Consider the following 56,933-nt stretch of genomic DNA (forward strand, 5'->3'; position numbering starts at 1 on the left):
CTCCCGCCGCGCCGCCCTGCGCAGACCCGCGGCCCTCGGCTCCCTCCTCGCCGCCGCGCTCGCGGCCGGGCTGCTCGCCGCCCCGGAGGCGGCGAGCGCCGAGGGCCTGCGGATCCACGACATCCAGGGCACGACCCGCGTGTCCCCGCTCGCCGGGCGGCAGGTGGCGGACGTGCCGGGCGTCGTCACCGCCGTCCGCGCCTTCGGCTCGGCCCGCGGCTTCTGGCTGCAGGACCCGCACCCGGACCGCAACGACGCCACGAGCGAGGGCATCTTCGTCTTCACCGGCTCCACCACCCCGGCCGTGGCCGTGGGCGACGCCGTGACCGTCTCCGGCACCGTCACCGAGTACTACCCGGGCGGCGAGGCGGCCGGCCTGCAGTCGGTCACGCAGCTCACCAAGGCCGCGTGGCACGTGCAGTCCTCGGGCAACGCCCTCCCGGCACCCGTCCGGCTGAACCCGTCGCAGCTTCCCGACCGCTACGCACCCGACGCGCACGGCGGCTCGATCGAGAAGCTGACACTGCGCCCGGGCACGTACGCCCTGGACCGCTTCGAGTCGCTGGAGGGCATGCGCGTCTCCGTGCAGAACGCCCCCGTCGTCGGCGCGACCAGCACGCACAAGGAGCTGTGGGTCACGGCCGAGCCCCGCCACAACCGCACGGGCCGCGGCGGCACGCTCTACGGCGCCTACCGCGACCCGAACGCCGGCCGCGTCAAGGTCGCCTCGCTGATCCCGTTCGCCGAGCGCCCCTTCCCCGTCGCCAACGTCGGCGACGAGCTGTCCGGCACCACCGCGGGCCCGCTGGACTACGACAACTTCGGCGGCTACACCCTGCAGGCCACCGAGCTCGGCAAGCTCACCGACCGGGGTCTGAAGCGCGAGACCACGCGCAAGCAGCGCGCCGACGAGCTGGCGGTCGCCACGTACAACGTCGAGAACCTCTCGCCCAGGACGCCGCAGGCGAAGTTCGACCGGCTGGCGGCCGCGCTGGTCACCAACCTCGCCTCGCCCGACATCGTCGCCCTGGAGGAGGTCCAGGACGACAACGGCACGACCGACAACGGCGTGGTGGAGGCGGGCCAGACGCTGAAGAAGCTCACCGACGCCATCAAGGCGGCGGGCGGCCCGGCCTACGAGTGGCGGCAGATCAACCCCGTCAACGGCCAGGACGGCGGCCAGCCGGGCGGCAACATCCGTACCGCGTTCCTCTTCAACCCCGCCCGGGTGTCCTTCACCGACAAGCCCGGCGGTGACTCCACCACCGCCGTGAAGGCCGTCCGCGAGGGCGGCAAGGCCGCGCTGTCCGTCTCCCCCGGCCGGGTCGCGCCGGGCGACGCCGCGTGGGCGAACAGCCGCAAGCCGCTCGCGGGGCAGTTCACCTTCCGGGGGCAGCGGGTCTTCGTCGTCGCGAACCACTTCAACTCCAAGGGCGGCGACCAGGGCGTCGACAGCCGCTTCCAGCCGCCGGCCCGCTCCTCCGAGGTGCAGCGCACCCAGCAGGCAAAGCTCGTGAACGCGTTCGTCAAGCAGCTGCTGGCGGCGGACCGGAACGCGAACGTCATCGTCGCGGGCGACCTGAACGACTACCAGTTCTCGCCCGCGCTGAAGGCCCTCACCGCGGGCAAGGTCCTCACCGACCAGGTCGACCGGCTGCCGCGCGCCCAGCGCTACGGCTACGTCTACCAGGGCAACTCCCAGGTCCTCGACCACATCCTGACCAGCCCTCATATCCGCCGCGTGGACTACGACATCGTCCACGTCAACGCGGAGTTCGCCGACCAGGCGAGCGACCACGACCCGCAGGTGCTGCGCTGGAAGCCGTAGCACTGCTTAGCGGTGAACGCGAGAACAATTAAATAGACCTGTACGGTCGGCGGGGCTGAGAATCGCAGCCATGACGATCAACCCTCCCGCCAGCCCCTTCGGCCGTACCGTCTGCGCGATGGTCACTCCCTTCACCCCGGACGGAGAGCTCGACCTCGACGGAGCGCAGGCCCTCGCCGACCACCTCGTGGGAGAGGGCGGCTGCGACGGGCTCATCCTCAGCGGCACCACCGGCGAGTCGCCGACCACCAGCGACGCGGAGAAGAGCGCGCTCGTCCGCGCCGTGGCGGAGGCCGTCGGCGACCGGGCGCGGATCACCGCCGGCGTCGGTTCGGCCAGCACCCGGCACACCGTCGAGCTGGCCCGGGCCGCCGAGGCGGCGGGGGCGCACGGGGTGCTGGTGGTGACCCCGTACTACAGCCGGCCGCCGCAGGAGGACATCGCCGAGCACTTCCTGACCGTGGCCGGCGCGACCGGGCTGCCGGTGATGCTCTACGACATCCCCGGCCGCACGGCCACCCGCATCGAGCCCGCCACCATGCTGCGGCTCGCGGAGCACCCGCGCATCGCGGGCGTCAAGGACTGCGCCTACGACCTGCTGGGCAGCTCGAAGGTCATCGCCGAGACGGACCTCGCCTACTACTCGGGCAGCGAGGAGCTGAACCTTCCGCTGCGCTCGGTGGGGGCCGTCGGCTACGTCAGCACCGTCGCGAACGTCGCGGGCGGGGCGCTGGCGGCGGTCCTCGACGCGTACGACCGCGGCGACGGCGCGGAGGCGGCCCGGCTGCACGCGCGGCTGCTGCCCCTGGTGGAGCTGATGATGGCCTCGGGCCTGCCCGGCACGGTGACGGCGAAGGCGCTGCTGGGCGCGCTCGGCCTGCCCGGCGGGCCGGTGCGGGCACCGCTGCGGGCGGCGTCCGCGGAGCGCACGGAAGCGCTGCTGCAGGCGTACAAGGCGCTCTGAGGAAACGCGAGAGCCTGAGGAAACAGCCTGAGGAAACGCGGGAGCGGCCGCACCCCTGCTCCGGGGTGCGGCCGCTCCGCCGCGTCCGCGCCGCCCTGCTCAGTTGTGGCTGTGCAGGATCTCGTTCAGACCGCCCCAGCTGCTCTTGTACGGGCGGGCCTCGACCGCGCCGGTGGTGGAGTTGCGGCGGAAGAGGATGTTGTCGGCGCCGGAGAGCTCCAGCGCCTTGACGACCTGGCCGTCCGGCAGGGTGACGCGGGTGCCCGCGGTCACGTAGAGGCCGGCCTCGACCACGCACTCGTCGCCGAGGGCGATGCCGATGCCCGACTCGGCGCCCAGCAGGCAGCGCTCGCCGATGGAGATGATCTGCTTGCCGCCGCCGGAGAGGGTGCCCATGGTGGAGGCGCCGCCGCCGATGTCGGAGCCGTCGCCCACGACGACGCCCGCGCTGATGCGGCCCTCGACCATGGAGGTGCCCAGCGTGCCGGCGTTGAAGTTGACGAAGCCCTCGTGCATGACGGTGGTGCCGGCGGCCAGGTGGGCGCCCAGGCGGACGCGGTCGGCGTCGGCGATGCGCACGCCGGACGGGGCGACGTAGTCCGTCATCCGGGGGAACTTGTCGATGCTGGTCACCTGCAGGTGCAGGCCCTCGGCGCGGGCGTTCAGGCGCACCGTCTCGACCTGGTCGACGGCGACGGGGCCGAGGGAGGTCCAGGCGACGTTGGCGAGCAGGCCGAAGACGCCGTCCAGGCTCAGGCCGTGCGGCTTCACCAGGCGGTGCGAGAGCAGGTGCAGGCGCAGGTAGGCGTCGTGGGCGTCGAGCGGCTTGTCGTCCAGCGAGGCGATGACCGTACGGACGGCCACGACCTCGACGCCCCGGCGCGGGTCCGGGCCGGCGGCCTTGAGGGCGTTCTCGCCGAGCAGCTCCGCGGCGCGCTCGGCGCTCAGCCGCTCGGTGCCGGCCGGGCCGGCGTCCTCGGTGAGCTCCGGGGCGGGGAACCAGGTGTCGAGGACGGTCCCGTCCGGGGTGATCGTGGCGAGGCCGGCGGCGACGGCGCCGGTGGTACGGGGGGCAACAGCATCGGTCATGCTCGAAAACCTAACCGCCCGGGCCCCCTCAAGGCGAACCGGTGACCCCGACGGCCTTGACCCCGCGCCGGCCGGCCAGGGCGTCTAGGCCACGAGGGACCGCTTCGGGCTCAGCACGCAGAACTCGTTCCCCTCCGGATCGGCGAGAACGCGCCAGGAGACGTCCGGGCCCTGCCCCACGTCCGCCGGGCGGGCGCCGAGTGCGGTGATGCGCGCGACCTCGGCGTCGAGGTCGTCGGGGTTGAGGTCGATGTGCAGCCGGTTCTTGAGGGTCTTGCCCTCCGTCACGGGCACGAAGGTGATGCCCGGGGTCGCGGACTCGTCAACGCCGATGACGATTTCCGCGTCATCCTCGTAGAGCACCTTCCAGTCGAGGACCCCGCACCAGAACCGCGCCTGCGCGCGGAGGTCGTGTGCGTCGATGACGAGGGTGTAGAGCGAAGAAGCCATGGCCACACTCTGTCCGAGCAGCTCCGAGGAGTCCCGGCAATGCATCAGATGCCCGCGGAAACGCAGCCCCACGTGCGGACCTTCATGGGCTGGCCGCCGGCCGGTCCCGTCTGGGGCCCGTACACCGCCGCGGTCCGCGAGGACGTCGCCGCCGTCGCCCGGGTGATCGCGGAGTACGAGCCGCTGGTGCTGCTCGCCGGCCCGGAGGACGCCGGAGCGGCGCGGAAGGCCTGCGGCGGGGGCGTGGAGATCGCGGAGGTGCCCGTCGACGACCTGTGGCTGCGGGACTCCGGCCCCGTCTTCGTCACCGGGCCGGACGGCACCGCGGCCGGGATCGACTTCGGCTTCAACGGGTGGGGCGGCAAGCAGCAGCACTCCCGGGACGGCTTGGTCGCGCGCCGGGTGCTGGAGGCCCTTGGGGTGCCCCGTATCGAGGCCCCGGTCGTCGCCGAGGGCGGCTCGCTGGAGTCCGACGGCGAGGGCACGCTGCTGGTCACCGAGAGCTCGCTGGTGAACGACAACCGCAACCCGGGCCGGACCCGCGACGAGATCGAACGCGCGCTCATGGACCTGCTCGGCGCTCGCAAGGTCATCTGGCTGGAGGGCGTCCGCGGCGAGGACGTCACCGACTGCCACGTCGACGCCCTGGCCCGCTTCGCCGCCCCCGGCACGGTCGTCCTCAGCAGCCCGCCCGAGGGCGCCCGCCCCGACGTCTGGACCCGGGTGTACGAACAGGCCCGCGCGGTCCTCTCCGCGTCCACCGACGCCCGCGGCCGCGCCCTGGAGACGGTCGAGCTCCCCGAGCCGGACCCCGCCGCACTCGGCCCCCGCGGCGAGGACTTCCTCGGTTCGTACGCCAACTACTACGTCGCGAACGGCGCCGTGCTCCTCCCCCGCTTCGGCGACCGCCGCGCCGACGACCGCGCGGTGTCGACCCTGCGTGACCTGTACCCCGGCCGCGAGATCCGCCCCGTGGACATCCCCACCCTCGCCGAGGGCGGCGGCGGCATCCACTGCGCAACGCAACAGCAGCCCGCCGCGCGGACGCGGTGACGAACCGACGCCGGTGACGCGTAGAGGCCCCCGGCGTCATGCCGGGGGCCTCTACGGTGCAGCAGTGTCAGACGTGTCAGACGTTGAAGCCGAGCGCGCGGAGCTGCTCGCGGCCCTCGTCGGTGATCTTGTCGGGACCCCACGGCGGCATCCAGACCCAGTTGATCCGGAGCTCGTTGACGATGCCTTCGGTGGCGGACTTCGCCTGGTCCTCGATGACGTCGGTCAGCGGGCAGGCCGCGGACGTCAGGGTCATGTCGAGGGTGGCGATGTTGGCGTCGTCGATGTGGATGCCGTAGATCAGGCCGAGGTTGACGACGTCGATGCCCAGCTCGGGGTCGACCACGTCGTAGAGGGCCTCGCGGACCTCTTCCTCGGTGGCCGGCTTGGTGGTCACCTCTGCGTTGTCGCTCATGCGGTCTTCCTTTCAGCGGCTTCACCCATGGCCTGGGCAGTCGCGTCCTTCCACGCCATCCAGCTCAGCAGAGCACACTTCACGCGCGCCGGGTACTTGGAGACGCCGGCGAACGCGACCGCGTCCTCCAGCACCTCCTCCATCGCGTCGTCCGGCTCGATGCGGCCCTTGGACTGCATCAGCTCCAGGAAGGTCTCCTGGATCTTCTGCGCCTGCTCCAGCTCCTTGCCGACGAGCAGCTCGTTGAGGACGGAGGCGCTGGCCTGGCTGATGGAGCAGCCCTGGCCCTCGTACGAGACGTCCTCGATGGTGTCGCCGGACATGCGCACCCGCAGCGTGATCTCGTCGCCGCAGGTCGGGTTGACGTGGTGCACCTCGGCGTCGCCGGCCCGCAAGCCCCGCCCGTGCGGGTGCTTGTAGTGGTCCAGGATGACGTCCTGGTACATCGAATCAAGCTTCACGAGGTCCTCAGCTCTACCCGAAGAAGTTCCGGACGTGCTCCAGGCCCGCGACCAGGGCGTCGACCTCGCCGGGGGTGGAGTACAGATAGAACGACGCTCGCGTGGTCGCGGGAATTCCGTACCGCAGGCAGACCGGCCGCGCGCAGTGGTGGCCGACGCGGACGGCGATGCCCTGCTCGTCGAGGACCTGGCCCACGTCGTGCGGGTGGATGTCGCCGAGCGTGAAGGAGATCGTGGCCCCGCGGTCCTCGGCCGTGGCCGGGCCGATGATCCGCAGGTCCGGGACCTCCTGCAGGCGGGTCACGGCGTACTGCGTGATCGCGTGCTCGTGCCGGGCGATGTTCTCCATGCCGATCGAGGAGAGGTAGTCCACCGCGGCGCCCAGGCCCACGGCCTGCGCGATCGGGGGCGTGCCGGCCTCGAACTTGTGCGGCGCGGGGGCGTAGGTGGAGGAGTGCATCGAGACGGTCTCGATCATCTCGCCGCCGCCGAGGAACGGCGGGAGGTCCTCCAGCAGCTCCTGGCGGCCCCACAGGACGCCGATGCCCGTCGGGCCGCACATCTTGTGGCCGGTGAAGGCCACGAAGTCGGCTTGGAGGGCCTGGACGTCCAGCACCATGTGCGGAGCGGCCTGGGAGGCGTCGATCACCACGAGCGCGCCGACCTCCTGGGCGCGGCGGACGATGGTCTCGACGGGGTTCTGCGTGCCCAGGATGTTGGAGACCAGCACGAAGGAGACGACCTTGGTCTTCTCGGTGATGATCTCGTCGATGTTCGACAGGTCGAGCCGGCCGTCGTCGGTGAGGCCGAACCACTTCAGCTTCGCGCCGGTGCGCTGCGAGAGCAGCTGCCACGGAACGATGTTGGAGTGGTGCTCCATCTCCGTGATGACGATCTCGGTGTCGTGGTCGACCCGGTAGGGCTCGTCGGCCCAGCCGAGCATGTTGGCCACGAGGTTGAGCGACTCGGAGGCGTTCTTGGTGAAGATGACCTCGTCGCGGCTGGGCGCGTTGATGAAGGCGGCGACCTTGTCGCGCGCGCCCTCGTACAGCGCCGTGGCCTCCTCGGCGATGGTGTAGACGCCGCGGTGGACGTTGGCGTTGTGCCGCTCGTAGTACGCGTTGAGCGCGTCGAGCACCTGGCGCGGCTTCTGGGAGGTGGCCGCGGAGTCCAGGTAAACGATCTTCTTGCCGTCGTGGACCGTGCGGTCCAGGATCGGGAAGTCCTTGCGAATCGCCTCGGTGTCGAGGAGGCCCGGCAGTATCGTCACGCGGTTACGCCACCCTTCGTCTGGTAGGACTCGTAGCCCTCCGCCTCCAGCTTGTCGGCGAGCTCGGCGCCGCCGGACTCGACGATGCGACCGCCGGAGAAGACGTGCACGAAGTCGGGCTTGATGTAGCGCAGGATGCGCGTGTAGTGCGTGATCAGCAGGGTGCCGACCTCGCCGGTCTCGCGGACGCGGTTGACGCCCTCGGAGACCTGGCGCAGGGCGTCGACGTCCAGACCGGAGTCGGTCTCGTCGAGGATCGCGATCTTCGGCTTGAGGAGCTCCAGCTGGAGGATCTCGTGGCGCTTCTTCTCACCGCCGGAGAAGCCCTCGTTGACGTTGCGCTCGGCGAAGGCGGGGTCCATGTTGAGGCGCTCCATGGCCTCCTTGACCTCCTTCACCCAGGTGCGCAGCTTGGGGGCCTCGCCGCGGATGGCGGTGGCCGAGGTGCGCAGGAAGTTGGAGACCGAGACGCCGGGCACCTCGACGGGGTACTGCATGGCGAGGAAGACGCCGGCGCGGGCGCGCTCGTCGACGGACATCGCGAGGACGTCCTCGCCGTCGAGGGTGACGGTGCCGCCGGTGACCGTGTACTTGGGGTGACCCGCGAGCGAGTACGCCAGGGTCGACTTGCCGGAGCCGTTGGGGCCCATGATGGCGTGGGTCTCGCCCTGCTTCACGGTCAGGTCGACGCCCTTGAGGATCTCGCGCGGGCCGTTCTCGGCTTCGACGGAGACGTGCAGGTCGTGGATCTCAAGCGTTGCCATGGGGAACTCAGGACTCCTGGGTGACGGAGACGAGCACGTCGTCCCCTTCGATCTTGACGGGGTATACGGGGACGGGGCGCGTGGCGGGCAGGCCCGAGGGCTTTCCGGTGCGCAGGTCGAAGCTGGAGCCGTGCAGCCAGCACTCGATGGCGCAGTCCTCCACCTCGCCCTCGGAGAGCGAGACGTTCGCGTGGGAGCAGATGTCGTTGATGGCGAAGACCTCTCCCTCGGTGCGGACGAGGGAGACGGGGACGCCGTCGACCTCGACCCGCTTGGGGGTGTCCTCCTCCAGGTCGCTCAGGGCGGCCACTCGGACGAAAAGGGTCTCGCTCATGCCACCGACGCCTCCAGCTCGGCCTCGATCTTGGCGATGAGGCGCTCCTCGAGTTCCGGGATGCCGATCTGCTGGACGAGCTCGGCGAAGAAGCCGCGGACGACCAGGCGGCGGGCCTCGTCGGCCGGGATGCCGCGGGCCATCAGGTAGAACAGCTGCTCGTCGTCGAAGCGGCCGGTCGCGGAGGCGTGGCCGGCGCCGACGATCTCGCCGGTCTCGATCTCCAGGTTGGGCACGGAGTCGACGCGGGCGCCGTCGGTGAGGACGAGGTTGCGGTTGAGCTCGTAGGTGTCGGTGCCCTCGGCCGCCGCGCGGATGAGGACGTCGCCGATCCAGACGGCGTGGGCGTCCTGGCCCTGCAGGGCGCCCTTGTAGGCGACGTTGCTGCGGCAGTGCGGGGTGTCGTGGTCGACGAGGAGGCGGTGCTCCTGGTGCTGGCCCTCGTCGGTGAAGTACAGGCCGTAGAGCTCGGCCTCGCCGCCGGGGCCGGCGTAGACGACCCGCGGGTGGAGGCGGACCAGGTCGCCGCCGAAGGTGACGATGACGGACTTGAAGGAGGCGTCGCGGCCGACCAGCGCGGTGTGCTGGGCGGCGTGCACGGCGGTTGCGTCCCAGTCCTGGACGGAGACGACGGTGAGCTTGGCGCCGTCGCCGACGAGGAATTCGACGTTGGCGGCGAGCGTGGTGTCGCCGGTGTGGTCGAGGACGACGACGGCCTCGGCGAAGGCGCCGATCTCGATCACCTGGTGGCCGAAGGCCACGCCGCCCTCGCCGTGCACCGAGACGGTGACGGGCTCGGTGAGGACCGTGTCCTTGGGGATCGAGACGACCGAGGCCTTCTCGAAGGAGGTGTAGGCCTGGGCGGCGACGCGGTCGACGGGCTTGCCGGCCCGGCCGAGGCGGGCGTCGTCGCGGCCGACGGTCTCGACGGTGACGCCCGCGGGGGCGCTCACCTCGACCTTGACGCCGCCGCCGTTCGCCACGGCGGTGCCGTCGTGAAGGCCGCGCAGGCGCTCCAGCGGCGTGAACCGCCACTCCTCCTCGCGGCCGTGCGGCACGGGGAAGTCCGCGACGTCGTACGAGGCGGGTGCGCTCACGCGCGCGTCGATGGGCTGCTGGGGCCCGCCCACCTGGATGGCGCCGTCGGTCGTGCTGCCGGCGGGGGTGTTGTCAGCCATGGCTGTCGTCGTGCTCTCTTCCTGTCACAAAGGGTTCGCTGCTGCGGTCGGGGGCGTCCGTGCCCCTCCCCTGCCTCGGGGGCCGGGGAAGGGTCAGCCGACGGCGCCTTCCATCTGCAGCTCGATCAGCCGGTTGAGCTCCAGCGCGTACTCCATGGGGAGCTCGCGGGCGATCGGCTCGACGAAGCCGCGCACGATCATGGCCATCGCCTCGTCCTCGGACAGACCGCGGCTCATCAGGTAGAAGAGCTGGTCGTCGCTGACCTTGGAGACGGTCGCCTCGTGGCCCATGGAGACGTCGTCCTCGCGGACGTCGACGTAGGGGTAGGTGTCCGACCGGGAGATCGTGTCCACCAGCAGGGCGTCGCAGAGCACGTTCGACTTGGAGCCGTGGGCGCCCTCGCCGATCTCGATCAGGCCGCGGTAGGAGGTGCGGCCGCCGCCGCGCGCCACCGACTTGGAGACGATGTTGGAGGAGGTGTTCGGCGCCATGTGGACCATCTTCGCGCCGGCGTCCTGGTGCTGGCCCTGGCCGGAGAACGCGATCGACAGCGTCTCGCCCTTGGCGTGCTCGCCCATCAGGTAGACGGCGGGGTACTTCATCGTCACCTTGGAGCCGATGTTGCCGTCGACCCACTCCATGGTCGCGCCCTCGTAGGCCACGGCGCGCTTGGTGACCAGGTTGTAGACGTTGTTCGACCAGTTCTGGATGGTCGTGTAGCGGCAGCGGCCGCCCTTCTTGACGATGATCTCCACGACGGCGCTGTGCAGCGAGTCCGAGGAGTAGATCGGGGCGGTGCAGCCCTCGACGTAGTGGACGTAGGCGTCCTCGTCGACGATGATCAGCGTCCGCTCGAACTGGCCCATGTTCTCCGTGTTGATACGGAAGTAGGCCTGCAGCGGGATGTCGACGTGGACACCCTTCGGCACGTAGATGAAGGAGCCGCCGGACCACACGGCGGTGTTCAGCGACGCGAACTTGTTGTCACCGACGGGGATGACCGTGCCGAAGTACTCCTGGAAGAGCTCCGGGTGCTCCTTCAGGGCCGTGTCGGTGTCCAGGAAGATGACGCCCTGGGCCTCCAGGTCCTCGCGGATCTGGTGGTAGACGACCTCCGACTCGTACTGCGCGGCGACACCGGCGACCAGGCGCTGCTTCTCGGCCTCGGGGATGCCCAGCTTGTCGTAGGTGTTCTTGATGTCCTGGGGGAGGTCCTCCCAGGTGGCCGCCTGCTTCTCGGTGGAGCGGACGAAGTACTTGATGTTGTCGAAGTCGATGCCGGTGAGGTCGGAGCCCCAGGTCGGCATGGGCTTCTTGTCGAAGAGCTTCAGGCCCTTCAGGCGCAGCTTGAGCATCCACTCCGGCTCGGACTTCTTCGCCGAGATGTCGCGGACGACCTCCTCGGAGAGACCGCGCTTCGCCGCGGCACCGGCCTCGTCGGAGTCGGCCCAGCCGTATTCGTACGTGCCCAGGCCTTCGAGCTCAGGGTGGGCAGTCTCCGTGGGGAGAGTCATGCGGGGTTCCTCCCGGCCGTGCTGGCGGATGCTGTGGTGGTCTTGGTCTTGCTCTTCGGGATGAACGTCGTGCACACCCCGTCGCCGTGGGCGATGGTGGCAAGACGCTGCACATGTGTCCCGAGCAGGCGGGAGAAGACCTCGGTCTCCGCCTCGCACAGCTGCGGGAACTGCTCGGCGACATGGGCGACCGGGCAGTGGTGCTGGCAAAGCTGTTCGCCGACCGGCGCGCTACGCGCCGTAGCAGCGTACCCGTCCGCGGTCAATGCCCTGGCAAGGGCCTCGGTGCGGGACTCGGGCGGGGCCGCCTCCAGCGCGCGGCGGTACCCCTCGGCCTGGGCCGCCATGCGGGCCCGGGCGAAGGCCGCCACGGCGGCCTCGCCCATCTCGCCGCCGCCGGCCGCCTGCGCGATCCAGCGCAGGGCGTCGCCGGCCAGCTTGTCGTACGCCTGGTCGAAGGCGTCGCGGCCGCAGTCGGTCAGCGCGAAGGCCTTGGCGGGGCGGCCGCGGCCCCGGGCGCCGTAGACCCGCTTCTCGCGGGGCTCGACGACGCCCTCGGCGACGAGGGTGTCGAGGTGGCGGCGCACGGCCGCCTGGGTGAGCTGCAGGCGCAGGGCCAGCTCGGCCGCGGTCGACGGGCCGTGATCGAGGATGGAGCGGGCGACGCGATTGCGGGTGCCGCGCTGCTCGTCATGGCCCGGCGCAGCCTGCTGCGGCCCTGCGGCCCCCGGGTCTCCCGGACCGGCCGCGGGCCCCTGCGAAGCCTCGCGCACGTATTTCACAACACCATTGTTGCGTAATTGCGGGGAGCCGGACAAGCCTCGCCGGGCCGCCCGGCGGTGTCCTCCATCACTAAGGGTTACCTAACCGCCACCCGTCGATCTTGGCCCGGAGGACCGCGGAAGCCCGGCGCCAAGCCCTCGCGGCCCCTCCCGCCACAGCCGTCCCCGCCCGCATCCGGTTCCACCCCGGGGCCTCCCGGGACACGCCCGGCTTCGTAGACTTCCCGCCATGCGCAGCGTCTTTCCGGGGGACACCCCCGAGGCCCCGGACGGGCCCGCGGTCGAGGTCCGCGGGCTGGTGAAGCGGTACGGGCCCAGGACCGCGGTGGACGGGCTCGACCTGTCCGTCGCCCGCGGCGGCCTCACCGCGGTCCTCGGCCCCAACGGAGCCGGCAAGACCACCACGATCGAGACCTGCGAGGGCTACCGCCGCCCCGACGCGGGCACCGTCCGCGTCCTCGGGCTCGACCCCGTCGCCGACGCCGCGGCCCTGCGCCCCCGCGTGGGCGTCATGCTGCAGAGCGGAGGGGTGTACGCGGGGGCGCGCGCGGAGGAGATGCTGCGCCACGTCGCCGCCCTGCACGCCCACCCCCTGGACGTGCCCTCCCTTATAGAGCGGCTCGGCCTGGGCGGCTGCGGCCGCACGCCCTACCGCCGGCTCTCCGGCGGCCAGCAGCAGCGCCTCGCGCTCGCCATGGCCGTCGTCGGCCGCCCCGAGCTGGTCTTCCTGGACGAGCCGACGGCCGGCCTCGACCCGCAGGCCCGGCACGCCACCTGGGACCTGGTGCGCGAGCTGCGCTCCGACGGCGTCACCGTCGTCCTCACCACGCACTACATGGACGAGGCCGAGGCCCTGGCCGACGACGTCGCCATCATCGACAGCGGCCGGGTCATCGCCCAGGGCAGCCCCGAGGAACTGTGCCGGGGCGGCGCGGAGAACACGCTGCGCTTCAGCGGCCGGCCCGGCCTGGACCTCGGCTCGCTGCTGAAGGCCCTGCCCGCCGAGACGACGGCGGCGGAGCCGACACCGGGCACGTACCGCGTGGGCGGCCGCATCGACCCGCAGCTGCTCGCCACGGTGACCACGTGGTGCGCGCAGAACGGCGTCATGCCGGACCGCATCGCGGTCGAGCGGCACACGCTGGAGGACGTCTTTCTTGAGCTGACCGGTAAGGAGCTGCGGGCGTGAGTGACCTGACCTCGACGGGCGCCGAGACCTTCGCCCCGCGGCCCGGTGCCGCCCCCCTGTCCCGGATGATCCGCGCGCAGGCCGCGCTGGAGACCCGCATGCTGCTGCGCAACGGCGAGCAGCTGCTGCTGACCGTCGTCATCCCCACGCTGCTGCTCGTTCTCTTCAGCGCCGTCGACATCGTCGCTGTGCCTACGGAAACAGCCGGCGGCGAGGGCAAGGCCGTCGACTTCCTCGCCCCGGGAGTGCTGGCGCTGGCGGTGATGTCCACGGCGTTCACCGGCCAGGCCATCGCGACCGGCTTCGAGCGCCGCTACGGCGTCCTGAAGCGGCTGGGCGCCTCGCCCCTGCCGCGCTGGGCGCTGATGACGGCGAAGACCTGCTCGGTGCTGGTCACCGAGGTGCTGCAGGTCGTCCTGCTGACGGTGATCGCGTTCGCGCTGGGCTGGTCCCCGCAGGGCAACCCGCTCGCGGCCCTGCTGCTGCTCGTGCTGGGCACGGCGGCGTTCTCCGGGCTGGGGCTGCTGATGGCCGGCACGCTGAAGGCCGAGGTGACGCTCGCCGCGGCGAACCTCGTCTTCCTCCTGCTGCTGGTCGGCGGCGGCGTGATCGTGCCGATGGAGAAGTTCCCCGGCGCGGTGCGGACGGTGCTGGAGCTGCTGCCGGTCTCGGCGCTCTCGGACGGCCTGCGGGACGTCCTGCAGCACGGCGCCGGCATGCCCTGGGGCGACCTCGGCATCCTCGCCGTGTGGGCGGTCCTCGGCCTCGGTGCCGCGGCCAGGCTCTTCCGCTGGGAGTGATGGGAGTGATGGGAGTGAGCGGGCCGTGGGAATGACCGGGCTGTGCTGCCGGGTGATCAGGCTCTTCCGCCGGGAGCGGGCCGCGCGGGCGCGCCGGGCGCAGCCCTCGTAGGCACCCCGGGTGCAGCCCCCGCAGGCGCGCCGCGCCCACCCCTCGTGAATCCGTGCACAAGCTCCCCTTTACGATGAGCCCGTGCCGAAAACGCTGAACCCCCTCCAGATCGTCGCCGACCGCTGGCAGCCCTCCGCGCGCTTCGTCCGGCGGGCGGCCTTCGCCTGCGTGGCGATGGCCGTGGTCATCGTGGTGACGGGCGGCGCGGTCCGGCTCACCCAGTCGGGGCTCGGCTGCCCGACGTGGCCCACCTGCACCGAGGACAGCCTGACGCCCACCCCCGAGATGGGCATCAACGGCATCATCGAGTTCACCAACCGCATGCTCACGTACGTGCTCTGCGCGGTCGTGGGCGTGGCGATCGTGGCGGCCCGCGCGCGGGCGCCGCGCCGCCGCCCCCTGACGCGCCTGGGCTGGGCCCAGTTCTGGCTGATCGCGAGCAACGGCATCATCGGCGGCATCACGGTACTGACGGGCCTCAACCCGTACATCGTCGCCCTGCACTTCCTCGCGGCGACCGCGCTGCTGACGGTGGCCGTGGTGATGTGGCACCGGTCGGCCGAGGGCGACGACGCGCCGCGCGACCTGGTGGCCCGCCCGGTGCGGCAGCTCAGCGGGGTCCTGGTCGGGGCGACCGTCCTGCTGATCCTGGCCGGCACGGTGGTGACCGGCTCCGGCCGGCACGCGGGCGACGCCAAGAAGGACGTCCACCGCATCCCGCTGGACTGGCGCGAGGTCTCCCAGCTGCACGTCGACTTCGTCTACATCGTGCTGGGCCTGACCGTCGCGCTGTGGTTCGTGCTGCGGGCCGTGAACGCGCCGGCCCTGCCGCGCCGCCGGGTGACCGAGATGTTCGCCGTGCTGATGGCCCAGGGCGTCGTCGGCTATGTGCAGTACTTCAACGACGAGCCCGAGATCGTGGTCGGCGTGCACATGCTCGGCTCCTGCCTGGTGTGGATCGCCGTGCTGCGGGTCTTCATGTCGCTGCGCGACCGCGGCGAGCAGGCCGTCGTGCCCGCCCCCGCGGAGGGGCACGAGGCGGTCCCGGCTCAGCCGGCGGGCGCATCCGGCCGGTAGGCGCTCAGTCGGCCGAGGCGTCCAGCCGGTAGGCGCTCAGCCGGCCGAGGCGTCCAGCCGGTAGGCGCTCAGCCGGCCGGGGCCTCCAGCCGGTAGACCCTGCGGGCGGTGCCGGCGGCGACGAGCGAGGCGATCCTGCGGGCGTCCGCCCACCGGCACCAGCCGTCGGCCACCCAGTCGTTCATCAGCCGCCCCATGGCCTGCGAGAAGGACCGGGCGGCGATCACGTAGAGCTCCGCGGGGCCGCGCGCGCCGGAGGAGAACAGCAGCTTGCCGAAGGGCGCCTCGCGCAGCGTCTCCTCGGGGTGCCGCCCGGCGTCCGCGTAGACGTGCGGGAAGGCCCCGGCGAGCTGTGCGGCCTGCCGGTGGTGCCACGGATCGGGCAGCAGCACCAGATCGCATCCCAGACCCGCCGTGGCCCGCAGGAAGCGGGTCAGCCGCAGCGGGTCGGAGCAGTGCAGCTGTACAGGGAGGCCCGCGGCGAGTGCGCTCCACAGCAGGTGGCGGGCGAGGACGGGATCGTCCAGCCGGCCGCCCGGGCGGCGCGACCGCAGCCACTCCCCCGCGGCCTTGCGCACCTCGGCCAGTCCCGGCGGGCTCCCGTCGCAGAAGGGCAGGCTGCAGGCGAACGCGATGGCATGGCGGGCGGCCGCGTAGAGCGCTTCGGCCGTGTGCGCGGTGAAGGACTCCGCGCTCCCCGAGGTGTCGGCGACCTGCTCCGCGAGCGGTTCGAGCCGGACGACCTCGTGCGCGCTGCCGTCGGCGGCGCCCGCCAGGTCGGCGGCCGACGTGAGGGCGCTGTGCTCCCCCGTCTCCAGCAGGAAGGTGCCGATGCCGGCGCCGCGCAGCAGCAGCTGCCCGGCCCGGTAGGCGCCCAGCTCGCGGCGGCGGGCCAGATAGCGGACGGGCGAGCAGTGCGGGTCCAGGCCGAGGAGCGGCGGGCACCAGCGGCGCAGCGCGAGCCCCGTGCGGCTGTCGAAGAAGGACGTGCCGGGCGGGGCCGGGCCCGTGGCGCCGGCGGCCGCGGCCAGGTGCGCCTCGAACCCGCCGAGCCCGAGCTCGCTCTGGATCGCGCCGTGGCTGTGCTGGTCGACGAGCGGCGGCATGCCGTCCATCCGCCCCCCTCGTGCCGTTCCCGCCCCGGGCGGCGCGCGTGCGGCCGCTCCCCCGGGGTCTAACGGCCGAGGGGCTCGTCAGTTATCGGCGCGGTGGCCGGCTCGGCCCGCGGCGCAGTGGCCGGGCTCAGCCCGCGGCGGGGTTGGCCGGGCCGCCGATCTGGATGCCGGCCATGCGCGACCATTCGTACGGGCCGGTGCGCACCTTCGCGGCGAGCTCGCCGTCGAAGTCGTCGTGGAGGGTCAGCCCGGCCTTCCCGGCCGCCTTCTGCGCGACGTCCAGGGAGGGGGCGACGAGGTTGCCCCATTCGCCGTCGGCGCCCACGAGGGCGATCCGTACGGTGCCGCGGGCGATGTGGGCCAGCTGGCCCTCGGCGGAGCCGCCGTGGCTCTTGGCGAACGCCTCGATCTGATGGGCGAGCCGGGCGGCCTTGCGGTCCGCCCGGCTGTCGGCCGGCGCCTTCTCGGCGGTGCCGTCCTGCGGGGTGGTGTCATCTGCCATGCCGCAGATGCTACCCACCGGTAATTAACGAAGGAAGGGATCCACGGCCACCGCCACGAACAGCAGCGACACGTACGTGATGGACCAGTGGAAGAGCCGCATCTCCTTGAGCTTCGCGCCCGTGATGCCGGCGTTGGCACGGCCCTGCAGGGCGTGCGCCTCCTTCAGCCAGAAGCCGCCCAGCGCGGCCGCGACGACCGTGTAGAACCAGCCGGTGTAGCCCAGCGGCTGCAGGGAGAGGGAGACGAGGACCATCACCCAGCTGTAGAGGACGATCTGCTTGGCGACCGCCTTGTTGCCGGCGATGACGGGCAGCATGGGCACGCCCACGCGCTCGTAGTCGTCCTTGACCTTCATCGACAGCGGCCAGTAGTGCGGCGGCGTCCAGAAGAAGATCACCAGGAAGAGGACGACGGCGGCCCAGGAGACGGAGTTCGCGACGGCCGACCAGCCGATGATGACCGGCATGCAGCCCGCGATGCCGCCCCACACGATGTTCTGCGCGGTGCGGCGCTTGAGGATCATGGTGTAGACGACGACGTAGAAGGCGTTGGCGCCCAGCGAGAGCATCGCCGACAGCGGATTGACCAGGAACCAGAACCACAGGGTGGAGCCCACCGTCAGCGCGGAGGCGAAGACCAGGCACTCCTTCGGAGTGACCATGCCGGTCACCAGCGGGCGCTGCGACGTGCGGTCCATCAGGGCGTCGATGTCGCGGTCGTACCACATGTTGAACGCGCCGGCGCCGCCCGCGGACAGGTAGCCGCCGATGCAGGTGGCCAGGACCAGCCACAGGTCGGGCACGCCCTGGGCCGCGAGGAACATCACCGGCACGGTGGTCATCAGCAGCAGCTCGATGACCCGCGGCTTGGTCAGCGCCACGAACGCCTTGGCACGGGCCCCGAACGGCCGGTGACCGGGGCTTTCGCTTTCCGGAAGCACCCCCGCAGGACGGGATTCGACGGCCGTCACGCACACCCCTGACAGAGATAAGGCCAGCAAGCACATCCGGGTCGGAAAGCCCGTAAAGACTTGCGCGTACCACGCCACTTTAGACGCAGGCGATAGCAGGGCCTCCGCCGGGGTGGGTCGTGTTGGGGGCGCGCACGGCGGATCACGGACGCGTCGCCGCACGCCCCGGACACCGCCGCGGAGCTCCCCGGACATGACGGGAACGGTCGTCTTCGGGAGGCGGGCGGCCGCGCCGCCCGGCAGGCTGGACACAGGGCGCCGCACCCGCGGCGGGAATCCCGGCCGCCGCGATTCGGTTGCCCGCGAACGGGCAGCCGACTGTACGTCGAAAAGATGCGCGTCCCCGCAGGGGTAGGCTCGACCACGCCGCGTCGTGGCGGAACATACCGCCCCCGGCAGACAAGACCATGTGGAGAGGAGCCCTGATCCAAGGGTGAGCACCAAGCCGACCACCACAGACCTCGAATGGACCGAACTGGACCAGCGGGCCGTCGATACCGCCCGCGTCCTGGCCATGGACTCCGTGCAGAAGGTCGGCAACGGCCATCCGGGCACGGCCATGAGCCTGGCGCCCGCCGCCTACCTGCTGTTCCAGAAGATGATGCGGCACGACCCCAGTGACGCCGACTGGACCGGTCGCGACCGCTTCGTCCTCTCCCCGGGCCACACCAGCCTGACGCTGTACATCCAGCTCTTCATGGCGGGCTACGGCCTGGAGCTGTCGGACCTGAAGTCCTTCCGCACCTGGGACAGCAAGACCCCCGGCCACCCCGAGCACGGCCACACCCGGGGCGTGGAGACCACCACCGGCCCCCTCGGCCAGGGCATCGCCAACGCCGTGGGCATGGCCATGGCCGCCCGCTACGAGCGCGGCCTGTTCGACCCGGAGGCGCCGGCCGGCACCTCGCCGTTCGACCACACCATCTGGGCGATCGTCTCCGACGGCGACCTGGAGGAGGGCATCTCCGCCGAGGCGTCCTCGCTCGCCGGCCACCAGAAGCTCGGCAACATCGTCGCGCTGTACGACGACAACCACATCTCGATCGAGGGCGACACGGAGACGGCATTCTCCGAGGACGTGCTCAAGCGCTACGAGGCCTACGGCTGGCACGTGCAGCGCATCGAGCAGGGTGCCAACGGCGACTTCGACATCCACGCGCTGCACGCCGCGCTGAAGGCCGCGCAGGAGGAGACCGAGCGTCCCTCGATCATCGCCGCGCGCACGATCATCGCCTGGCCGGCCCCGAACGCCCAGAACACCGAGGCCTCGCACGGCTCCGCCCTGGGCGAGGCCGAGGTCGCCGCGACCAAGAAGGTGCTGGGCTTCGACCCCGAGCAGCACTTCCAGGTCGAGGACGAGGTCTTCGCGCACGTCCGCAAGGTCGTCGACCGCGGCCGCGAGGCCCACGCCACGTGGGACAAGCGCATCCAGGAGTGGCGCGAGGCCAACCCGGAGCGGGCCGCCGAGTTCGACCGCATCTCCGCGGGCGAGCTGCCCGACGGCTGGGAGAAGGCCCTTCCGGTCTTCCCCGCCGGCAAGGACGTGGCCACCCGCAAGGCGTCGGGCGAGGTCCTCAAGGCGCTGGGCGGCGTGATCCCCGAGCTGTGGGGCGGCTCCGCCGACCTCGCCGGTTCGAACAACACGACGATCGACCCGTCGTCGTCCTTCCTCCCGGAGGGCAACCCGCTGCCGGAGGCGAACCCCTACGGCCGCACGATCCACTTCGGCATCCGCGAGCACGCCATGGGTTCGACCATGAACGGCATCGCGCTGCACGGCAACACCCGCGTCTACGGCGGCACCTTCCTGGTGTTCTCCGACTACATGCGCCCGGCGGTCCGCCTGGCCGCGCTGATGAAGCTGCCGGTCACCTACGTGTGGACGCACGACTCCATCGGCCTCGGCGAGGACGGCCCGACCCACCAGCCGGTCGAGCACATGGCCGCCCTGCGCGCCATCCCGGGCCTGAACATGGTCCGCCCGGCCGACGCCAACGAGACGGCGATCGCCTGGCGCGAGATCACCAAGCGCCACACCGTCAAGCCCGCGCCGCACGGCCTGGCCCTCACCCGCCAGAACGTCCCGACGTACGAGGCGAACGAAGGCGTGGCCAAGGGTGGCTACGTCCTGTTCGAGGCCGAGGGCGGCCGTCCGCAGGTGATCCTGATCGGCACCGGCTCCGAGGTGCAGCTGGCCGTCGAGGCCCGCGAGCAGCTCCAGGCCGAGGGCATCCCGACCCGCGTGGTCTCGATGCCGTCCGTCGAGTGGTTCGAGGAGCAGGACCAGGCGTACCGCGACGGCGTGCTGCTGCCGGACGTCAAGGCCCGGGTCGCCGTCGAGGCGGGCATCGGCCTGACCTGGCACCGCTACGTCGGCGAGGCCGGCCGCATCGTGTCGCTGGAGCACTTCGGCGCCTCCGCCGACTACAAGGTGCTCTACCGCGAGTTCGGTCTGACCACCGAGGCCGTCGTCGCGGCCGCGCGCGAGTCGATCGAGCACGCCGACGCCGCCCGCAGCTGACGCCCCTTTACGAGCAAGTAGGAGATGCAGAACCCATGACAGACGCACTCAAGCGCCTCTCCGACGAAGGCGTCGCGATCTGGCTGGACGACCTGTCCCGCAAGCGCATCACGTCCGGCAACCTGGCCGAGCTGATCGACCAGAGCCACGTCGTGGGCGTCACGACGAACCCCTCGATCTTCCAGAAGGCGATCTCCAGCGGCGAGGGCTACGAGCAGCAGCTCGCCGACCTCGCGGCCCGCAAGGTCACCGTGGACGAGGCCATCCGCATGATCACCACGGCGGACGTGCGCGACGCCGCCGACATCCTGCGCCCGGTCTTCGACGCGACGGGCGGCCAGGACGGCCGGGTCTCCATCGAGGTCGACCCCCGTCTGGCGCACGACACCAAGGCCACCGTCGCCGAGGCCAAGCAGCTGGCCTGGCTGGTGGACCGCCCCAACACGCTGATCAAGATCCCGGCCACCAAGGCGGGCCTGCCGGCCATCGCCGACGTGATCGGCAAGGGCATCAGCGTCAACGTCACGCTGATCTTCTCCCTGGAGCGCTACCGCGCGGTCATGGACGCCTACCTGACCGGTCTGGAGCAGGCCAAGGCCGCCGGCCTGGACCTGTCCCTGATCCACTCGGTCGCGTCCTTCTTCGTGTCCCGCGTGGACACCGAGATCGACAAGCGCCTGGACGCCCTGGGCACCGACGAGGCCGAGGCGCTGCGCGGCAAGGCCGCCCTCGCCAACGCCCGCCTGGCCTACCAGGCCTACGAGGAGGTCTTCTCCTCGGACCGCTGGGCCGCCCTGGAGAAGGCCGGTGCCAACAAGCAGCGTGCGCTGTGGGCCTCGACCGGCGTCAAGGACCCGGCCTACAAGGACACGCTGTACGTGGACGACCTGGTCGCCCCGAACACGGTCAACACCATGCCGGAGGCCACCCTTCAGGCCACGGCCGACCACGGGCAGATCACCGGTGACACCGTGCGCGGCACGTACGAGCAGGCCAAGGCCGAGCTCGACGCGATCGCGAAGGTGGGCATCTCGTACGACGAGGTCGTGCAGCTGCTGGAGGACGAGGGCGTCGACAAGTTCGAGCAGTCCTGGAACGACCTGCTGAAGTCCACCGAGGCGGAGCTCAAGCGCCTCGCCCCGGAGGCGTGAATTGAGCACAAGCAGCAATCCGCTGCGTGACGCTCTGGACCGGCGGCTCCCGCGCATCGCGGGGCCGTCGGGCCTGGTCATCTTTGGCGTCACGGGCGATTTGTCCAGGAAAAAGCTGATGCCGGCGGTCTATGACCTCGCCAACCGCGGGCTGCTGCCGCCGGGCTTCTCGCTCATCGGCTTCGCGCGCCGTGACTGGGAGGACGAGGACTTCGCCCAGATCGTCCACGACGCCGTCAAGGAGCACGCGCGCACGCCCTTCCGCGAGGAGGTCTGGCAGCAGCTGGTGCAGGGCTGCCGCTTCGTGCAGGGCGACTTCGACGACGACGAGGCCTTCGAGAAGCTCAAGAGCACCGTCCAGGAGCTCGACGAGGCCCAGGGCACGGGCGGCAACTTCGCCTTCTACCTCTCGGTGCCGCCGAAGTTCTTCCCCACGGTCGTCCAGCAGCTCAAGAAGCACGGCCTGGCCGAGCAGAAGGAGGGCTCCTGGCGGCGCGCCGTCATCGAGAAGCCCTTCGGTCACGACCTGAAGAGCGCCCAGGAGCTCAACCGGATCGTCCACGAGGTCTTCCCGGCCGAGGCGGTCTTCCGCATCGACCACTACCTCGGCAAGGAGACGGTCCAGAACATCCTGGCCCTCCGGTTCGCCAACACCCTCTTCGAGCCGATCTGGAACCGGTCCTACGTCGACCACGTGCAGATCACCATGGCCGAGGACATCGGCATCGGCGGCCGCGCCGGCTACTACGACGGCATCGGCGCCGCCCGCGACGTCATCCAGAACCACCTGCTGCAGCTGCTCGCGCTGACCGCCATGGAGGAGCCCGCCTCCTTCGACGCGGACGCGCTGGTCGCCGAGAAGACCAAGGTGCTGGGCGCCGTCCGGCTGCCCAAGGACCTCGGCAAGGAGACCGTCCGCGGCCAGTACGCGCACGGCTGGCAGGGCGGCGAGGAGGTCATCGGCTACCTGGAGGAAGAGGGCATCGACCCGAACTCCAAGACCGACACCTACGCCGCGATCAAGCTGGAGATCGACAACCGCCGCTGGGCGGGCGTCCCCTTCTACCTGCGCACCGGCAAGCGCCTGGGCCGCCGCGTCACCGAGATCGCGGTCGTCTTCCAGCGCGCCCCGCACTCGCCCTTCGACCACACCGCCACCGAGGAGCTCGGGCAGAACGCCCTGGTCATCCGGGTGCAGCCGGACGAGGGCGTCACCATGCGGTTCGGCTCCAAGGTGCCCGGCACCCAGATGGAGGTCCGGGACGTCTCGATGGACTTCGCCTACGGCGAGTCCTTCACCGAGTCCAGCCCCGAGGCCTACGAGCGGCTCATCCTCGACGTGCTGCTGGGCGACGCCAACCTCTTCCCGCGCCTGAAGGAGGTCGAGCTGTCCTGGCAGATCCTCGACCCCATCGAGGAGTACTGGGACAAGAACGGCAAGCCCGCGTCCTACCCCGCCGGCACCTGGGGCCCCATCGAAGCGGACGAGATGCTCGCACGAGACGGACGGAGCTGGCGCCGGCCATGAAGATGGACCTCACGGACACCACGTCCAGCAAGATCAACAACGCCCTGGTCCAGGGCCGCCGCGCGATCGGCACCCCGGCCGTCGGCATGGTGCTCACCCTCGTCATCGTCACCGACGAGGAGCACGCCTACGACGCGCTCAAGGCCGCCAACGAGGCGTCCCGCGAGCACCCCTCGCGCAAGCTCGTCGTCATCAAGCGCGTCAGCCGGTCCCCGCGCGACCGCGCCAAGGCCCGCCTCGACGCCGAGGTCCGCGTCGGCACCTCCGCCGGCACCGGCGAGACGGTCGTCCTGCGGCTCTACGGCGACGTGATCGACCACGCCCAGTCGGTCGTCCTGCCGCTGCTGCTGCCCGACGCCCCCGTCGTCGTCTGGTGGCCGGTCGGCGCCCCGGTCAACCCCCACGAGGACCCGCTGGGCGCCCTCGGCCAGCGCCGCGTCACCGACGCGTACGCCGCCGAGGACCCGGTCAAGGAGCTCTCGGCCCGCTCGGCGCACTACACGCCCGGCGACACCGACCTCGCCTGGGCCCGCATCACGCCGTGGCGCTCGATGCTCGCGGCCGCCCTGGACCAGCAGCACACCGAGGTCGTCTCCGCGGAGGTCGAGGGCGAGGGCTACAACCCCAGCGCCGAGCTCCTCGCCCTGTGGCTCGCCGACCGCCTCGGCGTCCCGGTGCGCCGCACCGTCTCCGAGGGCCCCGGCCTCACGGCCGTCCGCCTGGAGACCGAGACCGGCCCCGTCGTCCTGGACCGCCCGGACGGCTCCCTGGCCACGCTCTCCATGCCCGGCCAGCCCGACCGTGCCGTCGCGCTCCAGCGGCGCGAGACGGCGGAACTCCTCGCGGAGGAGCTGCGGCGGCTCGACCCGGACGACATCTACGAGTCGGCGCTCAAGTACGGCGTGGACCGGCTGAACGAGGGGCCGGCCGCGAAGACGCCGGCCGCTCCGGCTGCTCCCGCTGCGCCGGTCGCCGAGGCCGCCGAGGCACCGGCTGCTGAGGCACCGGCTGCCGAGGAGAAGCCCGCTCCGGCCCCCGCCAAGAAGTCCGGCGGGAAGAAGGCGGCGGGCAAGTGAGCACTCCGGAGATCGTCGTCCACCGGGACAAGGAACTGATGGCCCGGGCCGCCGCGGCCCGGCTCATCACGAAGATCGTGGACGCCCAGGCCGCCCGCGGCTCGGCCTCCGTCGTCCTCACCGGCGGGCGCAACGGCAACGGGCTCCTCGCGGCCCTCGCCGCCGCGCCCGCCCGGGACGCGGTCGACTGGTCCCGGCTCGACCTGTGGTGGGGCGACGAGCGCTTCCTGCCCGAGGGCGACCCGGAGCGCAACGCCACGCAGGCCCGCGAGGCCCTGCTCGACGCCGTCGGCCTCGACCCGGCGCGGGTGCACTACATGCCCGCGGCGGACGGCAGCCACGACGACGCGGACGCGGCGGCCGAGGCGTACGCGGCCGAACTCGCCGCGGCGGCGCGCCCGGAGGACCACGGGCCCGTCCCGTCCTTCGACGTGCTCCTGCTCGGCGTCGGCCCGGACACGCACGTCGCGTCGCTCTTCCCCGAGATGCCGGGCGTACGGGAGACCGAGCGCACGGTCGTGGGCGTCCACGGCGCGCCCAAGCCGCCGCCGACCCGGGTCTCCCTGACCCTGCCGGCGATCCGCGCGGCGCGGGAGGTCTGGCTCCTCGCGGCGGGCGAGGACAAGGCGAACGCGGTTGCGCTCGCGCTGAGCGGTGCGGGGGAGGTTCAGGCGCCGGCGGCGGGCGCGTACGGGCGCAGCCGTACGCTGTGGCTGCTGGACGCGGCCGCGGCGGCGCGGCTGCCGCGGGGTCTGTACCCGCCGGCTTCACCCTGACGGGGCCTGCTCCGTATGCGGATGGCCCGCTCCCTCGTGGGGGCGGGCCATTTGCCATGGGTGGCGACCGGTCCGGCACCGCCGGGCCGGTAGCCGGTGGCTGCGCGCCGTCGCGGCGGAAGGGGATGCCCCGGTCCCACCCTTTCACCGTTTCCCCCTGCGGGGGGCTGGGGGCTTGCCCCGAAACCCCTGCAGGGGCCGGGGGCTTGCCCCGTAATCCCTGCGGGGGCTGGGGGCTTGTCCCCAGGAAACGGTGAATCCCGAAACTCCAGAGTAGTGATTCTGGAGTGATCAACCGATGGTGGCATCGTCGCTGGTCAGGCGGCCCCGGACACCCTCGCCCTCCACAGAGGGCATGGAGATCACCAGTTCCCCCCCCCCCCGCGGGGACCCTGTCCACCGAGACCCTGCGCGGGGTCCGGTGCGTCCGCCTGTCGGTACTGACCGACGAAACCACATCCCCCGAGCGGCAGCGCGAAGCCGACGACATAGCGGCAGCAGCTCTCGGCATCGGCTTCGGTGAGGGTGACGCACTCCGCGAAGCCGTCGACCTGGACGTCAGCGCGTCGAAGATCGGGCCGCTCGACCGCCCGGAACTCGGGAAGTGGCTCGATCGCCCGAACGACTACGACGCCCTGGTCTTCTGGAGGTTTGACCGGGCCATCCGGTCCATGAGCGACATGCACGAGCTCGCGAAGTGGGCGCGCGAGCACCGCAAGATGATCGTCTTTGCGGAAGGCATCGGCGGAGGCCGTCTCGTCTTTGACTTCCGCAACCCGATGGACCCCATGGCCGAGCTGCAAATGCTCATGCTGGCCTTTGCGGCGCAGGTAGAAGCCCAAAGCATCAAGGAGCGGGTCACCGGAGCGCAGGCCGCCATGCGCCGGATGCCACTGCGCTGGAGGGGCGGCGGGCAGCCCCCGTACGGCTACATGCCCGCCCGCATGCCTCAGGAGCATGGCGGGGCCGGCTGGACGCTCGTGCCCGACCCGGAGGCCGTCAAGGTCATCGAGCGAATCGTTGCCCTGCTCGTGGACGGCAAGGCCCCCCACACCATTGCGCAGATCCTCAACGATGACCACGTGCTAACTCCCAATACGCACTGGACAGTACTTAAGTACCGCCTCAAGCACGGCGACGACGCTAAGCCTGCCGAGATGCCCGTGAGTAAGCGCGGAAAGAAGCACAACGGACCGGCACAGTGGCGGTCAAACACCATCGTCAAGATGCTCAAGCGTGAATCCCTGCTGGGCTGGAAGATGCACGCCGGCATGCCCGTCCGCGACGACCAGGGCAACCCCATCCTCGCCGCAGAAACCCCCATCCTCACGCGCGCCGAGTTCGACCAGATCGGCGCACTCCTCGCCCCCAAGCCCGGCAAGCCCCGGCGCACCACACAGCGCAAAGATTCTTCAGCGCTGCTCCTCCGGATCATCCACTGCAGTGGATGCGGCGGCCGCATGTACTACAAAAAGAGCCGCGACTACTACGAGTGCGGGTCCTACAAGGAAGGCACGTCCTGTCCCACTCCCGTCACTATTCGTGCAAAGTGGGTGGACGATTTCGTCAACGATGAGTTCCTCCGCCTCGCCGGACAGATCCAGATGACGCGTGTTACAGAGATACCGGGGTATGACCCGCAGCCCGAGATCGACGCTACCGCCGAGGAGTACAGGGAGCACCAGGAGCAGAAGGGGCGGCAGCGCTCCAAAGCGGCAAAGGCCGAGTGGCAGCGCCGTGCCGATGCTCTGGATGAGCGACTTGCCGAGCTCGAATCGCGACAGAAGACCGAGCCCCGCCGAGTAGTCACACCTACGGGACGCACCTACGCCCACGACTGGAGCGAGGCTGACACCGCCGGCAAGCGCGCCATGCTCATAGATGCCGGCGCCCGCCTGGACGTCAAGCGCGGTACACGAGGCGGGTGGCGGACGCTCGACGTCCGACGGGTTTCCTTCGAGATAACGGGGGATCTGGACCCGGCAATCGAGGAGAACGTCAGAGCTGCGGATGACGTTGCCGCGGAGAACCGACCCAAGACCGCACCTGCGCCGACGTCCCGGGTTCGTCTCGCACCGCCCGCCGTTGCTTCGGCCGCGTAGGCTGCGCGGCCCGCGTTGGCTTCCCGGCGGTCTACAGGGCCGCCGGCGGGCTTCCACAGCGGATCGAACGGTGTTGGAGTGACGGTTTACACCACTTTTTTAGAAACACATAAAAAACCTAAGAAGAAGAGAGATTGGTGCCTTAAGCGGCACTACACCACGGAGCAAACCCCGTAGGAAACCTTCGCCCTCCACTAGTAGGGAGGAGAGAGGGAGCGCCTGCCCGGTTACACCGCAGGGAACCTCTGCCCTCCCGTACATCCCGGGGAGATGCCATCGACGCTGCCACGGGAAGGACGAGGCCCCGGATGGACTCGTCACGCGCGATAGCTTCGCCCACCACGTGTCAGTAAGAGCACAGCCAAACCGGTAGCAGCGCAACATGCAACAGGCGATCGCCCTGCCTAGCCACAGGGGGATTTCCCATACACAACCCCGGTAACCAAAGGAGTAAGTAGCCGTGAACGACCGCCTGAACCGAGCAACCTTCCTGGATGGCAGGCGCGACAAGAACCGACTCCGCGCTGAAGCGTGGGAGCGGGATGAATCCATGGAGCGACTTGCAGCTTTGCGGGACTCCGACCCGGCGATGTACGACCGCATGGGACCCGCAGTCCACATGAGTCTCGGATTCTACGAGAACGATAAGAAGGTCGCCGCAAAGTTCGGCCGTGATGTAAACAAGGGTGGCAAGTGATTATGGGTACCGATATAGAGAAGGCTGCCGAAAAGGTTGCGAAGCTGCGGGCGCAGGCAGAAAGGTTGTCAGGGCCTCTAGCCGAGGCAGAGGCCCAGTTGCAGGCAGCCGAAGACGCAGAGGCGGCACGGCGCGCGGCGCGTACAGCGGAGTACAACCGCGAAGTTGTCGAAACGTGGCGGGACCGCGCCGATGCTGTCGGCAACTCAGGTGACGCTGCCCGGGAACGCTTCTACGAGGCTCTTTCTGCTGAGCCCTGGTTTGCTGCTTACGTTGAATTCCGTGCTGCTCGGCACAAGCGTGGACACGTGGTTACCGAGGCGCAGCGGGCACAGGCCGCCTTGGGTGAGGTTGTCACTGTTCCGGAACAGCGATGGCATGACCCCTTTATGTTGGATGATCTCGTTTCGCATATGGACAGGAAGGCTGCCGAGCTCGCTGCCGATTTCGCTCAGGAGCTGGACGACAAGCGGGAATCCTACGTTTCGGGGAGTGATTGACCATGGCTGTGGATGCCCTAGACCCCGGCCCGAACGGGGACTACCCGCACTTCCCCCGTGATGCCATGGGGCGGCCCGTATGGGCTGACTCCCCGACTGGGCTTCCCGTGGTGAACGGCGGGGCGCCCATGCCACGGGGGCTACAACAGATGGGGGACCCCGCCAATCCTGGTCGGGTGGTGGGTGTAGACGTCACCCCACGGCTTCCAGACGGCAGCCTCGTCGCCCCTCCAGTGATACCGCCAGCCCGTCCAACCACCTAGCAGTACGCGGGCGTGGGACTTACCGGCTCAGGCCGATCCCACGCCTGACGCGCTGTGTGCTCAAGTTCGAGTGATGGGACGGCGAAACTGCAACCTCATCGGCATGACGCGCTTGATGAAGGCCCGCCATCTTCGGAGGCTTTCAACTCGTTGGTGAGGTCCAGGGCGACGAGCACCAAGCGGTGAGCTGCGACGGTTTCGAGATCACCCGCCGCTGTTTACGGTTGGACGATGCCAGCAACGACAAGGAGATTGTAAATTACCGGGGTCTCGGTGGCGATTTTATCGAGGTCCGAGCCCAGTTCCCCTACCGGCTCTGCTACTTTTCCGACGGGGGCGGTTACATTGTCGAATAGCGCGTTTGCTGGGGAGGCCATAGGGCCAATGAGTGCGGCGGTTCCGAGGATGGCGGAGACGGCACATGCGAGAGCGCGGCGCAGCACGGATACCTCTCTCATTTCAGAGCTTTTCGAGGTCTGCTTACCGCAGAGCTTGTCCGCGGCTATGCGGACGCATGCACCGTGCCATGCGTGTGGGTGTTGTCGAATCGATTCTTCGCCCTGCTGTCCGGAGGTACCCCCTATGCCGCGTAGACCCCGCTCCCCTTGCAGTACCTCCGGGTGCCCTGAGCTGACCCGGGCTGGTGGGCGCTGTGAGCGGCACCAGCGGGAGGCGGAGCGGGATCGTGTGTCGCGTGGTGGTGCTGTGTATGACACGCGTTGGCAGCGTCGCCGGCGGGCCTTCCTGTACGCCCATCCGTGGTGCGTGCTGTGCGGCCGAGCGGCGAACGTTGCGGATCACTTCCCTCTGAGCCGACGGGAGTTGATCGCGCATGGCGAAGCGGATCCTGATGCAGCGACGCACCTTCGTCCGCTGTGCGTCGGCTGCCACAACCAGGAGACGGCTCGCCGGCAACCGGGTGGCTGGGCTGCTGAGGCTCGTTCGCGCCGGGAGTCGGTCGAGCGTCCTCCGTTCTGACCAGGGGGGTACCCCCCGCCCCCTCCGGCGCTGAGCGGCAGGGAGGCAAAAAACTCGCATGGCTCATCAGAGCGTTTCGGTGGCCGTATGAGATAGCCAATACCCACGAAGCCCCGCGCTTGCTTCCTTCCAGAACGGAAGCGAGTGCGGGGCTTTTTGCGTGTGAACGGTGAAGCGTCCGCGACGCTATGCGCTCGGCGATCGGTTGTACTCAGCCATCGTGGCCTTTGACGTAGATGCGTCCTTGAAAGTGAGCTCCCACGGGCCGGTGTTCACGTCGAAGTCCTTCCCGAATCCGACCCACTTGCCGGACATCTTCCGCCCCGTCGGTTCGACCAGGAGTTGTACGGCTCCATGGTAGACGGCGCCCGCATAGTAGCCGTCCTGTGCCGTTTCCTCGCGCCACGTTCCCGTGACCACGTTCCCATCGATGGTCAGGTCGAGAGACAGCGGCGAATGAGGGTTAGACGAGCCCTCGGGTAGCGAGCGGGCTGTCAGCTTGTTCCCGTGCTGGAGTACCACCACGTAGTGCTCGCCGGTGAAGTCAGCCCCCCTTCCCGACGAGTGGTACTCGTATCGGGACAACCAGATGCCCGACAGGGTGCCGTGATCGTTGTGCTTGGCCATGGGTGCAGCACCTCCTGGGGCTGTGGTGACTCGCCGCTCCGCCGCCTTCAGCGGGCCTCCTGCGGAGTCATCAGACGTCGGCGCGTCGGTCTTGTGCGCGTTAGGAACCGGTATTGCGAACCCCAATGCCTCGATCGGCATACCTGTGACGCGCTCCAGCGCGCGGACGTAGACAGGCCTCGGGCTGAGGACCTTCCCCGACTCCCAGCGCTGCACGTTGCGTTTAGCGCAGTCGTTCGGTTCTCCGGCTTCCTTTCCTGCTTGACGTATGGCGAGAGCCAGATCGTCCTGCGACATGCGCAGGCTGGTCCTGACGGCACGAAGGATCGTGTTGGGTTCGGCCACGTCTTCGACAGTAGGGCGTCGGGCGACAGTCAGGCACGGGTTTTGACCGATGAATGACGCCGCAATGACGCCTTGACGGTCGCCGCGCGGCTCGTGGGGGCCCCGGTACACCGGTCCTACGAACAGGCAGCCGCCGAAGGGACAAGCCCGAATGAGCACACGCGCCGTGATCCGCCGGGTGGACTGGACCGTCCAGCGTGACGACGAACCGGACGCTAAGCCCCACACCTACGCCCGAGAGTGCGACGTGTGCGGTGAGGGCTCCGCGCGGAGCACCGACCCGGAAGACGGCACCACGTGGGTCTTGGAGCACGTGAGGACCAACCCGGCCCACAACTCCTACACGGAGATCGTCAAGCGCCCTTGGCGGGCGTGGATGGGCTGAGCGGTCCGCTCTGCCCCCGGTTCTTGCAACGCTCATATCGCGCGGCGGGGAAGCGGCAACTTCCCCGCCCCGTCGTTCACCCACCGATCCACCCATACAGAAGGAGGAGTAACTATGGGCGAATCCAGGTTACTCAAGTTCGCGTATCTGGAAGTCACCGGACGTTGCAACGAGATGTGCGATCACTGCTACGCCGACTCGTCGCCCAAGGGAACTCACGGGTCGATGACCGTCGGCGATTGGGTCAACGTCATCGACCAGCTTGCTGGCATGGGTGTGGTGGACGTGCAGTTCATCGGCGGCGAGCCGACCCTCTACCCGCCGCTGCCGGACCTCGTGCGCCACGCCCACGCGGCGGGTCTCTCCATCGAGGTGTTCTCGAACCTCACCTACATGCGCGATGGCATGTGGGCAACGTTCAAGGACTGCAACGTCAAGCTGGCCACATCGTACTACTCCGACGATCCGACGGAACACGACAACATCACGCATCTGCGCGGCTCCCACAAGAGGACACGGGCGAACATCCAGAGGGCCGAAGCCCTCGGCATCCCGGTGCGCGGAGGAGTCGTTTCCGTGCAAGCGCAGCAACGCGTTCAGGAAGCGGCCAAGGATCTCTCGGCTCTCGGCGCCTGGCACGTCGGCGGTGATCGTGTACGGGCTTTCGGTCGTGGCAGCGACGGAGCAGCACCCACCGTCGCCGACCTCTGCGGGCATTGCGCGCTGGGGCAATGCGCTGTCGGCCCCGAGGGCGACGTCTGGCCGTGCGTACTCGGACGCTTTCTGACACTCGGCAACGTACGCGAGGCCCCGATCGCCGAGATCTGGAACAGCCCCCGCACGCTGAAAGCGCGCGCCGAGATCTCCGCGGCCCACGGCCTGAAGCCCGCCGAAAGCTGCAATCCGCCGCAGTTCCTTCCGATGTGCGGCCCGTGTCAGCCCTGCGTCCCCTCCGTGGGGCATTGCGACCCGAGGGAGGCCGGCAGCGAACCGGCCGCCGCTACGATCGCCTCGTCCGCGTAGACCGCTGATGCACAGGAGCGCTGCCCATGGATACCCACGGAGACGACTTCGGCGGATGGCCGGTGGACACCCACCACCCCGCGGCCGTCCAGCGGACCGACGAAGAATGGGCGCACATTGCCCGGTACCTGCGACACGCCGCGAACAAGATCGGTCCGTCTCTTCCCGTGTGCCTTCCCGGCGAACCGCAGGAATGCGGGCGCAGCGCTCAACAGCACGTGCTGGCCTGGGCGGCAGTCGTAAAGGCGGCGGCCCACCACATCATCGAGCAGTCCGCCCCGACGCCGGCCCATGCCGCACACGCCGCGGGGCCGATGTACCAGAGCCATCTGGCGGAGTTGCGCACTGCCACAAGCTCAGCCGCAACCGCATGAGATTGCCGGGGTACAGATGACCGGGTAGAGCCCCTGCTTCACGGCGGGGGCTCTACTGGTCTCAGGCCACCACGCCGGGGGCTGCTACTCGCTCCCGGCGTCACCTGGCGTGGCCTCATGCTGCCCGGCGTCCTTGATGCGGCTGCCCTTGCCCCATTCGGTCTCGACGATCCCGCGCTCCCGGAGCACTCGTACTGCCCGGCGGGCGGTCTCCCGAGCCACGCCGTGGGTCTTGCACAGTTCCGCTTCGGACGGGATGGGGTCACCAGGGCCGTACTTGCCCGACTCGATATCCGCCAAGAGCGCGGCGAGCACCCGCATATACGGGGCGCGCGGAGCGCCGGGGTCGGTCGGACTCTCAGGCATGGGGAGAGCGTAGACAACTGGCCCACCGCGAGCGACTTAGACGTGTAGACGAGTTAGACAGGTAGACATGTTGGGCGTCCTGGTTCTACCGTCGATTCCCGCACACAGAAACGCCCCGACAGACCGATTAGGCCCGGTCCATCGGGGCTTAGCCGAACAGCTTTCGAGGAGCTGAACGACTCATGCGCGATGCTATCGCCCGCTTAGTCCTCTGGGCCCTCCGGCAGGTGCTGCCGGCCCGAGGGCGCCACAGCGCAACCGCGCTGGCCCTCGCCCCCGTCAATCCGTGGTCCCGTCCCTGGACGACCCCCACCCCGGACCACGTTAGCGAGCGACACACCCCGCTCCGCGGCGAAGACGTCGCCTTAGCCCGCCCGTACGTCCTAGCAGAAGAGACGCTGCGACTGCGGGCGGTGCAAGACCGGCGCACGGCGCTGAGCCTCGCGCTCGACGGCATTGACCACCCGTACACGTATCCGGGCGCGCCGTTCCCCGCGTCGGCGTGGATGGCCGGGGGTGCCGCGTGAGCATCACTGACGCCTTCCCGCCCATCTCTGCCGCCCTGAACGCCGAGTGCTGCAAGTGCGGCACCCGCACCAGCGCACCCGTGGTCGTCCGCCATCTCGTGACGGGAAGCGGTCCCGGCGTGACCCTCTACGTCTGTCCCTCGTGCGCGCCGACGCTCACGCCCGGCCCGCACCCGGACGAGGTGATCCGTAAGCGCAGCGCTGCTGTCATCGCGGCGGCCGACGAGCGTGTGTGGTGCAACACGGACACGAGCCGCTATAGCTGGCACGCGTTCATCGACGGGCGCGCTCTCTGCATCTCCCGCATCCGTCCCCGCAGTGATGTTCGAACCACCGGCGGATATCTCACCCTCCGCGAGGTGCAAGCGCAGCCCCACCCAGCCATCCACGACAGGTGTCTCCGTCTCGTGGAAGACCTAGTACACCGCCGCAGCGCTACCTGAGACGCTGCGCCCCGTGCCCCGCCTGGACTACTCCGGGCGGGGCATCTTCACCTCTCCCGCAGAACCCCCCGTTACGAGTTTCGGGAAAAGGGTGGGACCGGGGCTTTTCTCCCGCCGCGACGGCGCTCAGCCACGAGCCGACGTGCCCGGCGGTGCCGGACCCGCCTCAGCCGCGAGGCTCAGCGGCGGCCCCGCAGCTCCCGGTAGCGTGCCACCAGCGCCGCCGTGGACGCGTCCAACCCCGCGACCTCCGCGGAAGCGGTAAGCGCCGGCTCCACCCGCTTGGCGAGCACCTTCCCCAGCTCGACACCCCACTGGTCGAAGGAGTCGATGTTCCAGATCGCCCCCTGGACGAACACCTTGTGCTCGTACAGGGCGATGAGCTGCCCCAGCACCGACGGCGTCAGCTCGCTCGCGAGGATCGTCGTCGTCGGGTGGTTCCCGCGGAACGTCTTGTGGGGGACGAGCTCGGCGGGGACGCCCTCCGCCGCGACCTCCTCCGGCGTCTTGCCGAAGGCCAGCGCCTGGCCCTGGGCGAACAGGTTCGCCATGAGCAGGTCGTGCTGGGCCACCAGCCCGGGCAGGAGGTCGTCCACGGGCCGCGCGAAGCCCAGCAGGTCGGCCGGGATCAGCTTCGTGCCCTGGTGGATCAGCTGGTAGTACGCGTGCTGGCCGTTCGTGCCGGGGGTGCCCCAGACGACGGGCCCGGTCTCCCAGTTGACGGGCTGTCCGTCGCGGTCGACGGACTTGCCGTTGGACTCCATGTCCAGCTGCTGCAGGTACGCCGCGAACTTCGACAGGTAGTGGCTGTACGGGAGGACCGCGTGCGACTGCGCGCCGTGGAAGTTGCCGTACCAGACGCCCAGCAGGCCGAGCAGCAGCGGTGCGTTCTCCTCGAAGGGCGCCGTGCGGAAGTGCTCGTCGACGAGGTGGAAGCCGGCGAGCATCTCGCGGAAGCGGTCCGGGCCGATGGCGAGCATCAGGGAGAGCCCGATGGCCGAGTCGTAGGAGTAGCGGCCGCCGACCCAGTCCCAGAACTCGAACATGTTGGCGGTGTCGATGCCGAACTCGGAGACCTTCTCCTCGTTCGTCGACAGGGCCACGAAGTGCTTGGCGACGGCCTCCTCGCCGGCCCGCAGCTCGGTCAGCAGCCAGTTGCGCGCGGAGGTGGCGTTGGTGATGGTCTCGATCGTCGTGAAGGTCTTGGAGGCGACGATGAAGAGCGTCTCGGCGGCGTCGAGGTCGCGCAGGGCCTCGTGCAGGTCGGCGCCGTCCACGTTGGAGACGAAACGGAACGTCAGGTCGCGGGCGGTGTAGGCGCGCAGCGCCTCGTAGGCCATGGCCGGACCGAGGTCGGATCCGCCGATGCCGATGTTGACGACGTTCTTGATGCGCCGGCCCGTGTGGCCCTTCCAGTCGCCGGAGAGGACCCGGTCGCAGAAGACCTGCATCTTGCGCAGCACGGCGTGGACGGCCGGGACGACGTTCTCGCCGTCGACCTTGACGACCGCGGACTCCGGGGCGCGCAGCGCGGTGTGCAGCACGGCGCGGCCCTCGGTGGTGTTGATCTTCTCGCCGCGGAACATGGCGTCGCGCAGCTCCGCGACGCCGGTGGCCGCGGCGAGCTCGCGCAGCAGGCGCAGGGTCTCGTCGGTGACGAGGTGCTTCGAATAGTCCAGGTGGAGGTCGCCGACGGTGAGGGCGTACTTCTCCGCTCGCCGCGGGTCGTCCGCGAAGAGCTCGCGCAGGTGCACCTCCCCCAGTTCGTCCCGGTGCTTGGCCAGAGCGTTCCACTCCGGGGTCCGGTCCAGCCTGCTGCGGTCCACTGCGTTCATCTCGGACATCAGCCCATTCGTTGTCGTAACTGCCCCGCCGCCCTCCAACCTAATTGATCTGCGGTCGGTTCGAGCGCAACACGAAACGGCACCCACGAGGGGTGCCGTCCGGTCGTTCAGATCTCTCCGCGGAGCTTCGCCAGCGCCTCGGCGAGGATGGCCTCGCCGTCGGCGTCGCTGCGCCGCTCGCGGACGTAGGCGAGATGGGTTTTGTACGGCTCGGTGCGCGGCGGGTCCGGCGGATTGTCCCGGTCCTGGCCGGCCGGGAAGCCGCAGCGCGGGCAGTCCCAGGTGTCCGGCACCTGTGCGTCGCTGGCGAAGCTCGGCTGCGTCTCGTGCCCGTTAGAGCACCAGAAGGAGATGCGGAGGCGCGGCGCGGACTCGCCCCGCTCGGCCTCACCCATCGGCCCCGCTCCGACCCGGCTTCCCCGGATCGCGTTGCCACTTGCCACGGTCGTAACTCCCTGCGTAATGGTGCATGCGGACCGCCTGAACCGACGGCTCCGCTGCGGGCGCCCCAGTCTACGTAAGGCCCAACGCGCGTCCAGTGGCAGGAGTTACAGCCCGGCCGCGAGGACGCGACCTCAATGATAGGCCGCGTTCACGACGGTACGTCAGCTATCGAGCTTCATCAGCAGGCCGAGTGCGACGATGCACGCGAACCAGAGCAGACCGACGACCACGGTGATGCGGTCGAGGTTGCGCTCGGCGACGGAGGAGCCGCCGACGGAGGACTGCATGCCACCGCCGAACATGTCGGACAGGCCGCCGCCCTTCCCCTTGTGCATGAGCACCAGCATCATCATCAGCACGCTGAAGATGATGAGGGCGATCGAGAACCCCATGACCACGGCTGGACCAACTCTCTCGGACGGTGAACGGTGAGGGGCCGGGCGGCACGGAAAGTGCCGGTCCCGGCCCCGACAGGGTACGACGAGGAGGAGTCCTCCTCATAGCTCCGCTACTGGTCGCGGAAGCGCACGATCTTGACGAAGTCGTCCACGTCCAGCGCGGCGCCGCCGATCAGCGCACCGTCGACGTCGGGCTGCGCCATGATCGCGGCGATGTTGCCGGACTTGACGGAGCCGCCGTACTGGATGCGGATCTTGTCGGCGACCTCGCGGCCGTACAGCTCGGCGAGGCGGCCGCGGATGGCGCCGCAGACCTCCTGGGCGTCCTCGGGCGTGGCGACCTCGCCGGTGCCGATGGCCCACACGGGCTCGTAGGCGATGACGATGCTCTCGGCCTGCTCGGCCGGAATGTCCTTGAGGGCGCCGTCGACCTGCGCGAGGGTGTGCGCGACCTGGCCGCCGGCCTTGCGGATCTCCAGGCCCTCGCCGACGCACAGGATCGGGGTCAGCCCGTGCCGGTAGGCGGCCTTGACCTTGGCGTTGCAGACCTCGTCGGTCTCGCCGTGGTACTGGCGGCGCTCGGAGTGGCCGATCGCCACGTAGGTGCACTTCAGCTTGGCGAGCATGGCGCCGGAGATCTCGCCGGTGTACGCGCCGGAGTCGAACGCCGAGACGTCCTGGGCACCGTACTTGATCTTCAGCTTGTCGCCGTCGACCAGCGTCTGTACCGAGCGGAGGTCGGTGAAGGGCGGCAGGACGGCGACCTCGGTGCCCTCGTAGTCCTTGTCGGCGAGCGCGAAGGCGAGCTTCTGGACGTGGGCGATGGCCTCAAGGTGGTTGAGGTTCATCTTCCAGTTGCCCGCCATCAGCGGGGTACGTGCACTCACAGTGGTTCAGTCCTCCAGTGCGGCGAGGCCGGGGAGCGTCTTGCCCTCGAGGTATTCGAGGCTGGCGCCGCCGCCGGTCGAGATGTGGCCGAAAGCGTTCTCGTCGAAGCCGAGGGTGCGCACGGCCGCGGCCGAGTCGCCCCCGCCGACGACGGTGAAGCCCGGCGAGTCCAGCAGGGCCTGCGCGACGGCCTTGGTGCCGTTCGCGTAGTCCGGGTGCTCGAAGACACCCATGGGGCCGTTCCAGAAGACCGTGCCCGCGTCGGCGAGCTTCGCGGCGTAGAGCTCACGGGTCTTCGGGCCGATGTCGAGGCCCTCCTTGTCCGCCGGGATGGCGTCCGAGGAGACGGTCTCGGGGTTGGCCGGGGCCTTGGTCTTGAGGTCCGGGAAGTCGGCCGAGACCAGGACGTCGACGGGCAGGACGAATTCGACGCCCCGCTTCTCCGCCTCGGCCAGGTACTCCAGGCACTTCCCCTTCTGGTCCTCCTGCAGCAGCGAGATGCCGACCTCGTGGCCCTTGGCGGCCAGGAAGGTGTACGACATGCCGCCGCCGATGAGGATGCGGTCGGCCTTCTTGAGCAGGTTGTCGATGACGCCCAGCTTGTCGGAGACCTTGGCGCCGCCGAGCACCACCACGTAGGGGCGCGCGACGTCCTCGGTGAGCTTCTTCAGGACGCCGACCTCGGTGGCGATCAGGTCGCCGGCGGCGTGCGGCAGGCGCGCCGGGAGGTCGAAGACCGAGGCGTGCTTGCGGTGCACGGCGCCGAAGCCGTCACCGACGTAGAGGTCGGCCAGGGCGGCGAGGGCGTCGGCGAAAGCGCCGCGCTCCGCGTCGTCCTTGCTGGTCTCGCCCGCGTTGAAACGGAGGTTCTCCAGCAGCGTGACCTCGCCGTTCGCCAGTGCGGCGACGGTGGCCTTCGCGCTGTCCCCGACCGTGTCGGTGGCGAAAGAGACCTTCTTGCCCAGGATCTCGCCGAGCCGCACGGCGGCCGGGGCGAGGGAGAACTGGGGGTCCGGGGCGCCCTTCGGGCGGCCCAGGTGGGAGGCGACGATCACCTTGGCGCCCGCGGCGGCGAGCTTGGCGATGGTCGGGGCGACGGCGCGGATGCGGCCGTCGTCCGTGATGGTGGTGCCGTCGAGCGGCACGTTGAGGTCGGCGCGGACGAAGATCCGCTTGCCCTCGACGCCGTCCTGGACGAGTTCGTCGATCGTCTTCATGCGGTGACTCCGGTGACTTCCGTAGGGGGTCAGTCATGAGACGGGGCTCGTCCGACGCTTCATCGCGTCGCACGAGCCCCGTCCCCTACATCCCGATGCCTGTGATCGTACGACCAGCGGGCAGAGAGATCAGAGCTGGCCGCCGACGAAGACGGTCAGGTCCACCAGGCGGTTGGAGTAGCCCCACTCGTTGTCGTACCAGCCGACGACCTTGACCTGCTTGCCCTGGACCATCGTCAGCTGCGAGTCGAAGGTGCAGGAGGCCGGCCAGTTGACGATGTCGGAGGAGACGATCGGGTCCTCGGTGTATTCGAGGATGCCCTTGAGCTGGCCCTCGGCGGCCTTCTGGAAGGCGGCGTTGATCTCTTCCTTGGTGGTCTCGCGGTCGAGCTCCAGGACGAGGTCGGTGACCGAGCCGGTCGGGACCGGGACGCGCATGGCGATGCCGTCCAGCTTGCCCTTCAGCTGCGGGAGGACCAGGGCGGTGGCCTTGGCGGCACCCGTCGAGGTCGGGATGATGTTCTCCGCGGCGGCGCGGGCGCGGCGCAGGTCGGAGTGCGGGAAGTCCAGGATGCGCTGGTCGTTGGTGTACGCGTGGACCGTCGTCATCATGCCCTTGACGATGCCGAAGGTCTCGTCGAGGACCTTGGCCATCGGCGCCACGCAGTTGGTGGTGCAGGAGGCGTTGGAGATGACGTGGTGGTTGGCCGCGTCGTACTTGTCCTGGTTGACGCCCATCACGATGGTGATGTCCTCGTTCTTGGCCGGAGCCGAGATGAGGACCTTCTTCGCGCCGGCGGCGATGTGCTTCGCCGCGTCCTCGCGCTTGGTGAAGATGCCCGTGGACTCGATGACGATGTCGGCGCCCAGCTCGCCCCAGGGGAGGTTCGCGGGGTCGCGCTCGGCCATCGTGCGGAAGGTCTGGTTGCCGACAGTGATCGAGTCGTCGGTGTGGCTGACCTCCTGCTGCAGACGACCGAGGATGCTGTCGTACTTCAGCAGGTGCACCAGGGTCGCGTTGTCGGTCAGGTCGTTGACACCGACGATCTCGATGTCCGCACCCTGCTCCAGGAGCGCGCGGAAGTAGTTACGACCGATACGGCCAAAGCCGTTGATGCCTACGCGGATCGTCACGAACCGATCTCCTCGTTGGTGTGCCGGACTGTCCGCCGGCGGGCTGTTTTGGGATGTCCCCGACCACCACCGACCCTACCTCTAAGAAGGTGAGGACGTGACATTGGCGTCACTGGGGCTCCAAGGCGGCTTCACCCCTTGACAGAGCGCAGGGCTGCACTAATGAGCGCGGACCTTCCGGCGGGGTCCGGGACGTGCTGCAGGCCGAAGCCGAGGAGCACCGTGGCGGGGGTGGAGACGGCGGCAGCGCGGGGCGTGCCCGCCGTCGCCACGCAAGTCCCGTCACGGAGCGTGACGGCGGCCGGGGCGCAGCGGCCGGCCGTTGCGCCGTTCGTGTACTCCCCCGCGGCGGCGCTGCGGAACTGCGGGAAGGCCGCCGGCGGCAGCTCGTCGGAGATGGGCGTGTACGAGCCCGCGCCGTCCGCCCGGTCGCCGGCGGCGTCGCCGAGGCGGACGCCGGTGCCGGCGAGGACCCCGGCTCCGGTGAAGCCGGCGGGTGCGGGCTGGGCCGCCCGGCTGCCGGCGCCCAGGTAGTACTGGCTGAAGTCGTTCGTCTCGGCGGCGCCGACGAGGGCGTAGCCGCCCGCCTGCTTGCCCGCGGCGACGAGCTTGCCGCCCTCGTTGACGAAGTCCCGCACGGCGAGCAGGGTGGCGCCGCCGGGGCGGTTGTCGCCCGAGTACCAGACGACGCTCTTGAAGTGGCCGAGCACGCCGAGGGGATGCGGCGCGCCTTGAGTGGCGGTGTCCCAGACGGCGGCGTCGCGGCCGGCCGCGGCCAGTGCCGAGGTGTAGGCGGCGGTGTGCCGGGCGGGGGCGGTGCCGCCCTCGTCGGCGATCACGAGGGTGTCGGCCTCGGGGCGGTGGGCCACGGTGTAGGTGAACGGTTCGCTGGCGGTGGGCCGGCCGTCCCGCGTCCGGCCGGTGTACCAGACCTGCACGCGGGAGCCGGGGTCGGCGCCCTCGACGTAGGCGCGGTACTCGGCGAAGCGGATGCTGTCCTTGCCGCCGTAGCGGTCGCCGCCCTTCCACTCCTCCAGCGGCGCGGAGTGCGTACTCCCGCCGTCGATGCGGTAGTTGAGCCGCGGCTCGCGCAGGCTCCTGCGGGCGGTGACGGAGACCTCCTGCTCGTCGCCGAGGGCGTAGGAGGTGGTGAAGGCGTCGGGGGTGAAGTCGGGGGCGGCGAGGCCCGCGGCGGAGCGGGGCCGGTCGGCGCCCTCGCGGTTGACGGCGGTCTCGGCCACGGACAGCGCGAAGGGGATGTTCTTCGTGAACTCCTGCTGGATCAGCTTCTCGTCGTCGGGGAAGCTGAAGGAGGACGGGCAGTCGGCCGGGTCCCAGCGGTCGCCGGGGTCGGCCTGCGAGGCGGTGCGGCAGGTCGACATCTCCGGGGTGAACATCATCGTTCCGTTGACGTTCGCGGCGTGGCCGTCGGCCTCGCCGTTGGTCGTGTAGAGCTCGGAGGAGACCTGGGGGCGGTAGCCGGGGATCGCCGGCTTCTCCGGCGTGCCGGCGAGCGCCTTGTACAGGACGTCGTCCGGGGTGGGCGTGGCGACCTGCCAGCCGACGCCGTAGAGCAGGAGTTCGGCCGCCGAGTGGTAGTTGACGGCGTAACTGAAGCGGTGCGCCTTCTCGAAGGCGTCGATCGCCCGCGTCTCCGGCTCGGAGGCCGACGCCGGACCGCGGTAGGTCTCGGAGCCCGGGCGGGGGGACGAACCCTCGTTGTCGTAGCCCCACTTGTAGGAGAAGTTGCGGTTGAGGTCGACGCCGTCGCCCGGGGTGATCTTCCCGTCGCCGTTGTTGTCGCGCAGGTTCTTGCGCCACAGGCGGGTGCCGGGGCTCTGGAAGGTGTAGTCGTAGCCGTCGGGGTTGGCGGAGAGGACGAACCAGAGTTCGGCGCGGTTCACGACGTCGGTGAGGCGGGCGTCCTTGCCGTAGCCGTCGAGGTAGTGGTGGAGCAGCCGCCTCGTCATCTCGGGCGTGATCCACTCCCGGGCGTGCTGGTTGGACATGTACAGCACGGCGGGCTTGCGGCCGTCGGGCTCGGTGCGGGCGCCCCTGCTGAGCTTCAGGGCGAGGATGTCCTGGCCGCGGACGGTCTTGCCGATGCTCACGACCTTGGTGAGGCCGGGGTGGGCCTGCGCGGTGTCCAGGAGCTCCTGGCGGAGGCCGTGACTGCCGCTGTACGGGCGGAAGACGCCGTCGCCCGCGGCCTTGAGGCGCTCCTGCGTGCGCCGGGGGATCCGCTTCTCGGTGAGGCCGACGCCGCGGTCGCGCAGGTCGCGGGCCTGGCCGGGGGTGAGGTAGAGCTCGACGGAGGCCGCCTTGGTCCCTTGCGGGCGCTCGGCGAGCTCGTGGCCGTCGACGCCGGCCGCGAGCAGCAGCGGCATCTGGTCCGCGGTGACCTCGGCGGTCCAGACGGCCGGTGCGCCGTCACCGTCGTGCGCCGCGGGCGCGGCGGGTTGTGCCTGGGCGAAGGGTGCCGCGGCCAGTCCGCCTAAGAGCAGCGAAGCCGCCGCGAGGACCGATCTCGTCCTGCGTCTCATGAGCCCCCCTTGCTGTTGTCTGCCACGTCAGTGCACGGACGCCAGCCTGGAGAGACTGCATGATCATGTCAACGATGCGAAAGAGCCACCTCCGGCGCCCTGCACGGCGCGGGGTGGCTCGAACGGGAACCGACCGGGCTCGGGCCGGAACCGATCGGGCTCGGACCGGGGGGCGGCCGGACTCGACCGGAACCAACCGGGGCTCGGAGCGGGGGCGGCCGGCGCCGCCCGGCCGGTCAGCCGGCCATGCCCTCGGCCATCTCCTCGGAGAGGTCCGACAGGTCGGAAAGGTTGGACTCCGTGCCGGGGATGCCGAGGTCCTGGGCGCGCTTGTCGGCCATGGCGAGCAGGCGCCGGATCCGGCCCGCGACCGCGTCCTTGGTCAGCGGCGGGTCGGCCAGGGCGCCCAGCTCCTCCAGCGACGCCTGCTTGTGCTCCATGCGCAGCCGGCCCGCGGCGGCCAGGTGCTCGGGCACCTCCTCGCCGAGGATCTCCAGCGCGCGCTGCACCCGGGCGCCGGCCGCGACGGCGGCACGGGCCGAGCGGCGCAGGTTGGCGTCGTCGAAGTTGGCGAGGCGGTTGGCCGTGGCGCGGACCTCGCGGCGCATCCGCCGCTCCTCCCACGCCAGCACCGACTCGTGCGCCCCCAGCCGGGTCAGCAGGGCGCCGATCGCGTCGCCGTCGCGGACGACCACGCGGTCCACGCCGCGGACCTCGCGGGCCTTGGCCGCGATCTGCAGCCGGCGGGCCGCGCCGACCAGCGCGAGCGCCGCCTCGGGCCCCGGGCAGGTCACCTCCAGGGAGGACGAGCGGCCGGGCTCGGTGAGGGAGCCGTGCGCGAGGAACGCGCCGCGCCAGGCCGCCTCCGCGTCGCAGGTGGCGCCGGAGACGACCTGCGGGGGCAGCCCGCGGATCGGCCGGCCGCGGCCGTCGACCAGGCCGGTCTGGCGCGCCAGCTGGTCACCGCCCGCCACCACCCGGACCACGTAGCGGCTGCCCCTGCGGAGCCCGCCGGGGGCCATCACCACCAGGTCGGAGGCGTGCCCGAAGATCTCCAGGATGTCCTTGCGCAGCCGCCGGGCGGCGATCCCGGTGTCCAGCTCCGCCTCGATCACGATGCGCCCGCTGACCAGGTGCAGACCGCCCGCGAACCGCAGGATCGCCGAGACCTCCGCTTTCCGGCAGCAGGTGCGGGTGACGGGGAGCCGGGAGATTTCGTCCTTCACCGCTGCCGTCATCGCCATGGGCCGATCCTTCCATGCATCCGAAAAATACGGTCGTACGCGGCGGCCAACAGCTCCGGGTCATGGGTCGGGGAGCCGTCGGGCGCGGCGACCGGCGCCAGCTCGACCGCGGCCCCGAGCCGCTTCGCGGCTTCGGTGAGGCTCTCCCGGTCGGGCACGGCGGCCTCGTCGGCCAGCACCACGTCCAGGGCGAGTTTAGGGGCGTGTCGGGCCAAAACCTCCAAATGACGCTGCGGGGAGAAGCCATCGGTTTCACCCGGTTGTGGTGCGAGATTCAACGACAGCACCCGGCGGGCCTTGGTCTCCTGCAGGGCTTCCAGCAGCTCGGGGACGAGCAGGTGCGGGATGACGGAGGAGAACCAGGAGCCGGGGCCGAGCACGACCCAGTCGGCGTCGAGGACGGCGGCGACGGCCTCGGGCACGGCGGGCGGATCCTCCGGGACGACGTGCACGGACTGCACCTCGCCGGGGGTCAGGGCCACCGTGGCCTGGCCGCGGACGGTCGTGACGGCGTCGGGCGCGGCCGGGTCGTGGCCGCGGACGAGCGCCTGCAGCTCCAGCGGCACGGCGGACATGGGCAGCACCCGGCCGTGCGCGCCCAGCAGCTTGCCGACCAGGTCGAGGGCCTGGACGGGGTCGCCGAGCTGCTCCCACAGGGCGACGATCAGCAGATTGCCGACGGCGTGGTCGTGCAGATCGCCCTCGCTGGTGAAGCGGTGCTTGATCACCCGGGCCCAGGTCTGGCCCCAGTCGTCGTCGCCGCAGAGGGCGGCGAGGGCCTTGCGCAGGTCGCCCGGGGGCAGCACGCCCAGCTCGTCGCGGAGCCGGCCGCTGGAGCCGCCGTCGTCGGCGACGGTGACGACGGCGGTGAGGTCGCCGGTGATCCGGCGCAGGGCGGCCAGCGAGGCGGACAGGCCGTGCCCGCCGCCGAGGGCGACCACCTTGGGCTGGGCACCGCGCTTGGTCCGCCCCTCGGGGCCGCGGACGGCCCGGCCGGGGACGAGGCGGCGCACCCGGCGGAGCCTGGACGTGCGGCCGGTCACTCGCGCCCCATGTCCCGGTGCACGACGACGGTCTCCACGCCCTCGGAGACGAGGCGGTGGGCCAGCTTCTCGGACATGGCCACGGAGCGGTGCTTGCCGCCGGTGCAGCCGACCGCGATGGTCACGTAGCGCTTGCCCTCGCGGCGGTAGCCCGCGGCGATGAGCTGCAGGAGCTCGGTGTAGCGGTCGAGGAACTCCTTGGCGCCGGGCTGGTTGAAGACGTAGCCCGAGACCTCCTCGTTCAGACCGGTGAACGGGCGCAGCTCCGGCACCCAGTGCGGGTTGGGCAGGAAGCGGCAGTCGACCACGAGGTCGGCGTCGACGGGCAGGCCGTACTTGTAGCCGAAGGACATGACGGTGGCCCGCAGCTCCGGCTCCTCCTCGCCGGCGAACTGGGCGTCCATCTTGGCGCGCAGCTCGTGGACGTTGAGGCTGGAGGTGTCGATCACCAGGTCGGCGTCGCCGCGCAGCTCGCGCAGCAGGTCCCGCTCGGCGGCGATGCCGTCGACGATGCGCCCGGAGCCCTGCAGGGGGTGCGGGCGGCGCACGGACTCGAAGCGGCGCACCAGGGCGTCGTCCGAGGCCTCCAGGAAGATCACGCGCCGCTTGACCTGCTTGGCGGCCAGGTCGGCGAGGGACTCGCGCAGGTTGTCGAAGAAGCGGCGGCCGCGGACGTCCACGACCACGGCGATGCGGGCCACGTTGCCCTGGGAGCGGGCGCCGAGGTCCACCATGGTGGGGATCAGGGCGGGCGGCAGGTTGTCGACGACGAACCAGCCGAGGTCCTCCAGGCACTTGGCGGCGGTGCTGCGGCCCGCCCCCGACATGCCCGAGATGATCACCAGTTCGGGGATGCCCGCCGCCTCGGCCGCCGCATCCGCCGTCGTGCCCGTACTCACCTGTGCTCCGTCTCGGTCGTTCCCGGTCATGCTGCTACCCCCGTCTCGCCGACGGCGCCGCGGGCGCGGCCCCGTCCTTCCATACTGCGTGTCCCGTCATTCCCCCGCCTCTTCCATGATCTCGCCTGTCGTCATGTTCACCGCAGGGGCGGGCGGGGCGGCCGCCGCGAGCGCGGCGGCGATCGTCTCGGCGGTCTTGCGGCCGATGCCCGGCGTCTCGCAGATCTGCTCGACGGTGGCGGCGCGCAGCCGCTTGACCGAGCCGAAGTGCTTGAGCAGGGCCTTCTTGCGGGTCTCCCCGAGGCCCGGGACCGCATCCAGCGGCCCGGACCTGATCGTCTTCGTGCGCTTGCTGCGCTGGTAGGCGATGGCGAAGCGGTGGGCCTCGTCGCGCACGCGCTGCAGGAGGTAGAGGCCCTCGCTGGTGCGGGGCAGGACGACGGGGTCGTCGTCGCCGGGCAGCCAGACCTCCTCCAGCCGCTTGGCGAGGCCGCAGACCGCCACGTCGTCGATGCCGAGCTCGTCCAGCGCGCGGCGGGCGGCGGCCACCTGCGGCTGCCCGCCGTCGACCACGACGAGCTGCGGGGGGTAGGCGAAGCGCTTGGGGCGGCCGTCCTCGGTGCGGGCGGTGTCCATCTCTACCGCCTCTACCGCCTCATGGGCCTCAGAAGCCTCAGAGGCCTCTACGGCGTTCTCCTCCGACCACTCCCCCGCCTTCTGCTTCTCCTGCAGATAACGCCGGAAGCGCCGCCCGATCACCTCGTGCATCGACCGGACGTCATCCTGGCCCTCGAAGCCCTTGATCTGGAAACGGCGGTACTCGCTCTTGCGGGCCAGGCCGTCCTCGAAGACGACCATGGACGCGACCACGTCCTGCCCCTGCAGGTGCGAGATGTCGAAGCACTCGATGCGCAGCGGCGCGGAGTCCAGCTCCAGGGCCTCGGCGATCTCCTCCAGCGCCCGCGAGCGGGTGGTCAGGTCGGAGGCGCGCTTGGTCTTGTGCAGGACGAGGGCCTGCTGGGCGTTGCGCTGGACCGTCGCCATCAGGTCCTTCTTGTCGCCGCGCTGGGGGATGCGCAGGTCGACGCGGGAGCCGCGGCGCTCGCCCAGCCACTGGGCGACGGGCTCCACCGGCTCCGGCAGGGCCGGGACGAGGACCTCCTTGGGCACGGCGTCGCCGCTCTCCTCGCCGTAGAGCTGCTGCAGGGCGTGCTCGACGAGGCCGGCCGTGTCGACGGCCTCCACCTTGTCGGTCACCCAGCCGCGCTGGCCGCGCACCCGGCCGCCGCGCACGTGGAAGATCTGCACCGCCGCCTCCAGCTCGTCCTCCGCGACGGCGATGAGGTCGGCGTCGGTGGCGTCGGCCAGGACGACGGCGTTCTTCTCCATGGCGCGCCGGAGGGCCTCTATGTCGTCCCGCAGGCGGGCGGCCCGCTCGTACTCCATCTCCTCGGCCGCCTCGTGCATCTGCTGCTCCAGGCGGCGCAGGTAGGTGCCGGTGCGGCCGGCCATGAAGTCGCAGAACTCCTCGGCCAGTTCGCGGTGCTCCTCCGCGCTGACCCGGCCGACGCAGGGGGCGGAGCACTTGCCGATGTACCCCAGCAGGCAGGGGCGGCCGATCTGGGCGGAGCGCTTGAAGACGCCGGCCGAGCAGGTGCGCACGGGGAAGACGCGCAGCATCAGGTCGACGGTCTCGCGGATGGCCCAGGCGTGGGCGTACGGGCCGAAGTAGCGCACGCCCTTCTTCTTGGGGCCGCGCATGACCTGCACGCGCGGGAACTCCTCGTTGAGGGTGACGGCGAGGGAGGGATAGCTCTTGTCGTCGCGGTACTTGACGTTGAACCGCGGGTCGTACTCCTTGATCCAGGTGTACTCCAGCTGGAGCGCCTCGACCTCGGTGGAGACCACGGTCCACTCGACGGAGGCGGCCGTGGTCACCATCGTGCGGGTGCGGGTGTGCAGGCCGGCGAGGTCCTGGAAGTACGACGAGAGGCGCTGGCGCAGGCTCTTCGCCTTCCCGACGTAGATCACCCGGCCGTGCTCGTCACGGAATCTGTAGACCCCCGGCGAGTCGGGGATCTGTCCCGGCTTGGGTCGGTAGCTGCTGGGGTCGGCCATGTCACACACCCTACTTGCGGGCAGTGACAATCGGCGTCCGCCTCGGAGGGACCGGCTCCGGCCCCGGCGGGGGGTGGCCGCCGGGGACGGAACCGGAATCCGGGCCGGGCCGGACCGGATCAGCGCGGACCGGTGCGGGCCCGGCCCGGCCGGGCGGGGGTCAGCGGCGCCGGAGCCTGCGGCGCGCCACCACCGCCCCCGCACCGAGGACCAGGGCCACGCCTCCGGCCGCCGCGGCGGACGCCGTGGTCAGCGGGCCGGAGCCGGCCTGCGGCGCGGGGGCCGCCTGCTGCTCCCCGGCAGCCGGCTGCTCCTGGCCGTAGCCGCCCGCGAGCCCCTTCTTCGCGTACGCGGAGCCGGGCAGCTTGTCGCCGTACGCCTTGCGGACGCGGGCGCGGTAGCCGTCGAGCGTAGTGCCCTGCGCGCCGACGGCCCGGACGGCGTCCTCGTCCAGCGGCAGGACCCTCTCGCCGCGCTGGACGTACCACGCGTCGATCTGGGGCTCACGGAAGACCGTGCCCCCGCTGAGCTTCTGCTGCCCCTCCGCGGCGTAGCGCGTCTCGTCGTCCCCGGTGGCGATGTTGACGACCTTCCAGTCGCCTCCGGTGCGCGCGGTCCACACCGACGCCTTCTGCCCGTCGGCCGAGACCGCCTTGCTGGCGAGGAAGTCGAGCGCGGCGACGGGGGCGCCGTCCTTGCCCGCCACGAACTCCGGGGAGAGCGTGTAGACGGGCACGGTCGCGCCCTCGATCCTCGGCTGCGCCTTCGCCGCGGCGACCGCACCGTCGCGGGCGAAGAAGCGGGACAGCGTCCCGAGGGTCGCCGGGGAGGCGGCCGCCTCGTGCGCGGCGGAGACTCCGGCGGCGGTGGGGGCCGCGGGAGGCGCCGGGGCGGCGGCGTGGGCGAGCGGGGCGAGGCCGAGGGCGGCGGCGGTGACGGCTCCCGCGGCCACCGCACGGGCCGCGTTGCGCCGGGAGTGCTGCTGCCGGGCCGCCTGACGGGTCATCCGGTCCGTCATGACGTCACGCCCCGATCCGGTAGAGCGAGTGGGTCCAGGAGAAGTTGCTGTTGTTCACGTACCAGTCGTGGGAGGCCCAGTTGTAGCGGTTGCTGGAGGGCCAGGGGTCGCCCCAGTACACGAACCCGCTCGCGTCGTCGTAGCCGTAGAGGACGTGCATGTGGCCGCCGCCGGAGGACCACTGGATGCGGGTCTCGATCGGCCGGTTGCCGTTGACCTCGCTCTGGACCGTCGGGTAGCGCAGCCAACCGCTCACGTACGAGCCGGGGTTGATGCCGGCCCACTGGAAGGCGGTCTGCACGTTGCCCAGCGTCGCCTGGTTGTTGGGGCACTCGGTGCCCTGCTGGCGGCGGAAGGCTGCGTTGCAGAACTGGTTCTGGGTGTAGTTGCGCCCGAACCAGGTGGCGATGGTGTTGCCGGAGGCGGCCCAGCACCAGTTGCTCTTCTGCTGGGCCTGCATGGTGATGTTCAGCTTCTTCGAGGCGCGCAGGGACGCGTGCTCCCCGCCGGCTGCCGATGCCGTGGTGGGGACGGCGAGCAGCGCGGCCGCGACGACGGCTGCGGTGGACAGCCGTCTGCCGCGTATGCGGGCCTTTCCGGGCTTGTTCAGTTGTGCCGATGCACGGGACATGGACGTTCCTCCCGAGGCGGGGGGGTGGTGATGGAGGCGCGTCCGGACGCTGGTGAGGAGCATCAGGGAGTTGTCAGTGAATGGTCAACCGGCTTCAATGCTCGGTGAGCCGACGGTGTGAACGAGGCGTACCGGATGTGAACGTCCGTTGCCCGGCCATGCGGATCACAGCGGTCCGGCGGGCCCCGCCGCATTCACCGCTTGTGAATATTCACAGAGCACAGGGGTGGGAACGGATGGCGCGCACACGGCCGGGCGGAGCCGCAGGGAGAGGGAATGAAGCCGGGGCGGCCGGGTCGGGGGCTGCCGAGGCCGAGCTGGCCCGCGCCCTGCGCACCGGTCCGTTCCACGTGGCGCTGCGGACGGCGCTGAGCGTACGGGGGCTGGCCCTGCACCGGGTGCAGCACCGGCTCGCGCAGCGCGGCGTGCACGTCGGCGTGACGAGCCTCAGCTACTGGCAGCAGGGGGCGCGCAGGCCGCAGCGGCCGGAGTCGCTCAGGGCGGTGCGGGTGTTGGAGGACGTCCTGGAGCTGCCCGCCCACTCCCTCACCCGGCTGCTGGACCCGGCCGCCCCGGCCGCCGGCGCCGCGCGGCCGGCCGCGCGCTCCTACCGCTCCCTGGTCGAGGAGTCGCGCGCGCTGGAGCGGCTCCTCGCCGAGCTGGAGTCGCCCCCCGACGGGGGCCTGCACACCGTCTGCCACCTGGAGCGGGTCCGCATCGGGGCGGGCCGAGAGCTGCGGGGGCGCGACTCCCACCACGTCGTGCGCGCGCACCGGGACGGCGTGGACCGCTACCTGGCCATCCACCACGGGGACGAGGGCTGCGACCCCGGCCGGGTGGCGGTGCGGGCGAACGAGAACTGCCGCGTGGGGCGCGTCCGGTGGCACACGGCAGCCGGGGTCCTGGTGGCCGAGCTGCTCTTCGACACCCGGCTGCGGGCCGGGGACACCCACGTCTTCGGCTACGGCTTCGACGACGGCACGGCCGGGCCCAGCGGCGAGTACGTGCGGGGCTTCAGTTTCGCCGGCGGGCAGTACGTGCTGCAGGTGCGCTTCGACGCGGCGGCGCTGCCCGCGCGCTGCCTGCGCTTCACCCGCAGCTCGGCGGCGGCGCCCCGCGGCGGGCTGCAGGAGCTGACGCTGGCCGGCCGCCACCGCATGGTGCACCTGGTGGAGCCGTGCGTACGACCGGGGATCGTGGGGATCGCCTGGGAGTGGGCGTGAGGCGCCGGCCCAAGACCCTTACGCCTCGGGGCCCGCGATCAGCTTGCCGCCGGTGGCCCTGACCGGCACGGACGGCAGCGGGTCACCGGCCGGGCCCTGGAGGACCTTGCCGGTGTTCGCGTCGAACTCGCTGCCGTGGCAGGGGCAGCGGACCTTGCCGTTGTCGACCTTGTCGGCCACGCAGCCCGCGTGCGTGCACACCGCGCTGAACGCCTTGTACTGGCCCTGCACGGGCTGCGAGACGATCAGCCGCTGCTCGCGGAAGAGCCGCGCCTGGCCGACGGGCACGTCGGCCGCCGGGCCCAGGTCCACCGGCGCCGTGGGCACCGGGGCGGCCTTGGGGCCGGTCTTGCCGTCGCACGCGGCGGCGCCCAGCCCGGCGACGCCCGCGAGCGCGGCGCCCCGGAGCACGGTGCGGCGCGAGGCGCAGGGGCGCTCGGCGGGGCTCTGCGGGGACGAGGGGGTGCTCATGGGGGCTCCAGCGCTGGACTCGGGGTGACTGCGGACCGACCTTACCCGGCGCCCGGGAGCCGCCCGCAGCCCGGCGGGCCGCCGCACCGCAGCGGGGGGGCCCTCCTGGGAGGAGGGCCCGCCCGGCGCCGGAGGCAGGGCGCTCAGCCCCGGCGCGCCACGGCCTTCTTCCTGGCCGCCGGCTTCTTCCGCGGCAGCGGCACCGCGTCGCTGACCCGGTCCCCGAGCAGCTCCCGCAGGAACTTGCCGGTGTGGCTGGAGGGCACCGAGGCGACGTCCTCGGGCGTGCCCTCGGCGATGACGAGGCCACCGCCGCTGCCGCCCTCCGGGCCCATGTCCACGATCCAGTCGGCGGTCTTGATGACGTCGAGGTTGTGCTCGATGACGATGACGCTGTTGCCCTTGTCGACCAGGCCGGACAGCACCGAGATGAGCTTGTTGATGTCCTCGAAGTGCAGACCGGTGGTGGGCTCGTCCAGGACGTAGACCGTGCGGCCCGTGGAGCGCTTCTGCAGCTCGCTGGCGAGCTTCACGCGCTGGGCCTCGCCGCCGGAGAGCGTCGGCGCGGACTGCCCGAGGCGGACGTAGCCGAGGCCCACCTCGTTGAGCGTGCGCAGGTGGCGGGCGATGGTGGGCACGGACTCGAAGAAGGACAGGGCCTCCTCGATGGGCATGTCCAGCACCTCGGCGATGGACTTGCCCTTGTAGTGCACCTCCAGGGTCTCCCGGTTGTAGCGCGCGCCGTGGCAGACCTCGCACGGCACGTACACGTCCGGCAGGAAGTTCATCTCGATCTTGATGGTGCCGTCGCCGGAGCAGTTCTCGCAGCGGCCGCCCTTGACGTTGAAGGAGAAGCGGCCGGGCAGGTAGCCCCGGACCTTGGCCTCCATCGTCTCCGCGAAGAGCTTGCGGATGTGGTCGAAGACGCCGGTGTACGTGGCCGGGTTGGACCGCGGGGTGCGGCCGATGGGCGACTGGTCGACGTGGACGACCTTGTCGACCAGGTCGTCGCCGTCGACGCGGGTGTGGCGGCCGGGCACGGCCCGGGCGCCGTTCAGCTCGCGGGCGAGGTGCGTGTACAGGATGTCGTTGACCAGGGTCGACTTGCCGGAGCCGGAGACGCCGGTGACGGCCGTGAGCACGCCGAGCGGGAACGAGACGTCGATGTCCTGCAGGTTGTTCTCGCGGGCGCCGCGGACGGTGATCCGGCGGCCGGGGTCGACGGGGCGCCGGGCGTCCGGTATGGCGATGGCCTTCTTGCCGGAGAGGTAGTGCCCGGTCATCGACTCCTTGTTGCTCAGGAGCTCCTTCAAGGGGCCGCTGTGCACGACCTTGCCGCCGTGCTCGCCGGCGCCGGGGCCGATGTCCACGACCCAGTCGGCGACCTTGATGGTGTCCTCGTCGTGCTCGACGACGATGAGGGTGTTGCCCATGTCGCGCAGGCGGACGAGGGTCTCGATCAGGCGGTGGTTGTCGCGCTGGTGGAGGCCGATGGAGGGCTCGTCCAGGACGTAGAGCACGCCGACGAGGCCGGAGCCGATCTGGGTGGCGAGGCGGATGCGCTGGGCCTCGCCGCCGGAGAGGGTGCCGGCGGCGCGGTTGAGCGAGAGGTAGTCCAGGCCGACGTCGACGAGGAACTTCAGCCGCTCGTTGACCTCCTTGAGGACCCGCTCGGCGATCTTCTTCTCGCGGCCGGTGAGCGTCATGTCCCGCAGGAAGTCGGCGCACTCGCTGATCGACATCGCCGAGACCTCGGCGATGGAGCGGCCCTGCACGGTGACGGCGAGCACGATCGGCTTCAGGCGCGTGCCCTCGCAGGTGGGGCAGTTCACCTCGCGCATGTAGCCCTCGAAGCGCTCGCGGCTGGCGTCGCTCTCGGCCTCGGAGTGGCGGCGCTTGACGAACGGCACCGCGCCCTCGAAGGCCGTGGTGTAGGCGCGCTCGCGGCCGTAGCGGTTGCGGTAGCGCACCTCGATCTGGGTCTTGTGGCCGTTGAGGAGGGCCTTCTTGGCGCGCGCGGGCAGCCCGGCCCAGGGGATGTCCGTGCGGAAGCCGAGGGCGTCGGCGAGGGCGTCGACCAGGCGGCTGAAGTAGTCCTTGGTGTGGCCGTGGGACCAGGGGCTGATCGCGCCCTCGTCCAGCGACTTCTCCGGATCCGGGACGATCAGCTCGGGGTCGACCTCCATGCGGGTGCCGATGCCGGTGCACTCGGGGCAGGCGCCGAAGGGCGAGTTGAAGGAGAAGGAGCGCGGCTCCAGCTCCTCGAACGACAGGTCGTCGTAGGGGCAGTAGAGGTGCTCGGAGTACATCCGCTCACGCTCGGGGTCGTCCTCGGGGAGGTCGACGAAGTCCAGGACGACCATGCCGCCGGACAGGCCCAGGGCGGTCTCGACCGAGTCGGTCAGGCGGCGCTTGGCGCTGTCCTTGACGGTGAGGCGGTCGACGACCACCTCGATGGTGTGCTTCTCCTGCTTCTTGAGCTTGGGCGGCTCGGAGAGCTGGATCGTCTGCCCGTCGACCCGGGCCCGGCTGTAGCCCTTGGCCTGCAGGTCGGAGAAGAGGTCGGCGAACTCGCCCTTGCGCTCGCGCACCAGCGGCGAGAGCACCTGGAAGCGGCTGCCCTCGGGGAGCTCCAGCACCTTGTCCACGATCGCCTGCGGGGACTGGCGGGAGATCGGGCGTGCGCACTCGGGGCAGTGCGGTTTGCCGATGCGGGCGAACAGCAGCCGGAGGTAGTCGTAGACCTCGGTGATGGTGCCGACCGTCGAGCGCGGGTTGCGCGAGGTCGACTTCTGGTCGATGGAGACGGCCGGGGAGAGGCCCTCGATGAAGTCCACGTCGGGCTTGTCCATCTGCCCGAGGAACTGCCGTGCGTAGGAGGAGAGCGACTCGACGTAACGGCGCTGCCCCTCGGCGAAGATCGTGTCGAACGCGAGGGACGACTTGCCCGAGCCGGAGAGCCCCGTGAACACGATCAGGGAGTCGCGGGGGAGGTCGAGCGAGACGTTCTTGAGGTTGTGCTCGCGAGCGCCACGGACGATGAGACGGTCAGCCACGCCGGTCGGCACCTTTCTTGAGAGCGATATCGGTGGGGGCCCGCTCCTGTGCCTTCGGAGCCCCTCCCGGGAGCGGATCCCGGGGAGGAATCCCGGGGCAGTGGGGCGCGCGCCCCCGCTCCAGGGTATGGGGGCCGCCGCGTTGTTGTCGGATGCGATGCCCTACCGAGCCTATAGCACGCACATTCGAATTACGGCCGAAGTCTCCCACCTTCACCCGGACGAGTGGCGGCGCTATCGTCGGCCGCATGATCGACCACGTGCGCGACCTGGCATCTGTACGCGAAGCGACCGATCGCTTCCTGAGCGCGGCCGGCAAGCTCGGCGACGCCGCCGTCGCCGCGCCCTCCCGGCTGCCGGGCTGGACCCGCGGCCACGTGATGGCGCACGTCGCGCGCAACGCCGACGCGCTCGTCAACGTCCTGGCGGGCCGCCCCATGTACGCGAGCGCCGAGTCCCGCGACGGGGACATCGCCCGGGACGCCGGCCGCCCCCTGGACGCCCACCTCGCCGACCTGCGCGAGAGCGCCGCCCGGCTGAGCGCCCAGGCCGCCCTCCCCGCCGACTGGACCCGCACCGTCGTCATGCGCAACGGCGTCACCGACCGGGCCGCCCGCGTTCCCTTCCGCCGCTGGATCGAGCTGGAGCTGCACCTGGTGGACCTGGACGCCGGCTACGAGCTCGAGGACCTGCCGGAGGAGTTCACCGGCCGGGAGATCGCCTTCCTCGCCGAGCGCTGGTCGGCCCGCCCGGGGATCCCCGCCGTCACGCTCGTCGCCGACGACGGCAGGAGCTGGCGCACGGGCGGCACCGCGGAGGGCGGCCCGGTCACCGTCACCGGCTCCCCGGCCGGCCTGCTGGCGTGGCTCGCGGGCCGCGGCGACAAGGGCGCCGCGCTGGACGCGGGCGGCGCCCCGCTGCCCGTCCTTCCCCCGCTGTAGCGGGGGCGGGAGAAAGGTGGGGGAAGGGGGCGAAGGCATAGGCTGGCGTCATGACGTACAGCGGAGCGGTGAAGGTCGGCGGACCGGCCGACGTGCACGAGCTGACCGACCTGATGATCTCGAAGGTCGCGGTCGGACCCATGGACAACAACGCCTATCTGCTGCGCTGCCGCGCAACGGACGAGCAGTTGCTGATCGACGCGGCGGCCGAGCCGCACACCCTGCTCAGCCTGATCGGCGACAGCGGCATCGCCTCCGTGGTCACCACGCACCGGCACGCCGACCACTGGGGAGCGCTGCGCGAGGTGGCCGAGGCCACCGGCGCCACCACCTACGCGGGCCGTGCCGACGCCGAGGGCATCCCCGTACCGACGGACGTGCCGGTGGACGACGGCGACGTCATCCGCGTCGGCCGCGTGGAGCTCACCGCACGCCACCTCGTGGGCCACACCCCGGGCAGCATCGCGCTGGTCTACGACGACCCGCACGGCCACCCGCACGTGTTCACCGGGGACTGCCTCTTCCCGGGCGGCGTGGGCAACACCCACAACGACTCCGAGGCGTTCGCCAGCCTCCTCCACGACGTGGAGACCAAGCTCTTCGATGAGCTGCCGGACGAGACCTGGGTCTACCCGGGCCACGGCGCGGACACCACGCTGGGCGCCGAGCGGCCCCACCTCGCCGAGTGGCGCGAACGCGGCTGGTGATCACCCGCGCCCGGTGGGTGCGCAGCCCCGGAAACACAGCGAGCCCGGGCCGGGGCCCGGGCATGCAGTGAGGCCGTCCATCCAAATTCCTCCGGATGCGGCGGCCTCAATTCCTTAAGCTACTCCTCCTCGCACCGGATGGCAATACCTCCGCAAATCCGGACAAAAATAATGTGCGACGCCTCCGCGCCCCCCGTCGCACCCCCACGCGCCCGTTGCCTTCCCTGCCGGCTGGATGTTGGGCAGTACATGCACCCGCCGCACGCCGCGCCGCACCGCGCGCCCTCCATGCCACGCCTGGCGCTGGCCGCCATGGCCGGCACCGCCATCGAGTTCTACGACTTCTACGTGTACGGCACCGCGGCGGCCCTCGTCCTCGGGCCGCTGTACTTCCCCACCGTCTCCCCGCTGCTCGGCACGCTCGCCGCCTTCGGCACCTTCGGCGTCGGCTTCGTCGCCCGCCCGCTGGGCTCGGTGCTCTTCGGCCACATCGGCGACCGGCACGGCCGGCGTCCCGTCCTCCTGGCCTCCCTGCTGCTGACGGGCCTGGCCACGGTCGCCGTGGGACTCGTGCCCGCCTACGACAGCATCGGCGTCGCGGCGCCGCTGATCCTCCTCGTCCTGCGGTTCGCCCAGGGCCTCGGGCTCGGCGGGGAGTGGGGCGGGGCGGTGCTGCTGACCGGCGAGCACGCACCGGCGCACCGGCGCGCCCTGTGGACCAGCTTCCCGCAGCTCGGCGCGCCCGTGGGGTTCCTGCTGGCCAACGGCCTCGCCCTCGTCCTGTCGGCGGGGCTCGCCGAGGCGGACTACCTGGCCTGGGGCTGGCGCGTGCCGTTCTGGGGCGCGGGCCTCATGGCGGCGGTGGGCCTGCTGCTGCGCTCGCGGCTGCCGGAGACGCCGCAGTTCCGCGCGCTGGAGGCCACGGACACCCGGGCCGCCCGGCCCTTCGCCGAGGTCCTGCGGGGCCACTGGCGGCCGGTCCTGCTCACCGCCGGCGGCCTCTCCCTCGTCTACGCCGTGCACTACGCGATGAGCACGTGGGCGCTGGCCTACGGCACCGAGCGGCTGGCGGTCGGCCGCACGGTCATGCTCGGCTGCATCATGGCGGGCGTCGGCGTGTCGACCCTGCTGATCCCGCTCTTCGCAGTGCTGGGCGACCGCCACGGGCGGCGCACCCTGTGCCTGGCCGGCAGCGCCGGCCTCGCCCTGTGGATGGTCCCGCTGATGGCCCTGCTGCACACCGGCCGGCCCGCGTGGATGGTGCTGGGTTTCGCGGGGGCGGCGGTGCCGTTCGCGGCGGTGGTCGGCGTCGTCGCCGCCTACCTCCCGGAGCTGTTCGAGACCCGGGTGCGCTGCACGGGGGCGGCGGTCGGCTACAACCTGGCCGGGGTCGTGGGCGGCGGCCTCACCCCGGTCGTGGCGACGGCGCTGGCCCGCGGATCCGGCCCTCCCTGGGCGGTCGCGGGCTACCTCGTGGCCGTCGCCCTCGTCAGCCTCGGGTGCTTCGCCCTGCTGCCCGAGACCCGGCCGGCCGCGGCGCCCGGAACGGCGGCGGAGGCCGC

51 protein-coding genes and 1 pseudogene (1 of these 52 running past the window's edge) are annotated in these 56,933 nt (G+C 70.9%); 22 read left to right on the plus strand and 30 right to left on the minus strand.

Annotated features, from left to right (window positions below; genetic code table 11):
* Nucleotides 1–16: 16 nt before the first annotated feature.
* Nucleotides 17–1,828 (plus strand): endonuclease/exonuclease/phosphatase family protein, encoded by a 1,812-nt coding sequence (locus ACSNOH_RS08230; RefSeq protein WP_436720599.1) that lies wholly within the window; start codon nt 17–19, stop codon nt 1,826–1,828.
* Nucleotides 1,829–1,898: 70 nt separating this feature from the next.
* Nucleotides 1,899–2,792: a 4-hydroxy-tetrahydrodipicolinate synthase gene (dapA, locus tag ACSNOH_RS08235; protein ID WP_436720556.1), complete on the plus strand. Its 894-nt coding sequence runs from the start codon at nt 1,899–1,901 to the stop codon at nt 2,790–2,792.
* Nucleotides 2,793–2,891: 99 nt separating this feature from the next.
* Here dapA and dapD read toward each other — a convergent pair whose 3' ends face one another.
* Nucleotides 2,892–3,881, minus strand: coding sequence for a 2,3,4,5-tetrahydropyridine-2,6-dicarboxylate N-succinyltransferase (gene dapD, locus ACSNOH_RS08240; protein ID WP_436720557.1), 990 nt, complete (start codon nt 3,879–3,881; stop codon nt 2,892–2,894).
* Between the two features lie 84 nt (nt 3,882–3,965).
* The gene (locus ACSNOH_RS08245; RefSeq protein WP_436720558.1) at nt 3,966–4,331 is read right to left on the minus strand and encodes a VOC family protein; all 366 of its coding nucleotides are present in this window, start codon (nt 4,329–4,331) and stop codon (nt 3,966–3,968) included.
* A gap of 39 nt (nt 4,332–4,370) precedes the next feature.
* Between ACSNOH_RS08245 and ACSNOH_RS08250 the strand changes: the two genes are divergently transcribed.
* Nucleotides 4,371–5,384: an agmatine deiminase family protein gene (locus tag ACSNOH_RS08250; RefSeq protein ID WP_436720559.1), complete on the plus strand. Its 1,014-nt coding sequence runs from the start codon at nt 4,371–4,373 to the stop codon at nt 5,382–5,384.
* Nucleotides 5,385–5,460: 76 nt separating this feature from the next.
* Here ACSNOH_RS08250 and ACSNOH_RS08255 read toward each other — a convergent pair whose 3' ends face one another.
* The 8 genes from ACSNOH_RS08255 to ACSNOH_RS08290 form a co-directional block, all read right to left on the minus strand.
* Nucleotides 5,461–5,799, minus strand: a complete 339-nt coding sequence (locus ACSNOH_RS08255; RefSeq protein ID WP_058044949.1) for a metal-sulfur cluster assembly factor — start codon at nt 5,797–5,799, stop codon at nt 5,461–5,463.
* Complete coding sequence (sufU, locus tag ACSNOH_RS08260) at nt 5,796–6,260, minus strand: Fe-S cluster assembly sulfur transfer protein SufU (RefSeq protein WP_436720561.1); 465 nt, start codon at nt 6,258–6,260, stop codon at nt 5,796–5,798. The genes ACSNOH_RS08255 and sufU overlap by 4 nt, the downstream gene beginning before the upstream one ends.
* Before the next feature lie 13 nt (nt 6,261–6,273).
* Entirely contained in the window at nt 6,274–7,530 is a 1,257-nt protein-coding gene (locus tag ACSNOH_RS08265) for a cysteine desulfurase (protein ID WP_436720562.1), read from the minus strand.
* Nucleotides 7,527–8,294 (minus strand): Fe-S cluster assembly ATPase SufC, encoded by a 768-nt coding sequence (sufC, locus tag ACSNOH_RS08270; RefSeq protein WP_436720563.1) that lies wholly within the window; start codon nt 8,292–8,294, stop codon nt 7,527–7,529. The genes ACSNOH_RS08265 and sufC overlap by 4 nt, the downstream gene beginning before the upstream one ends.
* A 7-nt stretch (nt 8,295–8,301) precedes the next feature.
* A complete protein-coding gene (locus ACSNOH_RS08275) occupies nt 8,302–8,628 on the minus strand; it encodes a non-heme iron oxygenase ferredoxin subunit (protein WP_436720564.1) in 327 nt (108 codons plus the stop codon).
* Nucleotides 8,625–9,806 (minus strand): Fe-S cluster assembly protein SufD, encoded by a 1,182-nt coding sequence (sufD, locus tag ACSNOH_RS08280; protein ID WP_436720565.1) that lies wholly within the window; start codon nt 9,804–9,806, stop codon nt 8,625–8,627. Before sufD ends, ACSNOH_RS08275 begins: the two co-directional genes overlap by 4 nt.
* Before the next feature lie 93 nt (nt 9,807–9,899).
* Nucleotides 9,900–11,321 (minus strand): Fe-S cluster assembly protein SufB, encoded by a 1,422-nt coding sequence (gene sufB, locus ACSNOH_RS08285; RefSeq protein ID WP_436720566.1) that lies wholly within the window; start codon nt 11,319–11,321, stop codon nt 9,900–9,902.
* Nucleotides 11,318–12,103, minus strand: a complete 786-nt coding sequence (locus ACSNOH_RS08290) for a helix-turn-helix transcriptional regulator (RefSeq protein WP_436720567.1) — start codon at nt 12,101–12,103, stop codon at nt 11,318–11,320. The genes sufB and ACSNOH_RS08290 overlap by 4 nt, the downstream gene beginning before the upstream one ends.
* A 229-nt stretch (nt 12,104–12,332) precedes the next feature.
* On the opposite strand from ACSNOH_RS08290, the gene ACSNOH_RS08295 reads away from it, so the two are divergent.
* The 3 genes from ACSNOH_RS08295 (at nt 12,333) to ACSNOH_RS08305 (ending at nt 15,281) form a co-directional block, all read left to right on the plus strand.
* Nucleotides 12,333–13,292, plus strand: coding sequence for an ABC transporter ATP-binding protein (locus ACSNOH_RS08295; protein ID WP_436720568.1), 960 nt, complete (start codon nt 12,333–12,335; stop codon nt 13,290–13,292).
* Nucleotides 13,293–13,357: 65 nt separating this feature from the next.
* On the plus strand, nt 13,358–14,092 hold the full coding sequence (locus ACSNOH_RS08300; protein ID WP_436720600.1) for an ABC transporter permease: 735 nt from the start codon (nt 13,358–13,360) through the stop codon (nt 14,090–14,092).
* A gap of 193 nt (nt 14,093–14,285) precedes the next feature.
* Nucleotides 14,286–15,281, plus strand: a complete 996-nt coding sequence (locus ACSNOH_RS08305; protein WP_436720569.1) for a COX15/CtaA family protein — start codon at nt 14,286–14,288, stop codon at nt 15,279–15,281.
* A gap of 68 nt (nt 15,282–15,349) precedes the next feature.
* Here ACSNOH_RS08305 and ACSNOH_RS08310 read toward each other — a convergent pair whose 3' ends face one another.
* The 3 genes from ACSNOH_RS08310 to ACSNOH_RS08320 form a co-directional block, all read right to left on the minus strand.
* Nucleotides 15,350–16,396 (minus strand): amidohydrolase, encoded by a 1,047-nt coding sequence (locus tag ACSNOH_RS08310; RefSeq protein ID WP_436720570.1) that lies wholly within the window; start codon nt 16,394–16,396, stop codon nt 15,350–15,352.
* Nucleotides 16,397–16,523: 127 nt separating this feature from the next.
* The gene (locus tag ACSNOH_RS08315; RefSeq protein ID WP_436720571.1) at nt 16,524–16,898 is read right to left on the minus strand and encodes a hypothetical protein; all 375 of its coding nucleotides are present in this window, start codon (nt 16,896–16,898) and stop codon (nt 16,524–16,526) included.
* A gap of 24 nt (nt 16,899–16,922) precedes the next feature.
* Nucleotides 16,923–17,870: a heme o synthase gene (locus ACSNOH_RS08320; RefSeq protein ID WP_436720572.1), complete on the minus strand. Its 948-nt coding sequence runs from the start codon at nt 17,868–17,870 to the stop codon at nt 16,923–16,925.
* A gap of 433 nt (nt 17,871–18,303) precedes the next feature.
* Between ACSNOH_RS08320 and tkt the strand changes: the two genes are divergently transcribed.
* The 8 genes from tkt (at nt 18,304) to ACSNOH_RS08360 (ending at nt 28,221) form a co-directional block, all read left to right on the plus strand.
* Nucleotides 18,304–20,391, plus strand: coding sequence for a transketolase (tkt, locus tag ACSNOH_RS08325; protein WP_436720573.1), 2,088 nt, complete (start codon nt 18,304–18,306; stop codon nt 20,389–20,391).
* A gap of 35 nt (nt 20,392–20,426) precedes the next feature.
* Nucleotides 20,427–21,542 carry a transaldolase gene (tal, locus tag ACSNOH_RS08330; RefSeq protein ID WP_436720574.1) on the plus strand — a complete coding sequence of 372 codons (1,116 nt, stop codon included), beginning with the start codon at nt 20,427–20,429 and terminating at the stop codon, nt 21,540–21,542.
* A 1-nt stretch (nt 21,543) separates the two neighbouring features.
* Nucleotides 21,544–23,070: a glucose-6-phosphate dehydrogenase gene (gene zwf / locus ACSNOH_RS08335; RefSeq protein WP_436720575.1), complete on the plus strand. Its 1,527-nt coding sequence runs from the start codon at nt 21,544–21,546 to the stop codon at nt 23,068–23,070.
* Nucleotides 23,067–24,146 (plus strand): glucose-6-phosphate dehydrogenase assembly protein OpcA, encoded by a 1,080-nt coding sequence (gene opcA / locus ACSNOH_RS08340; RefSeq protein WP_436720576.1) that lies wholly within the window; start codon nt 23,067–23,069, stop codon nt 24,144–24,146. The genes zwf and opcA overlap by 4 nt, the downstream gene beginning before the upstream one ends.
* Nucleotides 24,143–24,922, plus strand: a complete 780-nt coding sequence (gene pgl, locus ACSNOH_RS08345) for a 6-phosphogluconolactonase (protein WP_436720577.1) — start codon at nt 24,143–24,145, stop codon at nt 24,920–24,922. The genes opcA and pgl overlap by 4 nt, the downstream gene beginning before the upstream one ends.
* 287 nt (nt 24,923–25,209) lie before the next feature.
* On the plus strand, nt 25,210–27,024 hold the full coding sequence (locus tag ACSNOH_RS08350; protein WP_436720578.1) for a recombinase family protein: 1,815 nt from the start codon (nt 25,210–25,212) through the stop codon (nt 27,022–27,024).
* Between the two features lie 460 nt (nt 27,025–27,484).
* Complete coding sequence (locus ACSNOH_RS08355; protein ID WP_436720579.1) at nt 27,485–27,721, plus strand: hypothetical protein; 237 nt, start codon at nt 27,485–27,487, stop codon at nt 27,719–27,721.
* Between the two features lie 2 nt (nt 27,722–27,723).
* A complete protein-coding gene (locus ACSNOH_RS08360) occupies nt 27,724–28,221 on the plus strand; it encodes a hypothetical protein (protein WP_436720601.1) in 498 nt (165 codons plus the stop codon).
* Nucleotides 28,222–29,648: 1,427 nt separating this feature from the next.
* Here the strand turns inward: ACSNOH_RS08360 and ACSNOH_RS08365 are convergent.
* Nucleotides 29,649–30,386, minus strand: coding sequence for an XRE family transcriptional regulator (locus ACSNOH_RS08365; protein WP_436720602.1), 738 nt, complete (start codon nt 30,384–30,386; stop codon nt 29,649–29,651).
* A 199-nt stretch (nt 30,387–30,585) separates the two neighbouring features.
* Between ACSNOH_RS08365 and ACSNOH_RS08370 the strand changes: the two genes are divergently transcribed.
* The 3 genes from ACSNOH_RS08370 (at nt 30,586) to ACSNOH_RS08380 (ending at nt 32,216) form a co-directional block, all read left to right on the plus strand.
* The gene (locus ACSNOH_RS08370) at nt 30,586–30,819 is read left to right on the plus strand and encodes a DUF7848 domain-containing protein (protein WP_436720580.1); all 234 of its coding nucleotides are present in this window, start codon (nt 30,586–30,588) and stop codon (nt 30,817–30,819) included.
* 114 nt (nt 30,820–30,933) lie between these two features.
* The gene (locus tag ACSNOH_RS08375; RefSeq protein ID WP_436720581.1) at nt 30,934–31,842 is read left to right on the plus strand and encodes a radical SAM protein; all 909 of its coding nucleotides are present in this window, start codon (nt 30,934–30,936) and stop codon (nt 31,840–31,842) included.
* A 26-nt stretch (nt 31,843–31,868) separates the two neighbouring features.
* Nucleotides 31,869–32,216, plus strand: coding sequence for a hypothetical protein (locus ACSNOH_RS08380; protein WP_436720582.1), 348 nt, complete (start codon nt 31,869–31,871; stop codon nt 32,214–32,216).
* Nucleotides 32,217–32,300: 84 nt separating this feature from the next.
* On the opposite strand, the gene ACSNOH_RS08385 is transcribed toward ACSNOH_RS08380, so the two are convergent.
* Nucleotides 32,301–32,582 carry a GntR family transcriptional regulator gene (locus ACSNOH_RS08385; RefSeq protein ID WP_436720583.1) on the minus strand — a complete coding sequence of 94 codons (282 nt, stop codon included), beginning with the start codon at nt 32,580–32,582 and terminating at the stop codon, nt 32,301–32,303.
* 523 nt (nt 32,583–33,105) lie between these two features.
* Here ACSNOH_RS08385 and ACSNOH_RS08390 point away from each other — a divergent pair.
* Entirely contained in the window at nt 33,106–33,552 is a 447-nt protein-coding gene (locus tag ACSNOH_RS08390; protein WP_436720584.1) for a hypothetical protein, read from the plus strand.
* A 179-nt stretch (nt 33,553–33,731) separates the two neighbouring features.
* Here the strand turns inward: ACSNOH_RS08390 and pgi are convergent, their stop codons facing one another.
* The 13 genes and pseudogenes from pgi to ACSNOH_RS08455 form a co-directional block, all read right to left on the minus strand.
* Nucleotides 33,732–35,387: a glucose-6-phosphate isomerase gene (pgi, locus tag ACSNOH_RS08395; protein ID WP_436720603.1), complete on the minus strand. Its 1,656-nt coding sequence runs from the start codon at nt 35,385–35,387 to the stop codon at nt 33,732–33,734.
* A 116-nt stretch (nt 35,388–35,503) separates the two neighbouring features.
* Entirely contained in the window at nt 35,504–35,791 is a 288-nt protein-coding gene (locus tag ACSNOH_RS08400; RefSeq protein WP_004002138.1) for an RNA polymerase-binding protein RbpA, read from the minus strand.
* 210 nt (nt 35,792–36,001) lie between these two features.
* Nucleotides 36,002–36,232 carry a preprotein translocase subunit SecG gene (secG, locus tag ACSNOH_RS08405; protein ID WP_030366610.1) on the minus strand — a complete coding sequence of 77 codons (231 nt, stop codon included), beginning with the start codon at nt 36,230–36,232 and terminating at the stop codon, nt 36,002–36,004.
* Nucleotides 36,233–36,348: 116 nt separating this feature from the next.
* On the minus strand, nt 36,349–37,125 hold the full coding sequence (gene tpiA / locus ACSNOH_RS08410) for a triose-phosphate isomerase (protein WP_436720585.1): 777 nt from the start codon (nt 37,123–37,125) through the stop codon (nt 36,349–36,351).
* A gap of 6 nt (nt 37,126–37,131) precedes the next feature.
* Complete coding sequence (locus ACSNOH_RS08415; protein ID WP_436720586.1) at nt 37,132–38,343, minus strand: phosphoglycerate kinase; 1,212 nt, start codon at nt 38,341–38,343, stop codon at nt 37,132–37,134.
* A 129-nt stretch (nt 38,344–38,472) separates the two neighbouring features.
* Nucleotides 38,473–39,477: a type I glyceraldehyde-3-phosphate dehydrogenase gene (gap, locus tag ACSNOH_RS08420; RefSeq protein ID WP_436720587.1), complete on the minus strand. Its 1,005-nt coding sequence runs from the start codon at nt 39,475–39,477 to the stop codon at nt 38,473–38,475.
* A 320-nt stretch (nt 39,478–39,797) separates the two neighbouring features.
* Nucleotides 39,798–42,020, minus strand: a pseudogene (locus ACSNOH_RS08425) (M14 family metallopeptidase); the annotation flags it as partial.
* Nucleotides 42,021–42,256: 236 nt separating this feature from the next.
* Nucleotides 42,257–43,264: a DNA-binding protein WhiA gene (gene whiA, locus ACSNOH_RS08430; protein WP_030366605.1), complete on the minus strand. Its 1,008-nt coding sequence runs from the start codon at nt 43,262–43,264 to the stop codon at nt 42,257–42,259.
* On the minus strand, nt 43,255–44,307 hold the full coding sequence (locus ACSNOH_RS08435; protein ID WP_436720588.1) for a gluconeogenesis factor YvcK family protein: 1,053 nt from the start codon (nt 44,305–44,307) through the stop codon (nt 43,255–43,257). Before ACSNOH_RS08435 ends, whiA begins: the two co-directional genes overlap by 10 nt.
* On the minus strand, nt 44,304–45,236 hold the full coding sequence (gene rapZ, locus ACSNOH_RS08440; RefSeq protein WP_436720589.1) for an RNase adapter RapZ: 933 nt from the start codon (nt 45,234–45,236) through the stop codon (nt 44,304–44,306). The genes ACSNOH_RS08435 and rapZ overlap by 4 nt, the downstream gene beginning before the upstream one ends.
* Nucleotides 45,237–45,302: 66 nt before the next feature.
* Complete coding sequence (uvrC, locus tag ACSNOH_RS08445) at nt 45,303–47,324, minus strand: excinuclease ABC subunit UvrC (protein ID WP_436720590.1); 2,022 nt, start codon at nt 47,322–47,324, stop codon at nt 45,303–45,305.
* A 160-nt stretch (nt 47,325–47,484) separates the two neighbouring features.
* A complete protein-coding gene (locus ACSNOH_RS08450; RefSeq protein WP_436720591.1) occupies nt 47,485–48,330 on the minus strand; it encodes a hypothetical protein in 846 nt (281 codons plus the stop codon).
* A gap of 16 nt (nt 48,331–48,346) precedes the next feature.
* Nucleotides 48,347–48,973, minus strand: coding sequence for a papain-like cysteine protease family protein (locus ACSNOH_RS08455; RefSeq protein ID WP_436720592.1), 627 nt, complete (start codon nt 48,971–48,973; stop codon nt 48,347–48,349).
* A gap of 236 nt (nt 48,974–49,209) precedes the next feature.
* Here ACSNOH_RS08455 and ACSNOH_RS08460 point away from each other — a divergent pair, with 236 nt between their 5' ends.
* Entirely contained in the window at nt 49,210–50,196 is a 987-nt protein-coding gene (locus tag ACSNOH_RS08460) for a hypothetical protein (protein WP_436720593.1), read from the plus strand.
* An 18-nt stretch (nt 50,197–50,214) separates the two neighbouring features.
* On the opposite strand, the gene ACSNOH_RS08465 is transcribed toward ACSNOH_RS08460, so the two are convergent.
* Both ACSNOH_RS08465 and uvrA read right to left on the minus strand, forming a co-directional pair.
* Nucleotides 50,215–50,667 carry a Rieske (2Fe-2S) protein gene (locus ACSNOH_RS08465; RefSeq protein WP_436720594.1) on the minus strand — a complete coding sequence of 151 codons (453 nt, stop codon included), beginning with the start codon at nt 50,665–50,667 and terminating at the stop codon, nt 50,215–50,217.
* Between the two features lie 143 nt (nt 50,668–50,810).
* Nucleotides 50,811–53,723: an excinuclease ABC subunit UvrA gene (gene uvrA, locus ACSNOH_RS08470; protein WP_436720595.1), complete on the minus strand. Its 2,913-nt coding sequence runs from the start codon at nt 53,721–53,723 to the stop codon at nt 50,811–50,813.
* A 248-nt stretch (nt 53,724–53,971) separates the two neighbouring features.
* On the opposite strand from uvrA, the gene ACSNOH_RS08475 reads away from it, so the two are divergent.
* From ACSNOH_RS08475 to ACSNOH_RS08485, 3 genes are all read left to right on the plus strand, one after another.
* Nucleotides 53,972–54,664: a maleylpyruvate isomerase family mycothiol-dependent enzyme gene (locus tag ACSNOH_RS08475; RefSeq protein ID WP_436720596.1), complete on the plus strand. Its 693-nt coding sequence runs from the start codon at nt 53,972–53,974 to the stop codon at nt 54,662–54,664.
* Between the two features lie 50 nt (nt 54,665–54,714).
* Nucleotides 54,715–55,371, plus strand: coding sequence for an MBL fold metallo-hydrolase (locus ACSNOH_RS08480; protein WP_436720597.1), 657 nt, complete (start codon nt 54,715–54,717; stop codon nt 55,369–55,371).
* 288 nt (nt 55,372–55,659) lie between these two features.
* On the plus strand, nt 55,660–56,933 hold the 5' portion of the coding sequence (locus ACSNOH_RS08485) for an MFS transporter (protein ID WP_436720604.1). It continues 10 nt past the right edge of the window; the window shows 1,274 of its 1,284 coding nt (coding positions 1–1,274); its start codon is at nt 55,660–55,662; its stop codon lies beyond the right edge, outside the window.

The organism is Streptomyces sp. URMC 127, assembly GCF_051386535.1.
Classification (GTDB): Bacteria; Actinomycetota; Actinomycetes; order Streptomycetales; family Streptomycetaceae; genus Streptomyces.

Coding starts and splice junctions, on each gene's coding strand:
- dapA (WP_436720556.1), top strand. CDS start 1,899: ATGACGATCAACCCTCCCGCCAGCCCCTTCGGCCGTACCGTCTGCGCG.
- dapD (WP_436720557.1), bottom strand. CDS start 3,881: ATGACCGATGCTGTTGCCCCCCGTACCACCGGCGCCGTCGCCGCCGGC.
- ACSNOH_RS08245 (WP_436720558.1), bottom strand. CDS start 4,331: ATGGCTTCTTCGCTCTACACCCTCGTCATCGACGCACACGACCTCCGC.
- ACSNOH_RS08250 (WP_436720559.1), top strand. CDS start 4,371: ATGCATCAGATGCCCGCGGAAACGCAGCCCCACGTGCGGACCTTCATG.
- ACSNOH_RS08255 (WP_058044949.1), bottom strand. CDS start 5,799: ATGAGCGACAACGCAGAGGTGACCACCAAGCCGGCCACCGAGGAAGAG.
- sufC (WP_436720563.1), bottom strand. CDS start 8,294: ATGGCAACGCTTGAGATCCACGACCTGCACGTCTCCGTCGAAGCCGAG.
- ACSNOH_RS08275 (WP_436720564.1), bottom strand. CDS start 8,628: ATGAGCGAGACCCTTTTCGTCCGAGTGGCCGCCCTGAGCGACCTGGAG.
- sufD (WP_436720565.1), bottom strand. CDS start 9,806: ATGGCTGACAACACCCCCGCCGGCAGCACGACCGACGGCGCCATCCAG.
- sufB (WP_436720566.1), bottom strand. CDS start 11,321: ATGACTCTCCCCACGGAGACTGCCCACCCTGAGCTCGAAGGCCTGGGC.
- ACSNOH_RS08295 (WP_436720568.1), top strand. CDS start 12,333: ATGCGCAGCGTCTTTCCGGGGGACACCCCCGAGGCCCCGGACGGGCCC.
- ACSNOH_RS08300 (WP_436720600.1), top strand. CDS start 13,358: ATGATCCGCGCGCAGGCCGCGCTGGAGACCCGCATGCTGCTGCGCAAC.
- ACSNOH_RS08310 (WP_436720570.1), bottom strand. CDS start 16,396: ATGGACGGCATGCCGCCGCTCGTCGACCAGCACAGCCACGGCGCGATC.
- ACSNOH_RS08315 (WP_436720571.1), bottom strand. CDS start 16,898: ATGGCAGATGACACCACCCCGCAGGACGGCACCGCCGAGAAGGCGCCG.
- tal (WP_436720574.1), top strand. CDS start 20,427: ATGACAGACGCACTCAAGCGCCTCTCCGACGAAGGCGTCGCGATCTGG.
- opcA (WP_436720576.1), top strand. CDS start 23,067: ATGAAGATGGACCTCACGGACACCACGTCCAGCAAGATCAACAACGCC.
- ACSNOH_RS08360 (WP_436720601.1), top strand. CDS start 27,724: ATGGGTACCGATATAGAGAAGGCTGCCGAAAAGGTTGCGAAGCTGCGG.
- ACSNOH_RS08365 (WP_436720602.1), bottom strand. CDS start 30,386: ATGTCGCAGGACGATCTGGCTCTCGCCATACGTCAAGCAGGAAAGGAA.
- ACSNOH_RS08370 (WP_436720580.1), top strand. CDS start 30,586: ATGAGCACACGCGCCGTGATCCGCCGGGTGGACTGGACCGTCCAGCGT.
- ACSNOH_RS08375 (WP_436720581.1), top strand. CDS start 30,934: ATGGGCGAATCCAGGTTACTCAAGTTCGCGTATCTGGAAGTCACCGGA.
- ACSNOH_RS08380 (WP_436720582.1), top strand. CDS start 31,869: ATGGATACCCACGGAGACGACTTCGGCGGATGGCCGGTGGACACCCAC.
- ACSNOH_RS08385 (WP_436720583.1), bottom strand. CDS start 32,582: ATGCCTGAGAGTCCGACCGACCCCGGCGCTCCGCGCGCCCCGTATATG.
- pgi (WP_436720603.1), bottom strand. CDS start 35,387: ATGAACGCAGTGGACCGCAGCAGGCTGGACCGGACCCCGGAGTGGAAC.
- ACSNOH_RS08400 (WP_004002138.1), bottom strand. CDS start 35,791: ATGGGTGAGGCCGAGCGGGGCGAGTCCGCGCCGCGCCTCCGCATCTCC.
- secG (WP_030366610.1), bottom strand. CDS start 36,232: ATGGGGTTCTCGATCGCCCTCATCATCTTCAGCGTGCTGATGATGATG.
- ACSNOH_RS08415 (WP_436720586.1), bottom strand. CDS start 38,343: ATGAAGACGATCGACGAACTCGTCCAGGACGGCGTCGAGGGCAAGCGG.
- whiA (WP_030366605.1), bottom strand. CDS start 43,264: ATGGCGATGACGGCAGCGGTGAAGGACGAAATCTCCCGGCTCCCCGTC.
- rapZ (WP_436720589.1), bottom strand. CDS start 45,236: ATGACCGGGAACGACCGAGACGGAGCACAGGTGAGTACGGGCACGACG.
- uvrC (WP_436720590.1), bottom strand. CDS start 47,324: ATGGCCGACCCCAGCAGCTACCGACCCAAGCCGGGACAGATCCCCGAC.
- ACSNOH_RS08450 (WP_436720591.1), bottom strand. CDS start 48,330: ATGACCCGTCAGGCGGCCCGGCAGCAGCACTCCCGGCGCAACGCGGCC.
- ACSNOH_RS08455 (WP_436720592.1), bottom strand. CDS start 48,973: ATGTCCCGTGCATCGGCACAACTGAACAAGCCCGGAAAGGCCCGCATA.
- ACSNOH_RS08460 (WP_436720593.1), top strand. CDS start 49,210: ATGGCGCGCACACGGCCGGGCGGAGCCGCAGGGAGAGGGAATGAAGCC.
- ACSNOH_RS08465 (WP_436720594.1), bottom strand. CDS start 50,667: ATGAGCACCCCCTCGTCCCCGCAGAGCCCCGCCGAGCGCCCCTGCGCC.
- ACSNOH_RS08475 (WP_436720596.1), top strand. CDS start 53,972: ATGATCGACCACGTGCGCGACCTGGCATCTGTACGCGAAGCGACCGAT.
- ACSNOH_RS08480 (WP_436720597.1), top strand. CDS start 54,715: ATGACGTACAGCGGAGCGGTGAAGGTCGGCGGACCGGCCGACGTGCAC.